Annotated in this window: 56 protein-coding genes and 1 pseudogene; 29 read left to right on the forward strand and 28 right to left on the reverse strand. The window is 59.9% G+C overall.

The genetic code is table 11. The features are described from left to right. Window positions 1-343 precede the first annotated feature (343 nt). Window positions 344-1,531, reverse strand: a complete 1,188-nt coding sequence (locus GS605_RS16245) for a Zn-dependent hydrolase (RefSeq protein ID WP_171724658.1) — start codon at window positions 1,529-1,531, stop codon at window positions 344-346. A 136-nt stretch (window positions 1,532-1,667) separates the two neighbouring features. Here GS605_RS16245 and GS605_RS16250 point away from each other — a divergent pair, with 136 nt between their 5' ends. From GS605_RS16250 to GS605_RS16265, 4 genes are read left to right on the forward strand one after another with little or no spacing between them, the layout of a single operon-like run. Beyond that, window positions 1,668-2,318, forward strand: a complete 651-nt coding sequence (locus tag GS605_RS16250; protein ID WP_171637248.1) for a histidine phosphatase family protein — start codon at window positions 1,668-1,670, stop codon at window positions 2,316-2,318. Between the two features lie 18 nt (window positions 2,319-2,336). Continuing rightward, window positions 2,337-2,951 carry a glutathione S-transferase family protein gene (locus tag GS605_RS16255; RefSeq protein WP_171724659.1) on the forward strand — a complete coding sequence of 205 codons (615 nt, stop codon included), beginning with the start codon at window positions 2,337-2,339 and terminating at the stop codon, window positions 2,949-2,951. Window positions 2,952-2,965: 14 nt separating this feature from the next. Further along, complete coding sequence (locus tag GS605_RS16260; RefSeq protein ID WP_171724660.1) at window positions 2,966-4,021, forward strand: saccharopine dehydrogenase; 1,056 nt, start codon at window positions 2,966-2,968, stop codon at window positions 4,019-4,021. 3 nt (window positions 4,022-4,024) lie between these two features. After that, window positions 4,025-5,167 carry a saccharopine dehydrogenase family protein gene (locus tag GS605_RS16265; protein ID WP_171724661.1) on the forward strand — a complete coding sequence of 381 codons (1,143 nt, stop codon included), beginning with the start codon at window positions 4,025-4,027 and terminating at the stop codon, window positions 5,165-5,167. A 91-nt stretch (window positions 5,168-5,258) separates the two neighbouring features. On the opposite strand, the gene GS605_RS16270 is transcribed toward GS605_RS16265, so the two are convergent. The 4 genes from GS605_RS16270 to GS605_RS16285 all read right to left on the reverse strand — a co-directional run bounded on the left by GS605_RS16270 (window position 5,259) and on the right by GS605_RS16285 (window position 7,163). Then, window positions 5,259-5,462: a DUF1127 domain-containing protein gene (locus GS605_RS16270; protein WP_171724662.1), complete on the reverse strand. Its 204-nt coding sequence runs from the start codon at window positions 5,460-5,462 to the stop codon at window positions 5,259-5,261. Window positions 5,463-5,520: 58 nt separating this feature from the next. Next, window positions 5,521-5,748 carry a DUF1127 domain-containing protein gene (locus GS605_RS16275; RefSeq protein WP_171637256.1) on the reverse strand — a complete coding sequence of 76 codons (228 nt, stop codon included), beginning with the start codon at window positions 5,746-5,748 and terminating at the stop codon, window positions 5,521-5,523. Between the two features lie 238 nt (window positions 5,749-5,986). Further along, window positions 5,987-6,304 carry a DUF3775 domain-containing protein gene (locus GS605_RS16280; RefSeq protein WP_117871872.1) on the reverse strand — a complete coding sequence of 106 codons (318 nt, stop codon included), beginning with the start codon at window positions 6,302-6,304 and terminating at the stop codon, window positions 5,987-5,989. A 40-nt stretch (window positions 6,305-6,344) separates the two neighbouring features. Continuing rightward, the gene (locus tag GS605_RS16285) at window positions 6,345-7,163 is read right to left on the reverse strand and encodes a DUF1365 domain-containing protein (protein ID WP_171724663.1); all 819 of its coding nucleotides are present in this window, start codon (window positions 7,161-7,163) and stop codon (window positions 6,345-6,347) included. Between the two features lie 146 nt (window positions 7,164-7,309). On the opposite strand from GS605_RS16285, the gene GS605_RS16290 reads away from it, so the two are divergent. The 3 genes from GS605_RS16290 to GS605_RS16300 are packed head-to-tail and all read left to right on the forward strand — an operon-like array spanning window position 7,310 to window position 9,077. After that, on the forward strand, window positions 7,310-7,966 hold the full coding sequence (locus GS605_RS16290; RefSeq protein ID WP_171637260.1) for a sigma-70 family RNA polymerase sigma factor: 657 nt from the start codon (window positions 7,310-7,312) through the stop codon (window positions 7,964-7,966). A gap of 10 nt (window positions 7,967-7,976) precedes the next feature. Beyond that, window positions 7,977-8,627 carry a ChrR family anti-sigma-E factor gene (locus tag GS605_RS16295; RefSeq protein WP_171637471.1) on the forward strand — a complete coding sequence of 217 codons (651 nt, stop codon included), beginning with the start codon at window positions 7,977-7,979 and terminating at the stop codon, window positions 8,625-8,627. A gap of 45 nt (window positions 8,628-8,672) precedes the next feature. Then, a complete protein-coding gene (locus GS605_RS16300; protein WP_171637262.1) occupies window positions 8,673-9,077 on the forward strand; it encodes a hypothetical protein in 405 nt (134 codons plus the stop codon). Between the two features lie 3 nt (window positions 9,078-9,080). Here GS605_RS16300 and GS605_RS16305 read toward each other — a convergent pair whose 3' ends face one another. From GS605_RS16305 to GS605_RS16330, 6 genes are all read right to left on the reverse strand, one after another. Further along, window positions 9,081-10,310, reverse strand: a complete 1,230-nt coding sequence (locus GS605_RS16305; protein ID WP_171637263.1) for a DNA recombination protein RmuC — start codon at window positions 10,308-10,310, stop codon at window positions 9,081-9,083. Between the two features lie 57 nt (window positions 10,311-10,367). Next, window positions 10,368-12,233, reverse strand: a complete 1,866-nt coding sequence (mutL, locus tag GS605_RS16310) for a DNA mismatch repair endonuclease MutL (RefSeq protein WP_171724664.1) — start codon at window positions 12,231-12,233, stop codon at window positions 10,368-10,370. Window positions 12,234-12,496: 263 nt separating this feature from the next. Continuing rightward, on the reverse strand, window positions 12,497-13,426 hold the full coding sequence (locus GS605_RS16315) for a metal ABC transporter permease (RefSeq protein ID WP_171724665.1): 930 nt from the start codon (window positions 13,424-13,426) through the stop codon (window positions 12,497-12,499). Further along, entirely contained in the window at window positions 13,423-14,628 is a 1,206-nt protein-coding gene (locus tag GS605_RS16320; RefSeq protein WP_170346667.1) for a metal ABC transporter permease, read from the reverse strand. Before GS605_RS16320 ends, GS605_RS16315 begins: the two co-directional genes overlap by 4 nt. Before the next feature lie 3 nt (window positions 14,629-14,631). Then, a complete protein-coding gene (locus GS605_RS16325; protein ID WP_171724666.1) occupies window positions 14,632-15,435 on the reverse strand; it encodes a metal ABC transporter ATP-binding protein in 804 nt (267 codons plus the stop codon). 3 nt (window positions 15,436-15,438) lie between these two features. Further along, on the reverse strand, window positions 15,439-16,392 hold the full coding sequence (locus tag GS605_RS16330) for a metal ABC transporter solute-binding protein, Zn/Mn family (protein ID WP_171171957.1): 954 nt from the start codon (window positions 16,390-16,392) through the stop codon (window positions 15,439-15,441). A gap of 201 nt (window positions 16,393-16,593) precedes the next feature. On the opposite strand from GS605_RS16330, the gene deoC reads away from it, so the two are divergent. The 3 genes from deoC to GS605_RS16345 are packed head-to-tail and all read left to right on the forward strand — an operon-like array spanning window position 16,594 to window position 20,770. After that, window positions 16,594-17,592 carry a deoxyribose-phosphate aldolase gene (gene deoC, locus GS605_RS16335; protein WP_171724667.1) on the forward strand — a complete coding sequence of 333 codons (999 nt, stop codon included), beginning with the start codon at window positions 16,594-16,596 and terminating at the stop codon, window positions 17,590-17,592. A gap of 11 nt (window positions 17,593-17,603) precedes the next feature. Next, the gene (locus GS605_RS16340; RefSeq protein ID WP_171724668.1) at window positions 17,604-19,937 is read left to right on the forward strand and encodes an aldehyde dehydrogenase family protein; all 2,334 of its coding nucleotides are present in this window, start codon (window positions 17,604-17,606) and stop codon (window positions 19,935-19,937) included. A 23-nt stretch (window positions 19,938-19,960) separates the two neighbouring features. After that, the gene (locus tag GS605_RS16345) at window positions 19,961-20,770 is read left to right on the forward strand and encodes an SDR family oxidoreductase (RefSeq protein ID WP_171637275.1); all 810 of its coding nucleotides are present in this window, start codon (window positions 19,961-19,963) and stop codon (window positions 20,768-20,770) included. A gap of 23 nt (window positions 20,771-20,793) precedes the next feature. Here GS605_RS16345 and GS605_RS16350 read toward each other — a convergent pair whose 3' ends face one another. The 7 genes from GS605_RS16350 to GS605_RS16380 form a co-directional block, all read right to left on the reverse strand. Further along, window positions 20,794-22,104 (reverse strand): pitrilysin family protein, encoded by a 1,311-nt coding sequence (locus tag GS605_RS16350; RefSeq protein WP_171724669.1) that lies wholly within the window; start codon window positions 22,102-22,104, stop codon window positions 20,794-20,796. After that, window positions 22,101-23,441 carry a pitrilysin family protein gene (locus GS605_RS16355; RefSeq protein WP_171724670.1) on the reverse strand — a complete coding sequence of 447 codons (1,341 nt, stop codon included), beginning with the start codon at window positions 23,439-23,441 and terminating at the stop codon, window positions 22,101-22,103. The genes GS605_RS16350 and GS605_RS16355 overlap by 4 nt, the downstream gene beginning before the upstream one ends. An 81-nt stretch (window positions 23,442-23,522) precedes the next feature. Further along, on the reverse strand, window positions 23,523-24,038 hold the full coding sequence (locus GS605_RS16360) for a DUF3035 domain-containing protein (RefSeq protein ID WP_171724671.1): 516 nt from the start codon (window positions 24,036-24,038) through the stop codon (window positions 23,523-23,525). Between the two features lie 50 nt (window positions 24,039-24,088). Then, on the reverse strand, window positions 24,089-24,565 hold the full coding sequence (gene lspA / locus GS605_RS16365; RefSeq protein ID WP_171724672.1) for a signal peptidase II: 477 nt from the start codon (window positions 24,563-24,565) through the stop codon (window positions 24,089-24,091). Continuing rightward, a complete protein-coding gene (gene purH / locus GS605_RS16370; protein ID WP_171724673.1) occupies window positions 24,565-26,154 on the reverse strand; it encodes a bifunctional phosphoribosylaminoimidazolecarboxamide formyltransferase/IMP cyclohydrolase in 1,590 nt (529 codons plus the stop codon). The genes lspA and purH overlap by 1 nt, the downstream gene beginning before the upstream one ends. A gap of 22 nt (window positions 26,155-26,176) precedes the next feature. Continuing rightward, window positions 26,177-27,916 (reverse strand): heparinase II/III family protein, encoded by a 1,740-nt coding sequence (locus tag GS605_RS16375; protein ID WP_171724674.1) that lies wholly within the window; start codon window positions 27,914-27,916, stop codon window positions 26,177-26,179. Between the two features lie 90 nt (window positions 27,917-28,006). After that, on the reverse strand, window positions 28,007-29,266 hold the full coding sequence (locus GS605_RS16380; RefSeq protein ID WP_171724675.1) for an RsmB/NOP family class I SAM-dependent RNA methyltransferase: 1,260 nt from the start codon (window positions 29,264-29,266) through the stop codon (window positions 28,007-28,009). Between the two features lie 88 nt (window positions 29,267-29,354). Between GS605_RS16380 and GS605_RS16385 the strand changes: the two genes are divergently transcribed. Further along, window positions 29,355-29,537, forward strand: coding sequence for a DUF1674 domain-containing protein (locus GS605_RS16385; RefSeq protein WP_152459369.1), 183 nt, complete (start codon window positions 29,355-29,357; stop codon window positions 29,535-29,537). Window positions 29,538-29,541: 4 nt separating this feature from the next. On the opposite strand, the gene GS605_RS16390 is transcribed toward GS605_RS16385, so the two are convergent. Continuing rightward, window positions 29,542-30,396, reverse strand: a complete 855-nt coding sequence (locus GS605_RS16390; RefSeq protein WP_171724676.1) for a LysR family transcriptional regulator — start codon at window positions 30,394-30,396, stop codon at window positions 29,542-29,544. A 99-nt stretch (window positions 30,397-30,495) separates the two neighbouring features. Here GS605_RS16390 and GS605_RS16395 point away from each other — a divergent pair, with 99 nt between their 5' ends. The 3 genes from GS605_RS16395 to GS605_RS16405 are packed head-to-tail and all read left to right on the forward strand — an operon-like array spanning window position 30,496 to window position 32,884. After that, window positions 30,496-31,632, forward strand: a complete 1,137-nt coding sequence (locus GS605_RS16395) for a TauD/TfdA family dioxygenase (RefSeq protein ID WP_171724677.1) — start codon at window positions 30,496-30,498, stop codon at window positions 31,630-31,632. After that, window positions 31,629-32,219, forward strand: a complete 591-nt coding sequence (locus GS605_RS16400) for an HD domain-containing protein (protein ID WP_171117191.1) — start codon at window positions 31,629-31,631, stop codon at window positions 32,217-32,219. Before GS605_RS16395 ends, GS605_RS16400 begins: the two co-directional genes overlap by 4 nt. Next, window positions 32,216-32,884 (forward strand): ureidoglycolate lyase, encoded by a 669-nt coding sequence (locus GS605_RS16405; protein ID WP_171724678.1) that lies wholly within the window; start codon window positions 32,216-32,218, stop codon window positions 32,882-32,884. Before GS605_RS16400 ends, GS605_RS16405 begins: the two co-directional genes overlap by 4 nt. On the opposite strand, the gene GS605_RS16410 is transcribed toward GS605_RS16405, so the two are convergent. Together GS605_RS16410 and dapB are read right to left on the reverse strand one after the other, a co-directional pair. Next, complete coding sequence (locus GS605_RS16410) at window positions 32,871-33,554, reverse strand: DUF2306 domain-containing protein (protein WP_171724679.1); 684 nt, start codon at window positions 33,552-33,554, stop codon at window positions 32,871-32,873. The genes GS605_RS16405 and GS605_RS16410 overlap by 14 nt on opposite strands. Before the next feature lie 39 nt (window positions 33,555-33,593). Then, window positions 33,594-34,403 (reverse strand): 4-hydroxy-tetrahydrodipicolinate reductase, encoded by an 810-nt coding sequence (gene dapB / locus GS605_RS16415; RefSeq protein WP_171363421.1) that lies wholly within the window; start codon window positions 34,401-34,403, stop codon window positions 33,594-33,596. Between the two features lie 91 nt (window positions 34,404-34,494). On the opposite strand from dapB, the gene rbfA reads away from it, so the two are divergent. The 6 genes from rbfA to rpsO all read left to right on the forward strand — a co-directional run bounded on the left by rbfA (window position 34,495) and on the right by rpsO (window position 38,636). Beyond that, on the forward strand, window positions 34,495-34,890 hold the full coding sequence (gene rbfA, locus GS605_RS16420; protein WP_152459376.1) for a 30S ribosome-binding factor RbfA: 396 nt from the start codon (window positions 34,495-34,497) through the stop codon (window positions 34,888-34,890). Further along, on the forward strand, window positions 34,887-35,624 hold the full coding sequence (locus tag GS605_RS16425) for a phosphodiester glycosidase family protein (RefSeq protein WP_171724680.1): 738 nt from the start codon (window positions 34,887-34,889) through the stop codon (window positions 35,622-35,624). Before rbfA ends, GS605_RS16425 begins: the two co-directional genes overlap by 4 nt. A 60-nt stretch (window positions 35,625-35,684) precedes the next feature. Then, window positions 35,685-36,590, forward strand: coding sequence for a tRNA pseudouridine(55) synthase TruB (truB, locus tag GS605_RS16430; RefSeq protein WP_170346688.1), 906 nt, complete (start codon window positions 35,685-35,687; stop codon window positions 36,588-36,590). 21 nt (window positions 36,591-36,611) lie between these two features. Continuing rightward, a complete protein-coding gene (locus GS605_RS16435; RefSeq protein ID WP_170346689.1) occupies window positions 36,612-37,115 on the forward strand; it encodes a DUF1643 domain-containing protein in 504 nt (167 codons plus the stop codon). A 94-nt stretch (window positions 37,116-37,209) separates the two neighbouring features. Then, the gene (locus tag GS605_RS16440; RefSeq protein ID WP_171724681.1) at window positions 37,210-38,223 is read left to right on the forward strand and encodes a calcium-binding protein; all 1,014 of its coding nucleotides are present in this window, start codon (window positions 37,210-37,212) and stop codon (window positions 38,221-38,223) included. A gap of 143 nt (window positions 38,224-38,366) precedes the next feature. Further along, window positions 38,367-38,636, forward strand: a complete 270-nt coding sequence (gene rpsO, locus GS605_RS16445) for a 30S ribosomal protein S15 (protein ID WP_152459381.1) — start codon at window positions 38,367-38,369, stop codon at window positions 38,634-38,636. A gap of 182 nt (window positions 38,637-38,818) precedes the next feature. On the opposite strand, the gene GS605_RS16450 is transcribed toward rpsO, so the two are convergent. After that, window positions 38,819-39,571 (reverse strand): methyltransferase domain-containing protein, encoded by a 753-nt coding sequence (locus GS605_RS16450; RefSeq protein ID WP_171724682.1) that lies wholly within the window; start codon window positions 39,569-39,571, stop codon window positions 38,819-38,821. 394 nt (window positions 39,572-39,965) lie between these two features. Between GS605_RS16450 and GS605_RS16455 the strand changes: the two genes are divergently transcribed. Further along, on the forward strand, window positions 39,966-41,087 hold the full coding sequence (locus tag GS605_RS16455) for a Hint domain-containing protein (RefSeq protein ID WP_253283336.1): 1,122 nt from the start codon (window positions 39,966-39,968) through the stop codon (window positions 41,085-41,087). A gap of 116 nt (window positions 41,088-41,203) precedes the next feature. Here GS605_RS16455 and GS605_RS16460 read toward each other — a convergent pair whose 3' ends face one another. Further along, window positions 41,204-42,805 carry a BCCT family transporter gene (locus GS605_RS16460; protein WP_171637305.1) on the reverse strand — a complete coding sequence of 534 codons (1,602 nt, stop codon included), beginning with the start codon at window positions 42,803-42,805 and terminating at the stop codon, window positions 41,204-41,206. A gap of 482 nt (window positions 42,806-43,287) precedes the next feature. Between GS605_RS16460 and pnp the strand changes: the two genes are divergently transcribed. After that, window positions 43,288-45,438, forward strand: coding sequence for a polyribonucleotide nucleotidyltransferase (gene pnp, locus GS605_RS16465; RefSeq protein WP_152459385.1), 2,151 nt, complete (start codon window positions 43,288-43,290; stop codon window positions 45,436-45,438). A 543-nt stretch (window positions 45,439-45,981) separates the two neighbouring features. Then, a pseudogene (locus GS605_RS21085) lies at window positions 45,982-46,413 on the forward strand (Hint domain-containing protein); the annotation flags it as partial. Between the two features lie 214 nt (window positions 46,414-46,627). On the opposite strand, the gene GS605_RS16475 reads toward GS605_RS21085, so the two are convergent. Further along, window positions 46,628-47,263: a DUF1326 domain-containing protein gene (locus GS605_RS16475; protein ID WP_171637310.1), complete on the reverse strand. Its 636-nt coding sequence runs from the start codon at window positions 47,261-47,263 to the stop codon at window positions 46,628-46,630. Window positions 47,264-47,498: 235 nt separating this feature from the next. On the opposite strand from GS605_RS16475, the gene GS605_RS16480 reads away from it, so the two are divergent. The 3 genes from GS605_RS16480 (at window position 47,499) to GS605_RS16490 (ending at window position 49,124) form a co-directional block, all read left to right on the forward strand. Then, window positions 47,499-47,771 carry a PepSY domain-containing protein gene (locus GS605_RS16480; protein ID WP_171233448.1) on the forward strand — a complete coding sequence of 91 codons (273 nt, stop codon included), beginning with the start codon at window positions 47,499-47,501 and terminating at the stop codon, window positions 47,769-47,771. A 23-nt stretch (window positions 47,772-47,794) separates the two neighbouring features. Further along, entirely contained in the window at window positions 47,795-48,295 is a 501-nt protein-coding gene (locus GS605_RS16485; protein ID WP_171724684.1) for a helix-turn-helix transcriptional regulator, read from the forward strand. A gap of 139 nt (window positions 48,296-48,434) precedes the next feature. Continuing rightward, the gene (locus GS605_RS16490) at window positions 48,435-49,124 is read left to right on the forward strand and encodes an outer membrane protein (protein ID WP_171724685.1); all 690 of its coding nucleotides are present in this window, start codon (window positions 48,435-48,437) and stop codon (window positions 49,122-49,124) included. A gap of 227 nt (window positions 49,125-49,351) precedes the next feature. On the opposite strand, the gene GS605_RS16495 is transcribed toward GS605_RS16490, so the two are convergent. Then, window positions 49,352-50,002: a peroxiredoxin gene (locus GS605_RS16495; protein WP_171637316.1), complete on the reverse strand. Its 651-nt coding sequence runs from the start codon at window positions 50,000-50,002 to the stop codon at window positions 49,352-49,354. Between the two features lie 213 nt (window positions 50,003-50,215). Here GS605_RS16495 and GS605_RS16500 point away from each other — a divergent pair, with 213 nt between their 5' ends. Beyond that, window positions 50,216-51,655: an aldehyde dehydrogenase family protein gene (locus GS605_RS16500; RefSeq protein ID WP_171724686.1), complete on the forward strand. Its 1,440-nt coding sequence runs from the start codon at window positions 50,216-50,218 to the stop codon at window positions 51,653-51,655. A gap of 59 nt (window positions 51,656-51,714) precedes the next feature. On the opposite strand, the gene GS605_RS16505 is transcribed toward GS605_RS16500, so the two are convergent. After that, entirely contained in the window at window positions 51,715-52,152 is a 438-nt protein-coding gene (locus GS605_RS16505) for a glyoxalase superfamily protein (RefSeq protein ID WP_371732282.1), read from the reverse strand. Between the two features lie 174 nt (window positions 52,153-52,326). After that, a complete protein-coding gene (locus GS605_RS16510; RefSeq protein WP_171724687.1) occupies window positions 52,327-53,178 on the reverse strand; it encodes a bifunctional helix-turn-helix domain-containing protein/methylated-DNA--[protein]-cysteine S-methyltransferase in 852 nt (283 codons plus the stop codon). A gap of 116 nt (window positions 53,179-53,294) precedes the next feature. On the opposite strand from GS605_RS16510, the gene nth reads away from it, so the two are divergent. Together nth and GS605_RS16520 are read left to right on the forward strand one after the other, a co-directional pair. Next, window positions 53,295-53,939: an endonuclease III gene (gene nth / locus GS605_RS16515; protein WP_171637323.1), complete on the forward strand. Its 645-nt coding sequence runs from the start codon at window positions 53,295-53,297 to the stop codon at window positions 53,937-53,939. Continuing rightward, window positions 53,936-54,925, forward strand: coding sequence for an adenosine kinase (locus GS605_RS16520; RefSeq protein WP_171724688.1), 990 nt, complete (start codon window positions 53,936-53,938; stop codon window positions 54,923-54,925). Before nth ends, GS605_RS16520 begins: the two co-directional genes overlap by 4 nt. A 344-nt stretch (window positions 54,926-55,269) precedes the next feature. Here GS605_RS16520 and GS605_RS16525 read toward each other — a convergent pair whose 3' ends face one another. Beyond that, a complete protein-coding gene (locus GS605_RS16525) occupies window positions 55,270-55,881 on the reverse strand; it encodes a VPLPA-CTERM sorting domain-containing protein (RefSeq protein WP_171724689.1) in 612 nt (203 codons plus the stop codon). Between the last annotated feature and the right edge of the window lie 341 nt (window positions 55,882-56,222).

Genomic DNA, 56,222 nt, shown 5'->3' on the forward strand with positions numbered 1-56,222 from the left:
TGCCGCCAAGCTCGACGTGAAGGTCATACAAGGGCGTGCGCTTCGGTGTGGTCATGATCCGGTCAACTTCCGATTATCCAAAGGTCAAAATGCATAACCGTCAGTCTGCCCCAAGCCGCATAGAATGCAATGATTCCACCCGGTTTTTAGTGAAACACCGATCCGTAGAAGAGGCGGTATACAGACGCATGCACCATGAATGTTCCTATAGGAAACTTTTTTCCGTTAGGCAACAATCCTTGTTTCCATCGCGTGAATTCCCTGGCGTCCGACCGGATACCAGAGGGAAGGATTTCACCGTCGATACATACCTTCTTCGGGATTTCTCGGCGCAAAGTGACGTTCAGACAGAGAGGGACCGCACCGCACGCACCAGACCTTCGAGCCCGGCAATCAAATCGACCTCTGCCGTATCTTCTGCAAAATCATGGCTGATACCGTCGATCGAGGGCGTGAACAGCATCGCGACCGGCATCAGGCGAGACACATTGGTGGCATCGTGCAAGGCCCCCGAGGGCATCCTGCGCCACCGACCCGGTGCGACCTGTTCTGCACCGCGTTCAAGAGCGCAGCGCAAGGTCGGATCCATGGCAACGGGATCCAGCCCCAGCATGGGGCCGTAATCCAAGCTCACCCCCATTTGCTCAGCGGTTTCTTGTGCTGTCGCCCGAATGATCTCCTCCATCCGGGCCAAACGGTCTGCATCAGCATCGCGCCATTGCATCGAGAACCGAACCCGTCCCGGCACGATGGACGAAGCGTTTGGATGCAGGTTGACCCGCCCGATGGTCCAGACCGTCTGCGGCGTGACGACATTGCGAAACCTCTCATTGAGCCGGGTGTTGAACAGGGACAGGGCCTGAAAGGCGTCGCGGCGCAGGTGCATGGGGGTGGTGCCGGCGTGGTTCTGCTGACCTTCGAATGTGATCGACATATCGCGGATGCCAACGATATCGGTGACGACTCCGATTTGGTCTCCGGACGCGTCCAGTGAGGGGCCCTGTTCGATATGCATCTCTATGAAGCCATTGAAACGGGACGGGTCCACGAATCCCTGGGACAGATCTGCCATGGACGATCGGGCCTGGCCAAAGCTGACGCCCGCCCCATCGGTCAACACATCGGCTTTTTCCAGAGACAACCCGCCCGACCAGACAGCAGAACCTGTGGTCACGCCAAACCGCCCCTCTTCGTCCTGAAAGCTGACAACTGAAATGGGACGGTCGACGGAACGTGCAACTTCCAGTGCGGCGATGACGCCAAGGGCGCCGTCCAGCCAGCCGCCTTCGGGCTGACTGTCGGAATGTGATCCCATCAACAGCGAAGGGCCGGACGCCAATCCGAACAGGTTTCCCACCGGGTCAAACTGCGGAGTCAGGCCCGCTTCACGCATACGTCCGGCAAGCCACTGGCGCGCAGCGATATCCGCGTCGGAATAGGCAGGGCGGACAACCCCCTTGCCCACTCCCGCGGCACCGAATGTACGCAACTTATGCAGGTCGGTCAGAAAACGCGTGTGATCGACGGTCATATACCCCTCCGAAGGTTTGTTCGGGGCGAACCATAGCCAGAAACAGAAAAGGAGCGAGGTTTTTTTCGACAGGCGTGAAACCCCTCTGGCACCAGAGGGGAACCTGCCCTAAGACTTCGGCGCAAGAGGGACCGACATGTCACATATCACATTGGTGCGTCACGGGCAGGCAAACACAACGGCGCGGGACGAGGCAAGTTATGACAGGCTCAGCGACTTGGGGCATCAGCAGGCGCGTTGGCTGGGGGCGCATCTGCGCGACACCCGCAGCCACTATGCCCGGGTCTATTGCGGCACCCTGACCCGTCACGCCGAGACAGCGGACAGCATGGGATTGCACGATCCAATCCGTGACGCGCGACTGAACGAGATCGAGTATTTCACGCTGGCGCAACTGTTCGAGGACCAACACGGCGTCGCGATCCCCACCGACCGCGAAGGTTTCGTCGAACACCTGCCCAGAACATTTGCGGCCTGGGCCAATGGCGAAATCAAGAACCCGCCGGAAACCTTCGAAGAATTCGAGACGCGCGTGCGCGACGCGCTGCACGAGATCGGGACCGAGGGCGGACCGGCCATCGTCGTGACCTCGGGCGGGTTGATTTCGATGGTGGTGCGGCAGGCGATGGGGTTGGATATCCCGTCAATGGCACGGGTGGCCCTTGCCATCATGAACACGTCGATGCATCGTCTGCATCCGATTGGCGCTCAGCTGAGCCCGGTTCTTTTCAATGCCGTTCCGCATCTGGAAGCCCCTGATCGGCAGTTCGCGCAGACCCACCTGTAACCAGATCGGAGACGCCTGATGCAGCTCTACTATGCACCCCGAACCATCTCGGTCGCTGTCGCGATCGCACTGGAAGAGGCCGGGCTGGAATACGAAGCGATCAAACTCGACTTCTCCGGGGGCGAACAGACGAAACCAGCTTACAAGCAAATAAACCCCAAAGGCCGCGTTCCGGCGCTGGTGGTGGATGGCGGCATCCTGACTGAAACCGGAGCCCTGCTGGAATTCGTTGCGGCCAAGGCCCCCGAGGCCGGGCTGGTGCCGGCTGATCCGGTGATGGCTGCCCGGATGCGCGAAGTGATGTTCTACCTTGCCTCGACCATGCATGTGAACCACGCGCACAAGCTGCGCGGGCACCGCTGGGCCGACAAGAAATCCAGCTGGAAAGACATGAAAGACAAGGTCGCGCAGACGATGACCGCGTCCTGCGATTATATCTCGTCGAACGGCCTGCGTGGTCCATTTGTGCTGGGCGAGGCGTTCTCGCTGGCCGATGCCTATCTGTATGTGGTGTGCAGCTGGCTGGAAGGCGATGGCGTGGACGTTTCGGCCTTTCCCAAAATCGTCGCCTTCCGTGAGGCGATGGAGGCACGCCCTTCGGTTCAGGCAGTGCGTGCTGCCGGAATGCTCTGACAAAAGGAAATAAGATGACACATCTCTGGGTCCGGGCAGAACAGCGCCCGAACGAAGAACGGGTTGGGCTGACGCCGGAAGGTGCCGCCGCGCTGATCGCGGCCGGCATCCGCGTGACGGTCGAGGAAAGCCATGCCCGCGCCATTCCACTGGACGGCTACACGGAAGCAGGCTGCGAGATCGCGCCCGAGAATTCCTGGCCCGAGGCCCCGCTGGACGCGATCATCTTCGGCCTCAAGGAACTGCCCGAAGACGGTACACCCCTGCCCCACCGCCACATCATGTTCGGCCATGCCTTCAAGGGCCAGCATTCGGGCCGGGCTCTGCTGGAACGGTTCAAGGCGGGCGGCGGCACGCTATATGATCTGGAATACCTTGTGGATGAAGATGGTCGCCGGGTCGCCGCATTCGGCTATTGGGCAGGCTACGCGGGCGCGGCGGTGACGCTCAAGACCTGGGCGGCGCAGCAACGGGGCGAGATCTGCGGCCCTGTCGGCGTCTATCCCGGCAAGGACGCGCTGAACGCCGAACTTCTGGCAGAATTGGACGCCACAGGCGCGCCCCGGCCCCGCGCCATCGTCATCGGAGCTTTGGGTCGTGTAGGCACCGGCGCCGCAGACCTGTGTGAGGCGATGGGCGTCGCGGTCACCAAGTGGGACATGGCCGAAACCGCGCGCGGTGGGCCTTTCCCGGAAATCCTCGACCTTGATCTGTTCCTGAACTGCATCTTCGCGCGCCCCGGAACGCCTGTCTTCGTCCCGCGCGAGGCATTGACCGCCCCGCGCAAGCTGACCGCCATCGGTGACGTGGCCTGCGACCCGGACAGCGATTACAACCCGGTGCCCGTCTATGACCGCGCCACCACGTGGCAAGAACCCGCCCTGCGCGTGGCCACCGACCCGGTGATGGACGTGATGGCGATCGACAACCTGCCGTCGATGCTGCCGGTCGAAAGCTCGGAAGACTATGCCGCGCAACTGCTGCCGTCCTTGCTGACTCTGACCGATCTGGACAGCGGTGTCTGGGGTCGGGCAGAAGCAACTTACAAAACGCATATTGAAGGACTCTGAACGATGACCATTCATTGGTGTGGCACCGGCCTCTCGGCCATTCCCGGCCTGCGTCGCCTGATCGAAGGCGGCCACAAGGTCACCGTGTGGAACCGGACCGTCGACAAGGCCAGGGCCGAGGTCGGAGACCTGACCGACGACATCCGCGCCTTCGACATCGACGCGCTTGGCGCCGTACTGGAGAAGGGCGATGTGATCGTCTCGATGCTGCCGGGCGACTGGCATGTGCCGCTTGCGGACCTGGCGATTTCGAAACAGGCCAATTTCGTCTCGTCTTCGTATATCGCGCCCGAGATGCGCGCGCTGGATGACAAGGCACGCGAGGCCGGTGTCGCACTGGTCAACGAGGTCGGGCTGGACCCGGGCATCGATCACCTGATGGCACACGCCCTGATCGACGACTACCGCGGCTCCGATGCCTTCGACCCGGAAAACCACCTGAGCTTCATTTCCTATTGCGGCGGCATTCCCAAGAACCCTAACCCGTTCCGCTATAAATTCAGCTGGTCGCCGCTGGGCGTGTTGAAAGCGCTGCGGTCGCCGTCGAAATCGATCCGCGATTACGCGCCGCTGGACGTTGCCCGCCCCTGGGATGCGATCAGCAGCTACATCGCCCCACTGCCGACACCGGAAAGCTTCGAGGTCTATCCGAACCGCGATTCAATCCCCTTCATGGCGCAGTATCATTTCGAGGATCACTGGCCGGTCAAGGAATTCGTCCGCGGCACTTTGCGTCTGAACGGCTGGGCCGATGCGTGGTCGGATGTGTTCACCGAGATCGAAACCCTGTCCGGCCCGGAAGGGGATGCGCGTCTGAAAGAGATGTCGGACCAGTTCTGGGAGGAAAACGCCTATGACGAAGGCGAGCCTGATCGTGTTGTGTTGTGCGTGGGATTGAAGGCCGAGAAAGAAGGCGTCGAAGTCTGGCACAAGACCTATGTGATGGATGCCTGGGGCGACGAGCGCGGCACGGCGATGGCGCGTCTGGTGTCGATTCCGGTCTCACTTGCGGTCGAGGCCGTATTGAACCGCGCCATCCCGGCCGGTGTTCACGCGGCCCCCAGCGATCCAAAGCTGGTGCAGGGATGGATGGGTGAAATCGAAAAGCTGGCCCAACATCTGCAAATCGTCGATCACACGGCCTGAATGCAAAAAAGCCATTCCAGACTGCCTGGAATGGCTTTCATTGTTCCACTTTACGCATGTTGTCCTCGTTCGGGTTTCCCTCACCCGGACTTCAGATATACCGCTGGATGGTATCTTCGATATCACTGCGGTTGATGCCCAGCTCGGACAACTGATGATCGGTCAAAGCATTCAGATGCTGGGCTGCGCGGACAATATCAGGGCTGATCGAACGGATTCGCATGGCACGATCGAACAGCAAAAGCGCAGTGGCGGCCGGAGCCGGTTGATTGGTGGGCGGTACGACGTCGAACATTCTGGTAACCTCGCTAACATGCTTTTGGGGATTGTCTCAGTTCACGCTGAATGCTTGATCACTGCCGGTATGGCTTGTTGTGATACACACTTTCATATGCGCGTCTTTTGATCTGATCCCGCTGGATGCCGATGTCGGCCAGTTGTACGTCATCAAGCTTTTCCAGATCCCGCACGGTTTTCGAAAAAATCCGGCGGCGGAAATGCTCGACCTTTGCTTCTGCATAGTTTGAAAACAGACCGTCAAGCAGGCCACCCCGGCCTTCGAATGTTTGTGTATGTGCCATGTCTTTCTCCTCCTGAACTCAATGTCTTTGTCTTCCTGACATCAGATTTGGGAAGGCTGCCTTAACGTTGCCAAACCGGTTCATTAAGGTTTGTTAAGACTGTATTGGAGGGAAAGTTCGGGCTGGACCGGCGCGTTGATTACAGTCTTCGATCCAGGCCCGCGACATGTCTTTTCAGTGGCGGATCAAGATAACGCGAATGTCGATCCGTCGCAGAAACCGCCCCTTTGCAGGCAGGTCACATCAGATCGTTTTCAACGTCCTCGGCTGATATCCCCAGCGCGTCCAGACCGTTCTCAAGGTGGTCTGACATGTGCGGAGTGCCGATCAGGTAGTCGGCACAGGGGGTCGAGGCCTCGGCCTTGGCAGTGGCAATCGCTTCGGCCAGATCCTCGGCGAAAAAGCTTTCGCGGCCGATCCACATGATGGCAACCAGTTCGGCTTGCTCGTCTTCGCTCATACGTTCGATGAAGGCGCGCATTTCACCTTCTGCCCGGTTCAGCTCGCGCCCCATCATGGCAATCTGAGCGACCTTTCTTGCCGATATTTCCAACATGCATCAGCTCCTCGTGTTCGCGGTTGTTGTGCCATCACAATCACCGAACGGGGGGCGAGTCTTTGATCTTACGCAAACAACGGCCCTCGTTCCGCGCACGCGAAATCGGCCGGTCCGGTACCGGTTGCCTACGAAACGGGCGAAAGGTGGCTTTTTTCAACCACAGCCTGAAAGCCTGCCAGACGATCAGTGCAAAGGTTCTCCGGGCGCCGAATGGCCGCCTCAGCAAGGACCACAGAATCACGCGGTTCGTCAGGGGTTGCCGCGGGCCGGTCAGCGTCGCGATCAGCCCACCATTAGCGCGCCCGTAATCAATCCAGACACCGACGCGATCCGCGCGATAGTCGAAGCGGAACGTATAGCTGCCTTCGATTTTCTGAAACGGTGAAACATGCATCAGCTTGTCCGCCACCACCCTGTCAGTCGGTTCGATGACCGAGAAATCGGGTTTGTGACACAGGTAACTGTGACGGGTGCCATAGGTATTGGTGACCTCGGCCACCACCGCATAAAGGTGATCGCTGTCGTCAAAACAGAACCAAAAACTGACGGGATTAAAAACGTGCCCCAAAACGCGCGGTTGCGTCAGCAACTTGAAACGCGCCGGTTGTTGCACCGACATTTCATCAAATCGCGCGCGGAGCCACTGGGCCCCTTCCCCGTGACCCGGCTCTCCCCCATGGTCGGTGGTGCGCCAGTTCGTGACATTCGCGCGATCAACCGAAAACAGCAAAGGGGTGTCCAGCTCTGCTTCGGGGTCCAACAGGATGTAATCGACCGAGTATCGGAATGCGTTTTCAATCGCACCCTTGCGCCCGTGATAGGTATGACCCGCGATATGGTCTATTTCCTGCGTCATCCGCTGCTTTCTGGCCTTCCCGTAAACGCCTTGAACTGCACTGATTTCCCTCAGATGCTGGCAATTCTGATACGGCAATTTGCACAATTTGGATCATAATGTCCCGATAAAGTGATCCGGCTTGGGGAACGCGCCGTAATGAGGTTATGTTTACCGAGATCGATACCGTGACCTTGGACGAACCTGCGGCTGAACCGGCCGCCCTTCAGCCTCGGCGCGAAAAGAAACGCATCAAGGGTAGACGGGTGAACGGAAGTAACGGCGGGCGCGAGACCAGAACCGAATGGGTGGATCACGTCAGGCGCATCCGCGACGCGCAGGACCAGGCGGCATTTGCCGAACTGTTCCAGCACTTCGCGCCACGGATCAAGGCGTTCCTGATGAAGTCAGGATCAGACGCCACGATGGCCGAGGAGTGTGCGCAGGAGGTGATGGCGACCTTGTGGCACAAAGCCCATCTGTTCGACCCGGCGCGGGCAACAGTGGCTACTTGGGTATTCACGATTGCTCGGAACAAGCGCATTGACGTTCTGCGAAAGCAACGCCGCCCCGAACCCGAAGAATTGTGGTGGGGTCCCGAGGCCGAGCCTGAGCAGGACGATGTCATCGCGCTGCAACAAGAAACCGCGCAGCTTCGCACCGCTTTGACAGCGTTGCCAGACGCGCAGAGAGAGCTGATCGAAAAGGCGTATTTCGGTGATCTGAGTCACCGCGAAATTGCGTCTCAGACCGGGTTGCCCCTGGGAACGATCAAATCACGAATCAGGCTGGCGCTGGACCGCTTGCGCCATGCAATGAACTGAGATGAGTATGATGAGTAAGTCGATCAAACATCACCTGACAGATGACCTGCTGATGGCATACGCAGCAGGCAGTCTGCCCGAGGCATTCGACCTGATGGTCGCGACGCATCTGTCGCTCTGCGACCATTGCCGTGCGCGGGCGGAAAGTTACGATGCCGTAGGTGGGCATGTTCTGGAGGAACAGACTGTATCCATCGCCATGAGTGATACATCTCTGGCCGCGACTATGGCGTTGATCTCCAAAGGTGCGCCAGCGGCCAAACCGGCGCGTCCGAACTGTTCGGTATTGCCGGCCCCGTTGCAGGATTATGTCGGCGGTACGGTTTCAGATATCCGATGGAAACCGATCGGCATGGGTGTGAAACAGGCCATTCTGCCGACCACAAGCGAGGCCTCGGCCCGGTTGCTGTTCATTCCAGCCGGAACGGCTGTACCAGATCATAGTCACAACGGTATAGAATTGACGATGGTGCTTCAGGGCGCATTCTCGGACGAAGTGGATCGCTTCGCCCGTGGCGACGTCGAGATCGCGGACGAGGATTTGGAACACACGCCTGTGGCGGACATCTCGGAAGACTGCATTTGTCTGGCGGTTACGGATGCACCGTTGAAATTCACCAAGCTGATGCCACGCCTGTTCCAACCCTTCCTGCGCATCTGAAATTGCCCGCGAGGGCCGCGAGCGGCGTGTTTGAAAGGAATGATCATGTTCGCAAGACTTGCTGTGTGCGCCCTTCTCGTTGCTGTCGCGCCCGTCGTATCGGCCCAAATGTCGGCCGAGGTTCAGTTTCAGCCCGGCAATTTTGGCACCATGGTCAGCGGAACCATCTCAGGAGATGAGTACTTCGACTATTCGCTGGGCGCCAAAGCCGGGCAGGAGATGTTTGCCGATCTTCAGGTCAGCGACACCAATGGTAACGGCGTGATCTATTTCAACATCCTGCCGCCGGGCAGCGACGGTGTGGCGATTTATAACGGGTCGATTGACGGCAATACGGCTCGGATCACCCTGCCCGACGATGGAGACTATACGATCCGCGTCTATCTGATGGGCAATGACAGGGATACCGGAAAAACCGTGGGGTACAATCTGGACCTGTCCATCCAGTAGATTTCAACCTTCGTGACGAGCAAGGGGCACAACGCCGTTTTCGGCCTTCGTCTCGATTTCTTCAAAGTCGAAATTGTCCAAACGCTGCGCGCGGCGGCCAGCCTTTTCGGCGCTGATCTTGATTTCCGAGATATCCTTGGCCGCCTGCCCGAAATGACGATCCAGGTTCGAGACTCGATCACCCAGGCGGTCCACATCCTTGTGCAGCAACCCCAGCTCTTTGCGGATCGCGCCGGCCTGTTCGCGCATACGCGCGTCTTTCAGGATCGCCCGCATGGTATTCAGCGTGGCCATGCACGTCGTCGGGGACACGATCCAGACCCGCGCGGCGAACCCTTCACGCACGACATCAGGCAGACGCGCGTGCAGTTCGGCGTAAATCGCCTCGGAAGGTACGAACATCAAGGCGCCGTCCGCGGTTTCCCCGTCCAGGATGTATTTTTCGGAAATCGCCTTGATATGCACTTTCACCGCAGCGCCGAAGGCCCGCAGGCATCTCTCGACATCCGCCTTCGTCTGCGCAGCGGCCAACGCCTCGAAATCCTCCAACGGGAACTTTGCGTCGATCACGATCGGTCCCGGCGGGTTCGGCAAGTGAATCAGGCAATCCGCCCGCCTGCCGTTCGACAAAGTGGCTTGCAACGAATAACTGTCAGCGGGCAGCGCCTTGGACACGATATCGTTCAGCTGGATTTCCCCGAACATCCCGCGCCTCTGCTTGTTTGACAGGATATCCTGCAAAGACAGCACATCGCCTGACAGTTTGGTGATATTGTCCTGTGCCTTGTCGATGGCGGCCAGACGTTCCTGCAATTGGGTCAGCGAGGTCGCCGTCTGTTTCGACGAGCCATGCAACGTTTCTTTCATCCGTTCCTGCATCTCGGCCAGCGCACGCGCCGATTTCATCGCATTATCCGCCAACCGGTCATTCATCTGTTGCTGGACCGAAGCCAAACGCGCCTCGACCGTCTGAATCACCTGCATCTGCGCGTTGGCCTGAGTGTCTGAGACATGCTGAAGCCCGCCGCGCAACTGTTCTTGCCCCTGGCCCAGTTGCTGAACATGCTGACCCAGATGCGCCATCTGCCGCGCCAGAGGTTCCGCCATCCGGGCCGAGCGGTTGGCCGCCCGCAACGAAAGGAACAGCAGCAGCAGAATCAACGCCACCACGCCACCCACGGTCAGTATCACGGGATCATTCAACGCCATCTCAGTGCCTGCAATCTGGATCATGGGGGTCAGTTTGTTCTCGTTTTGTTTCTATCTTTTTAAACCGTGTTTGAAACCAGATCAACTGCGTCCGAACAGGCGTTCGATATCGCTGAGTTTAAGTTCCACATAGGTTGGTCGCCCATGGTTGCACTGGCCGGAATGCGGCGTCGCCTCCATCTCGCGCAGCAGGGCATTCATTTCCTCGGCCCGCATTCGACGGCCGGATCGGATCGACCCATGGCAGGCCACCCGGCTGAGGATCGCCTCGATCCTTGCCTGCACCATCTGGCTTTCACCCTGATCGGCGAGTTCATCCAGGATGTCGAGGATCATGGCGCGCGCATCGACTTCGCCCAGAATGGCGGGGGTTTCGCGTACGGCAATGGCGCTTCCGCCGAAGGGCTCGATGGTCAGGCCAAGGCGCGTCAAGTCATCTGCGACGGCCATCAGGCGGGCGCAATCCCCGTCGGACAATTCCACGATTTCCGGAATCAGCAGGGCCTGCGCCGCGACGCCATTCTCGGCCATCTGCGTTTTCAGCTTCTCATAAACCAGCCGTTCATGTGCTGCGTGTTGATCTACGATCACCATGCCATCGGCGGTCTGGGCAATGATGTAATTCTCGTGCACCTGTCCGCGGGCTGCACCAAGCGGCAGATCCTGCGCCTGAGGCTGCTCCTGCATCTCGGCGACCTGCGCAACCGGGGTCGGCTCGACAATGCTGCCGCTATAGTCATTGGCCAGCTCGGCAAAACCCGGAGCCTGCGCGCGATACGCCGCCGTGCGCGCGGCAGGCGACGGACGATCCATCTGGTAAACCCGCGCCGGAGCAGGCTGTGCAGGTTCTGGCCGCATCGCGCCCAGCGTCGCATTCGCCACGGTCGAGGATGCCCTGTGCCCGGCTTCCGCCAAAGCATGACGCAGACTGGACACGATCAGCCCCCGCGCGACGCCGGGATCCCGGAACCGAACCTCGGATTTCGCGGGGTGGACGTTCACGTCAACCAGCGTGGGGTCGCAGTCGATGAACAACGCCGCAGCCGGGTGGCGGTCGCGGCTCAGGAAATCGAAATAGGCCGCCCGCAGCGCGCCGGTCAGCATCTTGTCGCGCACGGGGCGTCCATTGACGAAAAGATACTGTGTTACGGCAGCCCCCCGCGAGTAGGTCGGCAGGGCGGCATAGCCGTACAGCCGGATGCCATCACGCGAGGCATCAATCTGCAAAGCGTTTTCTGCGAATTCGCGCCCGATCACGCGGGCCAGTCGGGCGTGGAGCGCATCAAACAGATCTCCGTTCTCGCGATCCGCGCGGAAGGTCACGCGACCCTCTCCGCCGCCGGATACATCCCGCAGAGCGAATGTCACGGAAGGTTCGGCCATGGCCAGCCGTTTCACAATATCGGTGATCGCCTGCCCCTCGGCCCGGTCCGTGCGCATGAATTTCAGGCGGGCCGGTGTGGCGTAGAACAGATCGCGCAGTTCGACCACAGTCCCCGCGCGCAGGGCGGCGGGTTTGACCGCATCCATCTTGCCACCCGCGACGTGCACCTGCGCCGCATCCGCGCCGGGAACACGGCTGGTGATGGTCAGACGCCCAACAGCACCCAAGGATGGCAGCGCCTCGCCCCGAAAGCCGAAAGTGTGGATGTTCAGCAGGTCCGAACCGTCAATCTTTGACGTGGCATGGCGGGACAAGGCCAGCGGCAGATCTTCCGCCGCGATACCGCAGCCATCATCCGTGACCCGGATCAGGGTCTTGCCGCCATCCGCGATATCAATGGCGATCCGCGTGGCCCCGGCATCGATTGCATTCTCGACCAGTTCCTTGACCGCCGAGGCCGGTCGTTCCACCACCTCACCAGCCGCGATGCGGTTGATTGCGGCATCGTCGAGCTGCCTAATTACGGGGCGTTTTTCGCCGATATTGGGGTTTGCCTGCGCCATACCCCTACACCTAGCATAGTAGCGCACGATTCTGCCACCGGTTTGAACCGCAGATTCTAAAAGAGAGGGGGCGCCCGGGTATCCGCGAACGAGAACTCATTCCGGATCACCCGGACGCGCCAAGTGAGTGGTGTGTTTCAGCTAATTTATGAGACCGCATGTATCACGCACCTGTCGGAAAATCTGCTTAAGATTCTCGGGCTCAGTTTCTTGGCAGAGATTGGCCGATGACGTGTGGGCCTGTGTGGCGGGAAGATGCCTGATCAGGCAGATATGCGCGCACCGATCCTGCCCCGGCAGGGTCCGAACATCGCTGCCGCCGCAAGAATCAGGCCTGACATCGTGGCGATCATACCCGCCGCGCTGACGGCATCCGCGCCGCCCAGCCACAGCGGGCCATAACCTGCCAGCACATAGCCCGACACCGCCGAGGCAATGGCGAACACAACGCTCCAGGCGATCTGCGCTTCCAGCCGGTTGGTCAACATCCGCGCCGCGGCAGGCGGGCAGATGAACATGGCGATCACGATGATCGAGCCCACCGCGTCAAAGGCCGCCACCGCCGCGATGGCCGCGGTGATGACCAATGCCATGCCCAGAACGCCGGTGCGAATGCCAATGGTCCGGGCAAAGCCTTCGTCGAAGGTAGAGATCTTCAGCGGCCGCCAGAACAGCCAGGTGAACAAAGACACACCGAGCAGTGTCAGCGCTATGCGGGGTAATTCCGGGGGCAGCCCGGACAGCGCCTCTGTGTCCAGCAAGGACGACCATCCGGTGGCGTCCAGCCAGATCAGGCTTTCGAGATTGCCGTAAAGCGCATGTTCCACATCCAGATGCACCGTCGACGTATCCGTCTGCTCAAGCAGCAGGACGCCCGCGGCGAACATGGTGGTAAAGACCACGCCCATGGCGGCCCCCGGTTCGATCTGACCCAATCGGCGAATGGCTTCGATCAGCACCACGGCCACAACGGCAGCGCCCGCCGCGCCCAGCATCATCGGCCAGGTCGATATCGCCCCTGTGATCAGAAACGCCACGACGATCCCCGGCAGCACCACATGGCTGATAGCGTCTCCGATCAATGCCTGTTTGCGCAACACCAGAAAATTGCCGGGCAACGCGCAGGCAATGGCCGCAAACGTACCGATCAGCAACGGTGTCAGAGACAGAGGGACAAATTCTTCACCACTCATACCGGCACCCCCATTGGCCCGCCGATGCGGCGGTCTATCTCGGCGATCTGGTCTCGGGTCAGGACGGTTTCGATGTCCCGTAACCCGTCATAAAGCGCGGCTGTTGCCTCATGCGCCTGATCTGCGCGCACGATTTCCCAGCGCTTTTCGTCCCGCAACGCCTTGGCCGCGCGGGCTTTGCCGATATCGGTCGCAACGCCGTCCGCGCGCACCAGCCCAGCGCGGCGCAGCAAGCGCAGGGTCAGGGGCTCGTAGATCTTTTGCCCCTGCGCCAAGGCCAAAAGACCCTGACGAATATGCACCCGACGCTGAAAGCGTAAATGGCGCAGCACCGCCGCCAGAACGCCACGTATCGGTGCCAGAAACAAAGACACGACAAAAAAGGCAAAGCTGACCAGAACGATAATCGGCCCCGTCGGAAGGTTTGGCGCCGAGGCCGAAATGGCCGCGCCAATGTACCCCGCCAACCCGCCGGCCAATCCCGCAAGCAGAACCACATGGTCCGAGCGTTCGGACCAGAACCGCGCGGTCACGGCGGGAATGATCAGCAAAGCCACGATCAGAATCAGACCTACGATTTTCAGGCCGACCACGGTCACGGCCATGACCAAACCCATCATGGCCAGATCGATCCTGTGCACCGGCAACCCGCGTGCTGCGGCATATTCAGGATCGAAGGCCACAAGAATCATCGGGCGACGAATGATCATGACCAGCAGCAGCGTCGCAGCGCCGCCGACCGCAATGATCATCGCATCAGCCCAGAGCATCCCGGCAGTGGATCCCAAAAGGAAGCCTTCCAGCCCGGCCTGACGGCCTACGCCCATCGTCTGTATGACCGTCAGCAACACGATGCCAAAGCCGAAGAAGACCGACAGGACCGCTCCGATGGCGGCATCTTCGGCCAAACGCGTGTGACGCGTCAGCCAGTTCATGCAGAGAAGGCCGATCCAGGCCGAGATGGCCGATCCTGCCAACAGGCCCAGCAGGTTGCGCCCGTCTCCTCCCAGTGCGACCAATACCATGAAAGCCAGACAGACGCCCGGCAGGGTTGCGTGGCTGATTGCGTCACTGACCAAGGCGCGCTTGCGCAGAAACAGAAACGTCCCCGTCACACCGGCTGAAACACCCAGCAAGGTTGCACCGATGGCGACCAGCGTGGCGTTGTAGCCAAGTTGCAGGGTCAGAGCATCCCAAAGCATGCGTTACCCCAGCGCGCGCGATATCTGATCGATCTGCGCGGTTGCCAGTCGACCCCCATATGCTGATTGCAAGGTTTCCGCCGTGAAGGCCTCGGCCACTGGTCCCTCGGCCACCTTGCGGGTGTTGATCAGGAAGACATGGTCGAAATAATCGGTCACGGTCGCAAGGTCGTGATGCACCACGACAACCGTCTTGCCCGCCTCTTTCAGGGATTTCAGCACCGAGATGATGGCTTTCTCGGTGGCGGCATCGACACCTGCAAAAGGTTCGTCCAGAAGATACAGATCCGCGCCCTGCGCCAGCGCGCGCGCCAGAAAGACACGTTGTTGCTGCCCGCCGGACAGCTGCCCGATCTGGCGATCCGCGAAATCCCGCATTCCCACACGGTGCAAACAATCCATCGCGCACGCCTTGTGGCGGGCACGCAAGCGGCCCAGCAAGCCAAGTTCGCGCGACAGGCCCATCAGAACCACGTCGATGACACGCGTTGGAAAATCCCAATCCACGCTGGCACGCTGAGGAACATAGGCAATGCGCGCGCGCTGCGTGTCCAATGGCTGGCCAAACACGGTCACTTGACCTGACAAAGGGGAAACGATGCCAAGCGCCGCCTTGAGCAATGTGGATTTCCCGGCCCCGTTCGGCCCGATGATCGCCGTCATCGCCCCGGGCTGTACGGTCATGTCGACTGAAAACACCGCAGGTTTCTGCCCGTATGAAACCGTCAGGCCGCGCAGGGCAAGGGGGCTGTCGGCCAACCCCTTGTCACCCACGGTCACGCCTTCATTGCTGATCAGGCCCAGCATCGATCAAAACCCCGCCGACAGTTTTCCGTCCATGCCACGATCTGGCACATCGCCACCCAAAGCACTGGCAATGACCGTGATGTTATGGTCCAGCATACCAAGATAGGTACCTTCATAGGTTCCTTCTTCACCCATGGCGTCCGAGAACAACTCGCCCCCCACGTGCACTTCATGACCCTTGGCGGCCGCGCCCTCGATCAGCGCGCGGATCGAACGATCCGAGACCGAGCTTTCGACGAAAACAGCCGTGATCTTGCGGTCAACCAGCAGATCGACCAATTCGCCTATCCGGTTCAGTCCCGCCTCGGACTGGGTCGAGATGCCCTGAATTCCCAGAACCTCGAACCCGAAACTTTCACCAAAATAACCAAAGGCATCATGGGCGGTTACAAGAACCTTGTTGTTGTCGGGAACGGACGCCAGAACTTGATCTGCATAGGCTGTCAGACGATCGATATCTGCCAGATGTGCCTGCGCATTCGCTGCAAAAACCTCGGCCGCTTCAGGACGCACCTCGGTGAGGGCTGCCTGCACTTCAAGTACCACGTCCCGCCACAACTCGGGCGTCATCCAAACATGCGGATCATATTTGTCGGCGTAATCGTCATGGGCGCGCAGCTTCGACGTGTCGATACCTTCGGCAACTGCAACTACGGTTCGCTTGCGTTCAAGGTCATGGAAGAAATCTTCCATCTGCGCCTCGAGGTACAAACCATGCCACAGGATCAGATCCGCACGCGTCATCGCCACGATATCGCTGCGGGTCTGACGATAGGCATGCGGGTCGACGCCCGGCCCCATCAGCCCCTTGACGTCTACCTGATCACCACCGACCTGACGTGCCGCGTCAGCAATCATGCCCGTCGTGGCCACAACCTTGAGGGGTGCATCGGCCCAGGCCGTGACCGGCAGGGAAAAGGCCAGCGCCAATACCGCAAGAAAATTCCGGCGAATCATCTTCTACCTCAGTTTTTGCTTCTCGTTCGAACTGAATATGAGAACCATTCGCAAGTAAGTCAACGCTAATGCGAATTATTCGCAAGAAAGCGGTTGCATTTTGTCCATTTGGTCAAAAATTATCCAAACATTGCCCGCCTGCATCTTCCATTCCCCGGTCTCCCGTGCGATTTTGTCGCAAACCTCCCAAAGGACGTGACAATGGATACGCAGAGCTCAGAAAGCCCCGTGCGCACCGCGCATCTGCCGCAAGTGACCGAAGCCCGGAATCCCGGCATGGATCTGGACCTGGACTGGGTGCGCGCCGTGCACGCCAACACCTCGGCCATTGAGCGCCGGGCCGCGACCCTGCCCGGGCGCCGGTCGGTGAAAAAGGAACATCAGGCCGCGTGGCTGCTGAAGGCAATCACCATGATCGACCTGACCACCCTGTCGGGCGATGACACCGAGGGCCGCGTGCGCCGCCTGTGCTCCAAGGCCCGGCAGCCCGTGTCGCCCGAACTGCTGAAGGCGCTGGACATGCCACCGATCACCACCGGCGCGGTCTGTGTCTATCACGACATGATCGAAACGGCGGTGGATGCGCTGACAGGCACCGGCATTCCGGTCGCGGCCGTCTCCACCGGCTTTCCGGCGGGCCTGTCGCCCTTTCACCTGCGCGTGGCCGAGATCGAGGAAAGCGTGAAGGCCGGGGCCGAAGAGATCGATATCGTGATCTCGCGCCGCCATGTGCTGAAAGGCGACTGGCAGGCGCTCTATGACGAGATGAAGGCATTCCGCGACGCCTGCGGCGAGGCGCATGTAAAGGCCATCCTGGCCACGGGCGAGCTGGGCAGCCTGCGTAACGTGGCGCGTGCCTCGCTGGTCTGCATGATGGCGGGGGCCGATTTCATCAAGACCTCGACCGGCAAGGAAAGCGTCAACGCCACCCTGCCCGTGTCGCTGGTGATGATCCGCGCGATCCGTGACTATTATGACCGCACCGGCTATCGCGTGGGCTACAAGCCCGCGGGCGGGATTTCCAAGGCCAAGGATGCGCTGGTCTACCTGTCGCTGATCAAGGACGAGCTGGGCGACCGCTGGCTGCAACCCGACCTGTTCCGGTTCGGCGCGTCGTCCCTGCTGGGCGATATCGAGCGGCAGTTGGAACATTTCGTCACCGGGGCATACTCGGCCGGCTACCGGCACCCGATGGGCTGAGGACAGGAAAAATGACAGTCAAAGAGATTTTCGAGACCATGGAATACGGACCCGCCCCGGAAAGCGCCGCCGAGGCCCTGGCATGGCTGGTCGATCAGGGCGACACGTTCGGCCATTTCATCGACGGCACCTTCACCAAGCCCGGCAAAGGGTTTGAAAGCCGCAACCCGGCCACGGGCGAGGTTCTGGCCAAGCTGACCCAGGCCACACAGGCCGATGTGGACGCCGCCGTTGCCGCCGCCCGCAAGGCCCAGCCCAAATGGGAAAAGCTGGGCGGCCCCGCCCGCGCCCGATACCTCTATGCCATCGCGCGGCTGATACAGAAGCATGCCCGCCTGTTCGCAGTGCTGGAAACGCTGGACAACGGCAAGCCGATCCGGGAATCGCGCGACATCGACATTCCGCTGGTGCAGCGGCATTTCTACTATCACGCGGGAATGGCCCAGCTGATGGAAACCGAGCTGCCCGACGCACAGGCGCTGGGGGTCTGCGGCCAGATCATCCCGTGGAACTTCCCGCTGCTGATGCTGGCGTGGAAAGTGGCCCCAGCGTTGGCCATGGGCAACACGGTGGTTCTGAAACCGGCCGAATACACCTCGCTGACAGCGCTGCTGTTTGCCGATATCTGCATGCAGGCTGGCCTGCCCAAGGGCGTGGTCAACATCGTCACCGGCGACGGCGCGGTGGGCGAGATGATCGTGGCCGCAGACGTGGACAAGATCGCCTTTACCGGCTCGACGGTAGTGGGTCGCCGCATCCGCGAGGCCACCGCCGGGTCGGGCAAGTCCCTCACGCTCGAGCTGGGCGGCAAGTCGCCCTATATCGTCTTCGACGATGCCGATATCGACAGTGCCATCGAAGGTCTGGTCGATGCGATCTGGTTCAATCAGGGCCAGGTCTGCTGCGCGGGCTCGCGCCTGTTGGTGCAAGAGGGCATTGCCGAGCGCTTCTATGCCAAGCTGCGCGCCCGCATGGACACGCTGCGCATCGGCAACCCGCTGGACAAATGCATCGACGTGGGTGCCGTGGTGGATCCGGTTCAGTTGCAGACGATCACCTCCATGGTCGACAGCAATACGGTGGGCCATGTGCATCAGGCTGCCTGCGAATTGCCCGCAAATGGCTGCTACTACCCGCCGACGCTGATCACCGGGCTCGAAACCTCGGACCCGTTGATGCAGGAGGAGATATTCGGCCCGGTTCTGGTCTCGTCGACCTTCCGCACCCCGGCCGAGGCGGTCGAGCTGGCCAACAACACCCGTTATGGATTGGCGGCCACGGTCTGGACCGAAAACGTCAACCTTGCGCTGGACATCGCACCCAAGCTGGTCGCGGGCGTGGTCTGGGTCAATGCCACCAACCTGTTCGACGCGGCCGCGGGCTTTGGCGGCGTGCGCGAAAGCGGCTTTGGCCGCGAAGGCGGCTGGGAAGGGCTGGCCGCGTATACCAGACCTAAGGGCAAGGCCAAGCCGCTGACAAAGGTCGAGGCAGCCATGGGCGAAGGGGCACCGATCGACCCGATTGATCGCACCGCCAAGATGTATGTCGGCGGCAAGCAGGCGCGACCCGATGGTGGATATTCGAAACCGGTCTGGGGCAAGGCGGGCCTGCTGGGCCATGTGGGTCTGGCCAACCGCAAGGACGTGCGCAACGCGGTTGAGGCCGCGGCGGGGGCCAAGGGCTGGTCCAAGACCACCGGCCATCTGCGCGCGCAGATCCTGTATTACATCGGCGAGAACCTGTCGGCCCGTGCTGACGAGTTCGCCGCGCGTATCGACGCCATGACCGGTCGCAAGGACGGTGCGAAAGAGGTCGACGCCGCGATCCAGCGCCTGTTCACCGCCGCCGCCTGGGCCGACAAGTATGACGGCCAGGTGCATGGCGTTCCGATCCGGGGCGTGGCGATTGCGATGAAGGAACCGGTGGGCGTGATCGGCGCGCTGTGCGCCGACGAGGCGCCGCTGCTGGGTCTGGTCTCGGCCATGGCCCCGGCGATCGCGATGGGCAACCGGGTGGTTCTGGTGGCGTCCGAGCCCTACCCGCTGGCGGCGACCGATTTCTATCAGGTGCTGGACACCTCGGACGTGCCCGCAGGCGTGGTCAACATCCTGACGGGCAGCCACGCGGAACTGGCCAAACCGCTGGCCTCGCACCTGAACGTGGACGCGGTGTGGTCGTTCTCATCGACGGACCTGTCGGCGCAGATCGAGGTCGTCTCGGCCGGGAACCTGAAACGGACCTGGGTGAATAACGCGACGGCATTCGATTGGGGCATGGACCATTCCCGCCGCTTCCTTCAGGCTTCGACCGAAGTGAAAAACATCTGGGTGCCCTACGGCGAGTAGGGCTCCCGCCAAGGGAGGCCTACATGGATTTTTCGGGAAAAACCGTCATCGTCATCGGTGGCACCAGTGGCATCAACCGGGGCATCGCCGAGGCCTTCGCGGCCTCGGGCGCGAAACTGGCCGTGGCCAGCCGCTCGCAGGACAAGGTGGATGACACCGTCGCTGCGCTGAAGGCGGCAGGCGCGGCCGAGGCGATCGGCGCGGCCTTTGACGTGCGTGATGCCGAGGCGGTCGCGGAGGGGCTGAAACAGTTCCACGCGGCGCTCGGTGATTTCGACGTGCTGGTTTCGGGGGCGGCGGGCAACTTCCCGGCGCTGATGGCGGAAATGTCGGCCAACGCCTTCCGCACCGTGGTCGAAATCGACCTGATGGGCACCGTGCATGTGCTGAAAGGCGCCTATCCCTATCTGAAACGGCCCGGCGGCAACATCATCAACATCTCGGCGCCGCAATCCTACCTGCCCTACGAGGGCCAGGCCCATGTCTGTGCCGCCAAGGCGGGCGTCGATCAGATCACCCGCACCCTGTCGATGGAATGGGGTGTGGAAGGCATCCGGGTGAACTCGGTGGTGCCGGGCTTCATCGAGGGCACCGAAGGCGCGAAACGGCTGGCCCCCACCCCAGACGCGGGCGAGCAGCTGCGCCGGGACGTGCCGCTGGGCCGCTGGGGCACCCCGCAGGACGTAGCCAATGCCTGCCTGTTTCTGGCCTCGGACATGGCCAGCTATATCAGCGGTACGGTTCTGGCGGTGGACGGGGCGTTGTATCAGCGCGGCTCGGGCCAGTTCGGCCAGATGATGGGAGACATGCTGCGCAGCATGAAAAAGGGGTAAGCCGCAGCTTACCCCCGAAAGGTTCAGTTCGTTGTTTCCAGGCCCACCGGCTTGCCAACGACGACAAAGTGCAGACCGTCCGGGTCAAGCAGTTCGGCAGCAACGCGGTTGACATCTTCCAATGTCACCGCGTTCACCTTGTCATTGCGGGTGGTGATATAGTCGATCGGCAGGCCTTCCATCTGCATTCCGACCATGATCGAGGCAATCTGACCATTGCCATCGAACCGCAGCGGATAGGCGCCGGTCAGATAGGTCTTGGCGTCGTCAAGTTCCTCTTGCGTCACACCCTCGGTGGCCGCGCGCGCCCATTCATCGCGAATTACGTCGACGGCTTCGGCGATACGGTCATTGGCCGAGGACACGGACCCGAGATAGACCGAAGCCAGATCCTTGGGCACCAGATAGGTCCCGACCCCATAGGTCAGGCCGCGCTTTTCGCGCACCTCCTGCATCAGCCGGCTTTCAAACCCGCCCCCGCCAAGAATGTGGTTCAGAACGAAGGCCGCAAAGAAATCCGGGTCATCCCGATCAATCCCGGCCTGACCGAACAAGGCCACGGACTGAGGCGTGTCGAATTCGACAACACTGACGCCGCCGGGAATGTTCACCTGGGCCTTGCCCGGGATGGGCTTGCCGGTGTCCGGCAAGTCGCCAAGCAGGGTATCAAGCAGGGTACCCAGTTCCTCAGCCGTGATATCGCCGACGGCCCCCACGTACAGACGATCCTTGGCGAACACGCCTTTGTAAGCCGCGACCACGTCATCGCGGGTCAGGGCCGAGACGCTTTCGATGGTGCCTTTCCCCTCGGATCCGTAGGGGTGATCGCCGTAGGCCATCTGCGCAAAGGTGAGGCCTGCGAGTTCGTTCGGGTCAGTCTGGTCCGAGCGCAGGCCCGACAAAACCTGCGCGCGCACGCGGTCAACCGCATCCTGATCAAAACGCGGTTCGTGGATCGTCGTGCGCAGCAAATCGACCACTTCATCCCGGTTTTCGGACAGAAAACGCGCGGAAATCGAAACTGAATCGTCGCCGGCATTGTATCGGAACGAAGCCGCCAGAGCCTCCAGCTCGCGGGCATAGGTCCGCGCATCCATGTCGCCCGCGCCTTCTTCGATCAGCCCGCTCATCAGGTTGACCGCGCCGCGTTTGTCAGGGTCGTCCAGCGACGTGCCACCACGGAACCGCAACTCCAGCGCGGTGAATGGGATGGAATGATCCTCGACCAGCCAGGCTTTGATACCACCGGGCGAGGTCACTTCTTCGATCTGGATCTCGGCCAAAGCCGGCAGGGCGACCAGGCAGGCAATCAGCGTTGCAACAAACCGTTTCATTGCGTCACCTCGTCATCGCGCATCAGCCAGCCTGTGACCGATGCCTCGGGTTGCAGAACTTCGCGGGCCGCGGCGATGATCTCATCTCCGGTCACGGCCTGAAGGATCTCGGGCCAGGCCTGAACATCTTCGACCGTCAGGCCGCTGGTCAGGGCCCGGCCATAGCGGTTGCCGATGCCGTCCACGTTGTCGCGCGCATAGGTCTGGGCGGCGCGCAGCTGCATCTTGATGCGCTCAAGATCGTCTTCGTTCACACCTTCGGCGATGAAGTCGGCCACGGCCTGGTCCATGGCGTCTTCGGCCTCTTGCAGGGAAACACCCTCGGACGGAACGACGATCAGATCAAAGGTCGTGTCATCCAGCGAAACACCGCGATAGAACGCTCCGGCATAGACGGCCTTTTGCTGATCAAACTGCAACTTTTCGTTCAGGTAAGACGTCGTGCTGCCGCCCAGCAACTCGGCCAGCAGAAACAGAGCCGCCGCTTTTTCCTGTTCGCCCGGATCGCGTTCCGGGGCCAGATAGCTGCGCTGAACGTAAGGCTGGGCCACGCGCGGGTCTTTGAAGGTCAGGCGACGCTCGGCCGTTTGCGGCGGCTCTTGGGACCGAACCCGCTCGGGCAGGTCCGGGTTGGCGGGAATCACACCGTAATACTGATCGGCAAGCGAGCGGACTTCAGCGGGATCGACATCGCCCGTGACCACCAGAATGGCGTTGTTGGGCGCATAATGGGTCTGGTAGAACGACAGCGCGTCCTCCATGTCCAGATCCTCCATCTCGTGCATCCAGCCGATGATCGGCACGCCGTAGCGGTGGTTCAGATACTGGGCCGCGCTCATCTGTTCGCCGAACAGGGCGCGCGGGTTGTTTTCGGTGCGCTGGTTGCGTTCCTCGAGAATCACGTCGCGTTCGGTCAGAATGTCCTCTTCGCTCAGCCGGAGGTTCCGCATCCGGTCGGATTCCATCCGCATCATCAGCTCAAGCCTGTCGGCGGCGACACGCTGAAAATAGGCGGTGTAGTCATACGAGGTGAAGGCGTTGTCGTTGCCGCCATTGGCAGCAACGGTGGCAGAGAACTCTCCCGGGGCCAGCGTGTCGGTGCCTTTGAACAGCAGGTGTTCCAGGAAATGCGCCACGCCGGATGATCCGATCGGCTCATCAGCGGATCCGGCCCGGTACCAGACCATATGCTGCACGACCGGGGCACGGTGGTCTTCGACCACGACGACATCCATGCCGTTGTCCAATGTGAATGTGGTGACCGCTTCTTTCCCGTCCTCGGCAAATACCGGGGCGGCAGCGATCAGGGCAGCCGACAAGGCCAGGGCCCGAACCATAGGGCATCCTCCGTTTCGTTTCTGGTATTCAAACTACGGTGACGTGGCCCGGGTTCAAGCCCGATGACGGAAAGTTAAGAATTATTCACCCGGCGGCGAAGAAGGGGTTTCGATCCCGGCCCGACGGGCGGCTTCCGTTTCCGCGAACGGATCGATCGATTGTTTTTCGTAAACCTGACCATAGCGGTCGACCGGGAACAGACGCAGGCCGGTCCAGCGCCCCCGGCGTTTGCGGAACGCGGCGTCATCAGCCTCGACCACCTGCCGCGCATCGGGAGAAACACCATATCGACTGGAAGCCGTGACAAGCGCTGCATCCGAGGATGGCACAGCCGCGTTCGGATTCAGCGCTGCAGCATTGCCGCCCAGCGCAGCCACCGCATCGGCATTTGGGTTCGGATCCGTCAGGTTCGCGCCACCCGGCGTGGGTGCAGGCAAGAACGCATAGTCCTGAGGTTGGGTCAGCGGCTTGACCGGCAACACAGAAAACTCATCCGGCCCCGGGCCTGGAGGCGCCAGATCCCGCAGACCGGGATTCGAACACGCCGCAACCGCAGCGGCAACAGTCAAAACAAATAGGGCGCGCGGCATCCGCATTGGTGTCTCCAGCCTGTTTCAGGCGCTTTTATCGCATATCATTCCGCGCGTCACGAGGCCTTTTTGCCGTCAAACAGCACCAGCCCGAAGGCTCCTGCAAATATGAAGACATCTGCGAGGTTGAAAACAAACGGATTGTTGATGCCGCAACAGGACATGTTCAGGAAATCCAGAACAAAGCCGTAAAGAACCCGATCCACCACATTCGCCAGCGCACCGCCGATCAGCAGGCCACCGCAAAACAGCGTCAGCCCCGAATGGGCTGCGCGGCTGAGCCAGACAAGCACGCCGACACAGATCGCCACGGAAATACCGATCAGAATCCAGCGCGCAGCCTCCGAATTTCCTTGGAACAGGCCGAAATTGATTCCCCGGTTCTCGCCGTATTTGAACACCAGAAGCGGTGGCACAACATTAATGCCGCCGGGCTGATCGGCCACGCGCATGACATGAACGACCAGATATTTGCTGATCTGGTCGATCGCAAAGGCGGCCAGGGCCGCCCAGAGAAGCAGGCGTGACCGCATCAGTGACGGAAATGGCGCATGCCGGTGAAGACCATGGCCAATCCGGCCTCATCCGCAGCGGCGATCACTTCGTCATCCCGCATGGATCCGCCCGGTTGAATGACGCAGGTTGCACCTGCCTCGGCCGCTTCCATCAGCCCGTCAGGGAAGGGGAAGAACGCGTCCGAGGCCACGGCAGAGCCGATGGTCAACGGTTGGGCCAAGCCCAGCGCGTCGGCCATGCGCTCGGCTTTCTTGGCGGCGATCAGGGCCGAGTCCACACGGCTCATCTGGCCCGCGCCGACGCCGACGGTGGCGCCGTCTTTGACATAGACGATGGCGTTGGATTTGACGTGTTTGGCCACTTTCCACGCGAACAAAAGGTCACGCATCTGTTCGTCGGTAGGGGCCTTCTTGGTCACAACCTTCAGATCATCCAAGCCGACAAAGCCGTTGTCCTTGTCCTGCACCAGCAACCCGCCAGCCACCTGACGCACGGTTTTCCCGCCGGCGGCCACATCCGGCAAAGCTTCGGTTGTCAGCAGGCGCAGGTTTTTCTTGGCGGCAAAGATTGCCTTGGCCTCATCCGATGCGCCGGGAGCGATCACGACTTCGGTGAAAATCCCGGTGATCTCCTGCGCGGTTTCGGCGTCCAGGGGCTGATTCAACGCCACGATCCCGCCAAAGGCCGAGGTGCGGTCGCAATCGAATGCCGCCTTGTACGCCTCAAGCAGGGTTGCACCCCTTGCCACGCCACAGGGGTTGGCGTGCTTGATGATGGCACAGGCGGCGCCCTCAGTGGGGTCAAACTCGGCCACCAGTTCAAAGGCCGCATCCGTGTCATTGATGTTGTTGTAGCTCAGTTCCTTGCCCTGATGCTGGATCGCGGTCGCCACACCGGGCCGATTGGTGCCGTCGGTGTAGAACGCAGCCTGCTGATGGCTGTTCTCGCCATAGCGCAAGGTCTGTTTCAATTCACCGGCAAATGCGCGGCGCTTGGGGGCTTCAAGCTCCAGCGCATCGGCCAGCCAGTTGGACACTGCCGTGTCATAGGCGGCGGTACGGGCATAGGCTTTCTGCGCCAGCTTGCGGCGGAATTTCGGACAGGTCGCGCCGTCGTGCTGATCCATATCGCCCAGCAGTTTTTCGTAGTCTTCAACATCCACGACCACATTTACGAACGCATGGTTCTTGGCCGCCGCGCGGATCATCGCCGGACCGCCGATGTCGATATTCTCGACGCACTCATCGTAACCTGCGCCTTTGGCCACGGTTGCTTCAAACGGATACAGGTTCACAACCAACAGATCGATTGCACCGATGCCGTGTTCGTTCATGGCTGCAACATGGGTGTCGTTGTCGCGCAGGGCCAGCAGCCCGCCATGCACCATCGGGTGCAGGGTCTTGACCCGGCCATCCATCATCTCGGGGAAGCCGGTGATCTCGCTGACATCCTTCACCGAAAGCCCTGCATCGCGTAGCGCCTTGGCCGTGCCGCCGGTCGACAGCAGCTCGACCCCGCGTTCGGCCAGCGCCTTGCCCAGCTCGATCAGCCCGGTTTTGTCGGATACGGAAAGCAACGCGCGGCGCACGGGGTGAAGATCGGTCATGGGTCCAAAGGTCCTTTTGGCGTCAGTCTAACTCGGGCTCGTCCCGGTGCGTATCGCGCACGGCATAGGCTGTGTCCTGTGCCTTGCTCAGAGTCCACCGGGTGCGCGTCGCATACTCCATTGCGCGCCCGGATAGAACGATCTGTTTTGTCGCGCGTGGCTTCAAACGCCCTTTTTCAAGGTAAACGCTTGGCTCGACGGACAATTTTCCAACGCCGTCATGTCGGAAAACCCAGATTTCACCGCTTTTGAGCGCCATCGACACTGCCGCCCCGCCCAAATCCAGCGCCGCATCGACATCCGGATGCAGGTGAAACCGGATGTCATAGCCAATGCCTTTGAGGCCCGAAGCGTCCATCGCCTTGTCAAATTGACGCTTTGCCTTGTCGGTCGCCGTCAGCAGAATATCCTCGACCGTCAGCTCGCGCCCGTCAAATCGCAACTCAAAGGTCCGCGCATGGGTCAGACCAAAGACCTTTGCGTATCCATCGTGCCCCGCCATGAAGCGGATGCCCTCGAACGCATCCTCGAAATCAACGGGCACCTCCTGTGGTGCGTCCACCAGCGCCTGCGCTTCACGCCCCGGCACCGGTTTGGCCAGCCGGGCGCTTGAGAACCCATCCAGGCAAAGCGTCGAGTGCGACGGCGTCGCCCGTCCTGCGCGGCGCCATTCCAGCCCGAAACTGGCCCCCGACCCGCAATTCACGATCAGCGGCCGCCGCCCCGAGGTCAGCTCGAACGCCAGAGTAGAGGCATGCGCATTGTAAGAGGCCGCCCCCGACGGCGGTATGCTGGCATCCACGATCACCGTGGTGCGCGCCGCAGACAGACGGGCATAGCCCATTGGCAGTTCGGTCGCTGCCTTGTGCTTGACGCCGCTTTGCGCAAGGGCCTGTTCCAGTCGCCCTTCGACACCGCGCCCACCGCCATGGAACCGCGCCAAGGCCCCATCCGCATGGCGCAGGCTGCGCAGGGTCGGCGCGATCCGTTTGATCGCATTGGCCTGAGCGGCAGGCGTCCCGCGACCAAGATCATTCAGCGCAGCCGAAGTCCAGCTGAGCAGCGTGAATACCTCGAGCAATTCTTCCGGATTGCGGGTTGGAATTCCGCCCTGCGCATCCACCTGACGGTCGCATTCCCCGGCCAGGGCGCGCAGGGCCGGGTCGGCCATTCGCTCCAGCCCCTCCAGCGCCAGCCCGGCCTGCACCAGTCCGGCCAGCGCCTCGAACCGGGGCAGTCCCGGGGTCGCGGCATGCCAGCGTTTGGACAGGAACCATGTTTGCTGGGCCAGCGAGCGGAAAAACAGTTTGCTTTGTTTTTCATCCGCCCCTCGCAGCAGAAAAAGCGCATGGTTGATCCAGCGCATCACCCGACGTCCGGTCAGATCAGGCGCCCAGCCGGGCCCTTGCCCGCGGCCATGAGATTCGATCCATCCCCACACCCAGCGCTGCGCCTTTTCCCGCGCACGCATGTCTCCGACCGCCGCCAGATCATCCAGCCACGCAAAGCCGTGACGTTCTTCGTCAAAGCCGGCACTGGGGGCGGTGACGTCCCAAAGCCCGGTATCTTCGGCCTCGACCAGATAGCCCGCGAACAACAGATTTCCGGCAACCAGTTGCCGGCCACGTGCGAACGAACCCACCGAGCGCGGATCCGGTTGCGCAACAAACCCTGTGACCGCCTTTTGCCGCTGGCTCAGGCGCGCATAGAAACGGTTCTGAAACCGCATCCACCGACTGGCCATGGTGTCTGAATTCGACATGACGCGTGTTACTCTGCCCCTTGCGCTCTGCTGGCGCTTGAGACCCAACGATAGACCGCGCCGATCGTCAAGTCACCGAAAAGCGTGCGTTCAGACGGATTTGATCAGACACGCGATATAGAACCCGTCCATACCACCCCGATCCGGCCAATAATCCGGTCGCAATCGCAAGCCGCCTTCTTCGGTGATCCAATCCGTTTCGACACCGGGTACGTTCAGCGCGTCGCGATCCACGCTCATGTCCGAATACATGCCCAGCGCCTCTTCAACCTGAACTTCCCCCTCGTCCGGCAGCAGGGAACACGTGCAATAGGCCAGGCGCCCACCGGGTTTGAGCAAGCCCCACGCATGGGCCAACATGCGCGTCTGGAGCTCGATCAGGCCGCCGAATTCCGAACCGTCCTTGGCAAACGGCAAGTCAGGATGCCTGCGAATCGTACCCGTGGCCGAGCACGGCGCGTCCAGCAGGATCGCGTCGTACCGGTCTTCGTGTTCCAGCGCATCGCCCACGATGACCTTCGCCCTGAGGCCGGTCCTTGCAAGGTTCTCGCGCACCCGTTCCATCCGTGATTCCGACACGTCTAGCGCCGTGACATCAGCCCCTGCGGCCGCAAGCTGCATCGTTTTCCCACCCGGCGCCGCACACAGATCCAGCACTTTCTGGCCCGACTTCGGGGCCAGAACGCGAACCGGCAATGCGGCCGCCGCATCCTGCACCCACCAGTCTCCGGCCTTGTACCCCGGCAGGGTCGAGACCTGACCCGCATCGTGCAACCGCACCGACCCGGTCGGAAGGATCTCGCCTGAAGGGCCTTCCGCCCCGGGTTTCAAGGTAAGGTCCAGTGGCGCACCCGCGAAATGTGCCTGCTCCATTCCGGTAACGGCATCCGTGCCCCACGCTGCGATCAGCGGTTCACGCAACCAGTCCGGCAAACGCGGAACGCGCATCTTCGGCCACGCCTCGGGGCCTTCTGCCGCAACCTTGCGCAGAACGGCATTCACCAACCCCTTGAGGCGACCATGCTTGCGCGAACGGCTGACGATCTCGACCATGGAATTGACGACGCCATGGGCGGCTTCGCCGTTGCAAAGCTCGACCGCACCCAGTCTCAGCGCGTTGTGGACCGTCAGAGCGGGTGTTCGGTTCAGGTGGTTGGCCAGCAGGCGGTCGGCCCGTTCCAGCCCACGCAGTGTTTCCAACGCCAGTCGCTGGGAACGCGCGCGATCCTCGGGTTCCAACCGATCCACTGCGCCCGCCGCCAGACACTCGGCCAGCAGGCGACCTTCGCCCAGAACCTGATCCAGAAGATAGATTGCGCTGCGCCGTGCTGCTGTCGCGCTGTTAGACATGGTACCGCCTTCATGTGACCTGCGTCCGCATTGCCAATAGCGGACGCGGGCGTATATCAAGACTGCGCAAGGAAAGGAACCCGATGTCATGAGTGACGACCGCAAAGACTTGCCCCCCGCCGCCCAGCGCGCCCTGGCCGAAGCGGAAGAACGCCGCCGCAAAGCCAAAGCCGAGGCCCGGGAATTGCCGAAAGAGCTGGGTGGCCGAGACGGACCGGACCCGGCCCGCTACGGTGACTGGGAAAAGAAGGGCATCGCCATCGATTTCTGAACGGTCAACCACGCAGCGCCTTGAGGAAATCCTTGATCAGCGCCCGTTGTTTTCTGGACTTCGCCCGGTCTTCAGGCCAGGTCAGCCAGTACCCGTCTTTGGTGTGCAACTCGGGTAAATCCAACCGCCGCAACCGACCCTCTTGCAAGTCGGCAAGGGCCAAGGGCACCGATCCCAAAACCACACCCATGCCGCGCTGCGCAGCCGAAATCGCATGTTCCATCGAATCAAAACTGATTTTTGATTGCGGCAGGTCCTGCTGGCCGTTTTTCTGGCTCCACTCTCTCCAGCCGGGGCGTTCTCCGCGCAGGTCAATCAATTGGGCGCCCCAGTCGACACCCGGCGGCGCCATGGGGGCAAGGACCTCAGGCGCGATCAGGGCGGCATCACGCCCGGCCCAGATGCCCCGACCATATCGGATTTGCAGCCAGGTTCGTTCTTCGTCCAAAGACGACCGGCGCGCGACCGAGTCGGTCATCACCCGAACCCCTGGCTGCATCTCGTGAAACCGGGTCAGCGCCGGCAGAACCAGTGCGTGGATGTTCGACGACAAGCCGGCCACGCGCAACTCGCGCGGGGATTTGCCAAACAGGTCCTCGGTATTGCGCTCCAGCGCGCGAAGGCTGTCCTGCACCAAAGGCAGATAGCTTTCACCTTCGACCGTCAGCGACACGCCCCGCGCCTCGCGCACGAACAAGGATCGGCCCAGCCAGGCTTCGAGGTTGCCGATCCGCTGGCTGACAGCGGCCTGCGTCAGCCCGAATTCCTTGGCTGCTGCCGAGAACCCACCAAGACGCCCCGCGGCCTCGAACACGCGCAGCCAGTCCAGTGGCGGTAGCCCGATCTTTTTCTTAGCCATTAGATTTTCCAAGCCTCAGCCGAAATAAGGATTAATTGTCGTAATGCCATGAACGGCGTATCTGCTCAACCAAAGCTCGCGCCGAACAGGAGACCCCAAATGCTGCGCACCGCCACCCATGACACTTCGATCGTCACCGTCGCGTTCGACACAGGAACGCAAGCCCGCTTTCACGCCGTCTGGTTGCGCGACAACGCGCTGGACCCGGAAACCCGCGCCCCGGGCAACGGCCAGCGGCTGATCACCATCGGCGATATCCCTGCTGACATCTCGGTCAGTTCAGCCGAGGTTGTCGCGGGCGGCCTTCAGGTCACGTTCCAGCCCGAAGACAAAACCGTTACCTTCCCGGCCGAATGGCTGATCAAACACAACTATGATTGCAAACGGGACGATACGCTGGGCCGCACCGCCCCCGGCATCATCACCTGGGAAGGCGGGATCGCCGCACCCTCTGGCGATTGGAACGAGGTTCATGCCAGCCCTGCGGCCAAACGCAACTGGCTGGCGTCTGTGGCGAGTTACGGCTTTGCCAAGCTGACGGGCGGGCCAACCGAACCAGAATCGCTTTTGAAAGTGGCCGACCTGTTCGGCTATGTCCGCGAAACCAACTATGGCCCTTATTTCGAGGTTCGGACGGAAGTGAACCCGACCAACCTCGCCTATACAGGGCTTGGCTTGCAGGCCCACACCGACAACCCCTATCGCGACCCTGTGCCGACGCTGCAAATCCTCTATTGTCTGGAAAACAGCGCCGAAGGCGGCGACTCGATCGTGGTCGACGGCTTTCGCGCTGCCGAAAAACTGCGTGCGCAGAACCCCGAAGGTTTTGCGCTGCTGGCAGGCTACCCGGCGCGGTTTGAATATAAGGGGTCAGACGGTGTCTGCCTGCGGTCTCGCCGTCCGATGATCGAATTGTCGCCGGATGGAGAACTGGTTGGCATTCGCTTCAACAACCGTTCCTCAGCGCCATTCGTGGACGTGCCTTTCGACAGGATGGAAGCCTATTACGCGGCTTACCGCCAACTGGGCGAGATCATCGACGACCCGGCCATGGGCGTGTCGTTCAAACTGGAGCCGGGCGAAAGTTTCATCGTCGACAACACCCGTGTCCTGCATGCACGGCTGGGCTATTCCGGTGCCGGTTCGCGCTGGTTGCAGGGATGCTATACCGACAAGGACGGGCTGCTGTCCACACTGGCGGCGATGAAGATGACGCAGCCGGAGGCAGCGGAATGAAGCCCGATTTCTCGACCCTGAACCGGGACAATATCGTCGCCTTCATCGGGGATATCTTCGAACGCCGCGGCGGTGAGGAATATCTTGGCGAACCCGTCACCATGGCCCAGCACATGCTGCAAGGCGCCACCATCGCCGAACAGAACGGCCAGCCTGAAGAGATCATCGTCGGCGCCTTGTTGCATGATATCGGCCATTTCACATCCGAGTTCGGGACCTACCACCCCGATGATACCGAAGACCGCCACCACGAGGATGCGGGTGCTGAGGTGCTGGAACAGTTCTTCCCTTCGGTCATCACCGATTGCTGCCGCTATCACGTGGCCGCCAAACGGTATCTCTGCGCCACCAAGCCCGAATATTTCAACCGCCTCTCTGCCGCCTCGGTCCATACCTTGGAACTGCAAGGCGGCCCGATGAGCGCCGAAGAAGTCGCCGCCTTCGAATCCAATCCAAACCTGAAAGAGATCATTCAAGTCCGGTACCTGGATGAGGCCGGCAAACGGGCGGACATGGAGACACCGGATTTCGCCCATTTCGCACCGATGGTGCAGCGCATGGTCGACAAGCACCTGGGGGCATCATGACCGCACCCGAGTACATCTTCGAGGCCAGTTCCAAGCCATCCCTACCGTGGCACGAGGTTCCCCTGATCCGGGCGACGGACAACACGGTTAGGGGGTACGGCTGTTTGGTCGACGACCCCGAGACCTTTGAAATCGAGATCGTACGCTGGCCGCAGCAGGGCTGGCGACCGATTGACGACGGCACGGGTGACGAAGGCGGCTGGGTTGAAGGCACGTTCAAATGCGATTGGCAGGGTGACGTGCTTTACGGTGAGAACGAGGCGGTCAAAGGCCATTACGTGCTGGGTTGGTCCGCCGACCCTCAGCACGCGCAAACCGACCGGCAAACGGCCCCGCGGGATCAGGTGTTGCTGTGGCATATGAATTATCACCCCGATGGCGGGCAGATGTTCTGGCCGCTGGACAACAAGCCCTTCATCGTGCCCGCGGCCCTGCCTGGCGACAATCTGACCCCGGACAAGGTGGTGGCATTCTGGTGTGACGGGTCAAAGGGGCTCTATATCCATCCCGGCATCTGGCACGAGGGGATTTTCCCGGTCGAGGACAACCAGCGTTTTCTGGATCGTCAGGGCCGGGTCCACGCGCGGGTCAGCGCCGATATCGGCAAAGAGTTCGGCGTTTATCTGGCCTGCCCGCTGCGGGCGGACAAAGTCAGGGATTTGTGACCAACGCCCCCTGATGCCTCTGGCGCCGGCGCGCAATCCAGATCTGCACGGCCAGCAGATAAGGCACAAAGAACGCGAAATTCTGCACCAGATCAAAAGGGCCCGAGAAATCGGGCTCTGACCCCACCCCTCCGGTCAGCAGATACCAAAGCGTATAGTGGACTCGGTAAAGCCACGACCCCAACGCCAGCCAGAACAGCCGCAATCCCCATGCCCAATGGCCTGCGCGATCCCCTTCCAAAGCCCTGCGCGCCACCATCAGCGCAGCCGTGAAAAGACACAGCCCGTACAGAAAAAAGGCGGCAGACATCAGCGGCCCACCGATGGTTCCGCGCAGGGGAATATAGCTCATGCCCGCCAGCCCGGTGATCCATGCCAGCGCCACCAGACAGGCTCCCAACATGCGGTGAAATCGATTGTACTTGAGCCGCAGCCCCTTCAACAGTTGAAGCGGGACGAGTGCGACCAGAAAAGTACCAGCCAGAATGTGTACCAACATCGCGGCATTGCCGACATTCTCACCATCAGCGAACAAGTAACTGTGCCGGGCAGCGTCCTGCGACAGGCCTTTGCCGATCATTCCAACGCCATGCGCAACGAATGGCAACAGTGTCAGGTAGAACACCGCAAGCAAAATGCCGGTTGCCAGTCCAGAGCGCCGAATCCTCATGAATCAAAGCTTAGCGTCGGCGACCGCTTCGTCTATGGCTCACAGACCCAGCACATCCACCATGTCATATTGGCCGGGTGCCTTCCCCTGCCCCCACAGCGCCGCCTTCAGCGCGCCGCGGGCAAAAATCGCGCGGTCGCTGGCCAGATGGCGCAGAACGATGCGCTCGCCGGGCGCGGCGAACAGGACGTCATGTTCACCAACGATGTCTCCGCCGCGAATGGCGTGGAAGCCAATGTCACCACGCTTGCGCGCACCGGTGATGCCATCCCGCCCCCGGTCGGCCACATCCGACAGTTTGACGCCACGCCCCTCGGCGGCGGCCTCGCCCAGCATCAGCGCGGTGCCGGATGGTGCGTCCACCTTGTGATGGTGATGCCCTTCGATGATTTCGATATCAAAATCCTCATCCAGTGCAGCCGCGACTTTCTTGGTCAGTTGCACCAGCAGGTTGACGCCAAGGCTCATGTTCCCTGCCCGCACGATCACCGCGTGGCGCGAGGCCGGTTCCAGCGCGGCGATCTGCTCATCCGTCATGCCGGTCGTGCCGATCACATGCACGCAACGCGCCTGCGCGGCCAAAGCGGCAAAGTCCAGCGTCGCCTCGGGCGCGGTAAAGTCGATCACCGCCTGTGCCTGCGCAAAAGCTTCCAGCGGGTCATCGGTAACTTTGACGCCCAGCGCCTGGCCACCCATGGCTTCGCCCACATCCTGACCGACCCAGTCATGCCCCGTGCGCTCGACCACGCCGACCAGACGCGCCTGATCACTGTCGGTTACGGTCTTGATCAGCATCTGCCCCATACGGCCCGAAGCCCCTGTGATGACGATACCCGGAATATGGGTCATGGCGGTATTCCCTTGCTGCAAACTGCTCAAAGCCTCCTACCCCGTTCGCGCCCGCTTGGCAAAGCCCCGGTTTGCGCTTAGATCGGGGATTATGGCAAAGAACAAATTCCACGATGGCCCCGGCCCGTCCCAACGACAGCTGCGCGTCGGCGAACTGATCCGCCGCACCCTGTCCGAGGTTCTGGCGCGCGGAGATGTCCACGACCCCGACCTGAACCGCATGTCGATCACAGTGGGTGAGGTGCGCACCTCGCCCGATCTGAAAATCGCCACCGCCTATGTGCTGCCCTTGGGCGGCAAAGGGCAGGAGGACGTGATCGATCTGCTCGCCCGCAACAAAAGTGAACTGCGGCGCATGGTCGGCAAAAAGGTCGGCCTGAAATTCTCGCCCGATCTTCGGTTCCGCCTGGATGACACTTTTGACCGTCTGGACGACACCCGCCGCATGTTCGAACAGGACGCGGTGCGCCGCGATCTGGACGAGTGATCCGGGCATTCGTCACATTGGGCGCGGTTGTCTGGGCCGCACAAGCCTCTGCGGTCACTTGCGAAAAGCTGACCCATGATGACAAGCGCTATACCGTCTGCGAGGTCGACGCGGAAAACGAAGACCTGCGCCTGTTTCTCAACGACGAAAACGAGGATCTGCTGGGGCATTTCTCGTCGGTGAACGAGGCGCTGGCCCCCGGCGGCAAGCGTCTGGCCTTTGCCATGAACGCGGGCATGTACCACGATGACCGTTCGCCCGTCGGCCATTATGTCGAGAACGGCAAAGAGGTCATGCGGGTGATCTCCAACCCCGGCCCCGGCAATTTCGGCCTGCTGCCCAACGGCGTGTTCTGCATCCGCGAGGGCCGCGCTGACGTGTTCGAGACGCTGGATTTCATCGACCGGGCCCCCGACTGCCGGTTCGCCAGCCAATCCGGCCCGATGCTGGTGATCGATGGTGACCTGCACCCCCGGTTCCTGCCCGATTCGACTTCGCTCTATGTGCGCAACGGGGTGGGCACCAGCGCCGATGGTACCCGCGCGGTGTTCGCGATTTCCGAAGATTACGTCACATTCCACGAATTCGGCCGTCTGTTCCGCGACGTGCTGGAAACTCCGAATGCGCTGTTCTTCGATGGCAATATCTCTCGCATGTATGACCGCGCGAACAATCGGTCCGATCTCGGGTTTTCGCTGGGGCCGATCGTGGGTGTGGTCGAAGACGCACCTTGAAATTGACAGGACGATGGCGATCCGCTAGGTCGCGCGCCTCAGCAAGATTGAAGGTGCTATATGGGACGCAAACGCAAGGGTCGCGACATTTCCGGCTGGCTGGTGGTGGACAAGCCCGCGGGCATGACGTCGACCGCTGTGGTCAACAAGGTGCGCTGGGCGATGGATGCCAAAAAGGCGGGCCATGCGGGTACGCTTGACCCCGAAGCGACCGGCGTTCTGGCCGTGGCTCTGGGTGAGGCGACCAAAACCGTTCCCTACATCACGGATGCTCTGAAAGCCTACACCTTCACTGTCCGTCTGGGCCAGGCCACCAACACTGACGATGCCGAGGGCGAAGTGATTGCCGAAAGCGATGCCCGCCCGTCGGATGAAGACATCAAACAAGCATTGACTCCATTTCTGGGCGACATCATGCAGGTTCCGCCCAAGTTTTCCGCCGTGAAAATCGACGGCCAGCGCGCCTATAAACTGGCCCGCGACGGCGAAGACGTGGAACTGACAGCCCGGCCTCTTTGGGTCGAGGAACTGATCCTTGTCGACCGCCCCGACGCAGATCACGTGGTGTTGGAGATGACCTGCGGCAAGGGCGGTTATGTCCGCTCGATCGCCCGCGATCTGGGTGAAGCGCTGGGATGCCACGGCCACGTCCGGGAACTGCGCCGGATCTGGTCCGGACCGTTCGAGGCCGAAGACGGGTTGAGCATCGAACAGATCGACGAAATGGCAAAGACCACGGCGCTGGACGACTATCTGCACCCGCTGGAAGCCGGCCTGTCCGACCTGCCAGAGCTTAAATGTACCCCCGAAGGCGCAACCCGCCTGCGTAATGGCAACCCGGGCATGGTGTTGGCCTCGGATGTTGAATACGGCGACGAGGCATGGGCCTCGCTGGATGGCAAGGCCGTGGCCGTGGGGGTTTACAAATCGGGCGAATTGCATCCCAGCCGGGTGTTCGCCGCCTGAACCGCGTGTTAGGCGAAAGGCATGATCACCCGAACGCACACCAAGGGCGATGCGCCCTCGACCGCCATCTACTCCGACTGCGAGAAATACCGCTATAGCCTGACCCGCGTGTGGGACCCGGCAGGGCGCAAGGCGCTGTTTGTCATGTTGAACCCGTCTACCGCGACCGAAGTGCAGAACGACCCGACGGTTGAACGCTGCGAACGTCGTGCCCGGGCGTTGGGGTTCGGCGCGTTTCAGGTGACCAACATCTTTGCCTGGCGCGACACCGATCCGCGCAAGATGCGCGCTGCTGCCGATCCGGTAGGCCCGGAAAATGACGCCGCCATTCTGGAAGGTGTTCGGTGGGCTGATCAGGTCATCGCCGCCTGGGGCACCCATGGTGCGCATCTGGACCGGGGCCCGGCGGTGGAAACCCTGCTGCGCCGGACCGGCCAGCCGCTGTTCCATCTGGGCTTGACCAAAGACGGTCACCCCAAGCACCCGCTTTATATCGCCTACAGCCAACAGCCCGAGCAATGGTGATAAAGTATTTACCATTTCAATAACTTGACTTTGACCCGATTGCCGATTGCATGGGATGTTCACCCTCGGAGCATTCTGCGATCGGAGAGGTGTCATGTTTCTGGCCGGATTGATCGGACTCGCCGCCATCGGCGGTGCCGCATACGCGATGAGCGACATGCTGATCGAAGACGAGGACGTTTCAGAGGACGGGCCCAACGAGGACCCGGAAGCGCAACCCTACACCGGAGAGTTTCTTGAGATTGGCGAAAACGTCGAAGACCCGGTGAATCCCGACATCGAAACCCAGTCCACTGGCACCGTAATCTCTGAATTCGAAGGAGACCTGGTGATTGCCGGCAGCGATGGCCCTGACCAGATCACCGGTCAGGACGGTGTTGACCAGATCAACGGGTTTGGCGGCGATGATACCATCGACGGCGGCAAGGGCGATGACGTTCTGCACGGGGGCGAAGGTACGGACACGATTTCGGGCGGTCAGGGTGATGATGTTCTGCACGGAGAGGCGGATGACGACATTCTGTTCGGCAATGAGGGGGACGATGCCCTGTTCGGCCATTTCGGGGACGACACCCTGGATGGCGGCGAAGGCGAAGACGAACTTTATGGCGGTCAGGGCGACGACACTCTGACGGGCGGGGCGGATGATGACGCGTTGCAGGGCGGGTTCGGAGACGATGCCCTGAACGGTGGCGCGGGTGAAGATACGGTCTTTGGCGGCGACGGCGATGACTTTGTCTTTGGCATCGAAGAGGGCGCAGCCGAAAAGGACTTCCTGAATGGCGGCGCCGGTGACGACACCATTGTGGCAGGCGGCGGGGATGTGGTTAACGGTGGTCAAGGCGCCGATGACATCGTGCTGAGCCCGGGTGACGAAGACGTGACCGTCATGGGATTCCAACCCGGTGAGGACAAGCTGCTTGTCACCTGGGAGGATGAGGCCGACCCGGAGATTGAGGTGGAACCCGACGCTGAAAACGCCAACCTGACCCGGGTGATGATCAACGGTCAGGAAGTGGCGCAGGTATACGGGGCTCAAGGCATGACGGTGGCCGACATTCAATTGATCACCGAAGCGCAACTGGCCCAGTACGGGCAGATGGTCTGAACCCGCAAATTCCCTTTGCCATTTGGTGAAAATGCGCTTATACGCGCCCATCCGCATCGGAATCGGTGCGGTTTTCTCCATGGGCCTGTGCTGGACGACATCCCGGCCTGCGCCATCAACTCTAACCTTTGAAGGAGACCCCGATGTCGATCACTGCTGAAGAAAAAGCACGCGTCATGAAAGAATTCGCAACCAAAGAGGGCGACACCGGTTCGCCTGAAGTACAGGTTGCCATCCTGACCTCGCGCATCACCACTTTGACCGAGCACTTCAAGACCCACAAGAAAGACAACCACGGTCGTCGCGGTCTGCTGAAGATGGTTGCCCAGCGCCGCAAGCTGCTGGACTACCTGAAAGGCAAAGAAGAAGCACGTTACCAGGACCTGATCAAAAAGCTGGGCATCCGCCGCTAAGCGCTTTTTTGCAGATGACCTGAAACCGGGTTTTCCGGTTCAACGCCCGCCAACCGGCGGGCGTTTTCCGTTGGATCCGCCGCAAGCGATACATCCCCCTTAACTTGCCAGAACAGCAGAGCATTCCGTGGCGATCAGGGAATGCCGCGGCCGTCAGGGATCGTCCGTTGCGGCACTTGGTTCTAAGCTTTCTGCGTGTTTTCCCAGCGCGTGGCATAGTCGCTTTGCGACACACTTGCACTTGTCTTGGTGCCGGCAACAGGTTTTCGAACCACATAATCCAGAAGGACAGGCAATCCCGGACCAAAAGATCCCAGCGGTCGCGGACGTTTCTTTGTCTTGTTGGGATTCGTCATCTTCACCACGTCACGGGCGGCATATGGCCTTAACGGCTGCCACACACATTTCAGAGCCTCATAGTTCATGGCGTTGACCCAAAAGCCGTACACGATCTCTGGGCAAATCTGATAGAAGCCGTGATTGATCCAGTTGTTCGATGGCGAATGTGCGATAAACACACCCCCGGGCTTCAGCATCTTGTCGATGTTCCGGTATGCGGTCGGCAAGTCGAACACGTGCTCGCATGTTCCACCGTCATAGATAACGTCAAACCGACCAACCAGGTTTTCAGGCAAATCCCCCGCGAGATCCTGAACGATGCTCGCACCTTCGAAATCCGAAAAATCCAGCGAATCCACTTCCGAGAACCCAAGTTTCCGAAAGAATGTTTCCGAATATCCATCATCCGGGTTGCAAAGGTCAGCTTCGGCCACTCCGGGCAGGTATTTCTGCAAGGTTTCCCTGAACAATGCGGCGGACGCAGACCGGCGCGCACCGATCCAATCCTGCCGCCCAAGCATCAGAAAGCTACCTGACAGGTCATTGGATTTGACATCTTCGATCAGGCGCGCAGCCAGGACATCAACAATTGACACTCATTCCTCCGGGGTGGTCGACAGCAGATCGTTTTGCAGTACAAATCCTGTTCCGAGAGTTCAATGTCAACGCAATAGCAGCGCCGAAGAACACTCGACAAGGCGGGCAAGTTCCCTGTTTGGGCAAGGATGGAATCGTCCCTGCCTCAACAGTATCTTGCAGCCATGGTTATTGGCATCTGGAAACACTCGCTGCGCCAGCCACAAGCCTTGGCACATCATCAGAACCAGCGGCTTTACCGGTATCAATTCCACACCACAGCGCCCTGCAGGGAGGCTGGACTTTCTAGTATGAACCGGAACACAAAACCGATACCACCCAATGCCCAGCTTGATTGTTAAACGCAAATGAGCTTTGTGCTAACTCAGGCTTATACAAAATTCAGAAATTTAGATGACCAGCTTCAGCATATCAGACGGTAACAGTACCACATATACAGATACTTCTCCCGGTGGCGGTGTCGTTATCGATTTCGATACGCTCGACAACAGCTTCAGTGCTCAAATCAACGGTGTTGACCTGTTTGTGGGCGGACCCGGATCTTCGCCCAATGAACTTCAGTTCCAGATTTCTGGAACCTCGGGGCAAACAGTTCGGTTTGCCGACGGTCAGAGATATGAAGTCAACACGCCAGCTGTTTGGCAGTTGGGGAATACAAACGGTGATCCCGTGGTCCGCCTGATGATCAATCCGGATGGGACGGTCGAACTCTACGGTGTGAAGACAAACAATGGTCCGCTTGAACCTCTAGAGCTGTTCAACGGAATGACAGTCAATACCGATGCGATTGCAGCGGCCTGGAACGACAGCGGTACCAATACTATTGAAATTGACCAGATTTTAACCGGCCCGACCAACGCAAGCGGTGAGTTTGTGGACGTTCTGTGCTTTGCATCTGGGACAATGATTGAAACACGCCACGGATCAGTGGCGGTCGAAGACCTGCAGATTTCAGATCAGGTGTTGACCTTTGACAATGGCTACAAACCTATTCGATGGATCGGTACGCGACGCCTCAGCGCTGCCGAGCTTCATGCGCAGCAAAGGCTAAGACCCATTTTGATCCGCACCGGAGCTTTAGGCGACGGATTCCCCAAACAGGACCTTGTCGTCTCACCGCAGCATCGCGTTCTTGTGTCGTCGGCAGTTGCACTGCGGATGTTCGATTGCAAGGATGTGCTGATCCCCGCAAACAAGTTGTTGCCACTGGACGGCGTGGACATTGTGCAAGACACAACTGACGGTATTGAGTATTTCCACTTGCTGTTCGATACCCATGAAATCATCTGGTCCAATGGGACACCGACAGAAAGCCTGTTTACCGGCCCCGAAGCACTCAAATCAGTCTCGGCTGACGCGCGACAAGAAATCATGGACTTGTTTCCAGAGTGCTGCGCTCCGCAGTTTCAAGCAACTTCTGCGCGTTTTATTCCGCAACGGGGCAAGCTAATGCGAAAACTGGTTCAACGGCATCAGGCAAATCGCAAACCCCTCTTGGAAAATGTTCACAGGTAAACGCCCGTGCCCATCTTTACTTGGAGTTACGAGTAACGAAGGTCCAGGATTTCTTAAATCGACCCGAAAAAACGCCCACCATGCGGCAGGCGTTTTTTGGGAATTCGGTGTATAATCTACATCTTTGCCCGCTCAGATTTCAACGCCAGCCACAGGCAGTAGCACATTATCAGAACCACCAGCGTAAAGGGGATGCCGGTTGAAACCGCCGCGCCCTGCAATGCGGAAAGACCGCCTCCCAACAGCAATGCGATGGCAACCAGGCCTTCCAAAGTGCACCAGAACACGCGCTGAACCACGGGTGCGTCCATCTTGCCGCCTGCAGTGATCGTGTCGATCACCAAAGATCCGGAATCAGACGAGGTGACGAAGAAGATCACGATCAGGACAAGGGCGATCGGGGCTACGATGCTGTACAGCGGCAGCTCCTTCAGGAAACCGAACAACGCTCCCTCGGGGGCGTAGCTGTCGATCACGGTCGCGCGGACGCCTTCCGCTCCGCCTGCGTTCAACATGTCGATGGCAGCGCCGCCGAAGGTCGACATCCACAGGGCACAGACGGCAGTTGGCGCAAGCAGCGCACAGATTACGAACTCGCGCACTGTACGGCCCTTTGAAATGCGGGCAATGAACATCCCAACAAACGGTGACCATGCGATCCACCACGCCCAGTAAAAGGTCGTCCAACCGTGGAAATAGCTGGTGTCTTCCCGTCCGAACGGGTTCGACAGCGCGGGCAGGTGCAGCACATAATCAGTCATCACGTTGAAATACCGTGCGATGGCGGTGCCAATGCCCGTTACAGCGATGACGAAAAGGAACAGCCCCACGGCCATGATCATATTGATCTCACTCAGCCGTTTGACGCCCGCATCCATGCCCAGCAAAACCGAGCCCAGCGCGATCAACGTAATGCCAATGATCAGCAGAACCACGACGGTGGGGCTGGGTTCGATGCCGAAGACCTCGTAAAGGCCAGCGGCAACCTGCTGAGCACCCAGACCGAGCGATGTGGTCAATCCGAACAACGTGGCAAAAACCGCCAACGTGTCGATGATATGGCCCCACCAGCCCCAGACCCGTTCACCCAGAATTGGATAGAAGGCCGAACGCAAAGTCAGGGGCAGGTTCAGATTGTAGCTGAAGATTGCCAGGCTCAGGCCGACTGCGGCGTAAACCGCCCAGCCTTCCAGCCCCCAATGGTGAATGGTACCGACGATGCCGATATACTCATTGCCCGGGACAGCGATATCGATACCCAGTGGGCGCGCATTCCCGTCTTCGGCAAAGTTGTAGTAGACCGGCTCCATCACTCCAAAAAACAACAGGCCGATACCAATACCGGCGGCGAACATCATCGCGATCCATCCGGCGTAGGAATAATCAGGCGTGGCGTCCTTGCCGCCGATCCGCACACTGCCGACGGGCAGGATGATCAGTACCAGACAAAACAGAGTGATTGCATCTACCGAAAGGACCAGAAACCAATCGAACGTGCTGGTTAGCCAAGGCCGGAGCCAGCCGAAAAACGTGGCTGCGGCCTCTTGGTTGGCCAATGCGATCAGAACGAACGCAAAGATCATGATACTCGAGATCAGAAAGACCGGGTTGTGAATGTCCAAGCCAAACGGCCGGACGTTATCCTGCCCCAGTTCATATTCCGTTTCGAAGTCGTAAATCCGGGGGTCCGGATCCAGCATCTTCTTTGTTTGTGCCATTCGATTGCCCTTCTGTTCGCTGTCTGCAAACGCCAAGGTATTCGGTCGGCGGACGGGAATGAGTTAGTTAACCCCCTTGGCGCGTTTCCGTCATTTCGACCGCAGGCTTAATGGTAAGAGCTTATACTGCCTTCATATTTTTACAAAATGCATTCGACTGCAGATATGTTAGCGCTACAGATTGTTCTGTGTTCCCGTAATCCCGCTCGTGAAAAACGAACCGCGACTTGATAAGTTGATCGTTGTTCGGGCTTGAATCTTTTGCACCCGGTGGCAGCACAAGCCAGTCCCGGCATGAAACGGCCATCCGATGCAGTTTCTCTTTCCTTCCAACGCATTCTCATGTATGCGCGCGGTATCTGAGACGTTGTGCCCTGACCTCGGCACTCGAATGGAAGATAAATTGGGGTCGGCGGCAATGGGGCCGCCACGCAAAACGGGAGACCCGCAGGGGCGGGAGTGCTCCCATCTAGGATACGCATATGTTTGATGTAACGAAGAAATCGATGCAGTGGGGCGAGGAAACGCTTACACTGGAAACCGGCAAGGTTGCCCGTCAGGCTGACGGCAGCGTGATTGCCACCCTGGGCGAAACCAGCGTCATGGCCAACGTGACCTTCGCCAAGGAACAGAAGCCCGGTCAGGACTTTTTCCCGCTGACCGTGCATTACCAAGAGAAATACTATGCCGCCGGCAAGGTTCCGGGTGGCTTCTTCAAGCGCGAAGCGCGCCCGACCGAAAAAGAGACGCTGACCGCGCGTCTGATCGACCGTCCGATCCGTCCGTTGTTCGTTGACGGCTTCAAAAACGAAGTCCTGGTGATGTGTACCGTGTTGAGCCACGATCTGGTCAACGATCCCGACATCGTTGCGATGATTGCTGCTTCGGCTGCTCTGACCATCTCGGGCGCACCGTTCATGGGCCCGATCGCGGGCTGCCGCGTGGGATACACCGACGGTGAATATGTCCTGAACCCGACCGTGGACGACATGCAGGATCTGCGCCTGAACCCCGAACAGCGTCTGGACCTGGTTGTGGCCGGCACCAAAGACGCCGTGATGATGGTGGAATCGGAAGCGTACGAACTGTCCGAAGCGGAAATGCTGGGTGCGGTAAACTTTGCGCATGAGCAGATCCAACCGGTCATCGACCTGATCATCTCGCTGGCGGAAGAAGCCGCGAAAGAGCCGTTTGACTTCCAGGCCCCGGATTACTCCGAGCTTTATGCCGCCGTTAAGGCCGCCGGTGAAGAGCAGATGCGCGCCGCCTTCGCGATCACCGACAAGCAAGAGCGCACCGCCGCTGTTGCCGCCGCCCGCGAAGCGATCAAAGAGGCGCTGACCGAAGAGCAGCTGGAAGACGGCAACCTCGGTTCCGCGATGAAAAAGCTGGAAGCCGGCATTCTGCGCGGCGACGTCGTCAGGGGCGGCAAGCGGATCGACGGTCGTTCGACCACCGATGTCCGCTCGATCGTTGCAGAAACCTCGATTCTGCCCCGGACCCACGGTTCTGCCCTGTTCACCCGCGGTGAAACACAGGCGCTGGCCGTGACCACGCTGGGCACCGGCGACGATGAGCAATTCATCGACGCCCTGCACGGCAACTTCAAATCGAACTTCCTACTGCACTACAACTTCCCTCCGTATTCGGTGGGTGAAGTGGGCCGCGTTGGTTCGCCCGGCCGTCGCGAGATCGGCCACGGCAAACTGGCATGGCGCGCGCTTCAGGCGGTTCTGCCTGCGCCGACCGATTTCCCCTACACCATTCGCGTGGTGTCCGAGATCACTGAATCCAACGGCTCAAGCTCGATGGCCTCTGTCTGCGGCGGTTCGCTGTCGATGATGGATGCGGGTGTTCCGCTGAAAGCGCCGGTTGCCGGTGTGGCCATGGGGCTGATCCTAGAAGATGACGGTGAATACGCTGTTCTGACCGATATCTTGGGTGACGAAGACCACCTGGGCGACATGGACTTCAAGGTTGCGGGCACCGAAAACGGCATCACCTCGCTCCAGATGGACATCAAGGTTGCCGGCATCACGCCTCAGATCATGGAAACCGCCCTGGCACAGGCCAAGGAAGGCCGGATGCACATTCTGGGCGAGATGGGCAAAGCCCTGTCCGAGACCAACGATTTCTCGGTCCACGCCCCGCGCATCGAGACCATGAACATCCCGACGGACAAGATCCGCGAAGTGATCGGCTCGGGCGGCAAGGTCATCCGCGAGATCGTCGAGGTTTCGGGTGCCAAGGTCGACATCAACGACGATGGCGTGATCAAGATCGCCTCGCCCGATGGTGAGTCGATCAAGAAGGCCTATGACATGATCCATTCGATCGTGGCAGAACCTGAAGAAGGTCAGATCTATACCGGCAAAGTCGTCAAGATCGTCGATTTCGGCGCCTTCGTGAACTTCTTTGGCAAGCGTGACGGTCTGGTCCACGTGTCGCAGATCGAAAACCGCCGCCTGAACCATCCGTCGGATGTTCTGAAAGAAGGTCAGGAAGTCAAAGTCAAACTGCTGGGCTTTGACGATCGCGGCAAGGTGCGCCTGTCGATGAAAGTCGTCGATCAGGAAACCGGCGAAGAGATCGTTCCGGAAAAGAAAGAAAAGAAAGAGGAAAACGCAGAGTAATCTGCCCCTCTGACAGACAGCGGAAGGCCCCGGTTTCATCCGGGGCCTTTTTGCTTGCGCGGCACAGGACGGTTAACTGCGCCGCAACTTTGGTAAATCAATTATTAACACTTATTGCGTGTATTAGCTCAACCTTAAGGGGGATATTGCCGTTTTCAAGGAAGCTGTTCGACCGTGGCATCGATTACTGTTTACGAAATCAGCGCAGACCCGTTCAGCAACCACAGTGTTGATATTACTGCTGCGTATTCGGTCGAAGTCACGGATAATGACGCCCTGCTGCAAGATCCCGACCCGGATGGCAGCTCGCAACTTGACCTCGCGTCTCTTCCCGGCTTTTCCGGCTCGACCCAGAATTTCAGTACTTTCGAAAACTACACAGGCACGGTCGATGGCGCGCCGGTCACGTTCATCCTGATCCAGTTTTCAAACCCGCGTTACATCATAGTCACTTCGGGTCAGACCGAACTGAATGACACGATTTCAGATACCAGTTTTGCCGGCACCGCGCCGTCATCCGCGTATGACACTTTGCCTTCTTTCGTGTGTTTCACCACAGGATCTCTGATCCAGACACCGACTGGGCTGCGCAGGGTCGAGGCGCTGGAGCCCGGCGACCCGGTCATCACCGCCGGCGGCCATGCACGCCCGGTCCGCTGGATCGGCAAGCGCCGGTTGTCCGCGGCTGAGTTGCGGCGAAACACGCACCTGTCCCCTGTACGGATCAAGGCGGGCTGTTTCGGGCCGAACAGCCCAAGCCGCGATCTCGTCATTTCCCCACAGCACCGGATTGCCGTGACCTCGACCATGATGGAGCTTATGCATTGCGAGCCGGCGATGCTGGCCCCCGCAAAGGGGCTGATCAATGGGCATACCATCGTTCAGGAAACGCCCGCACATGGGGTGGAGTACATTCATATCCTCTTTGATCAGCATGAGTTGGTGAATGTCGAAGGACTCTGGTCCGAGTCCTTTTACCCCGGTGACACAAGTCTTAGGGCAATGGCACCCGCCACCCGAAGCGAGCTGTTCGAACTGTTCCCGGAACTGGCCAATGGTGAAGGCTGTTACGGTTCGACCGCATTGCCGGTCCTCAAACCCTTCGAAGTCCGGGTGCTGTCGGCGGATCTGGCGGTTCCGGGCTGGAAAATCCGCCCCGATGAATCCGCGAAAGCCGCCTGACCGCAGGTCAGTGCGCGACGCCACCGGGGCCATGTTTCAACAGGTGCCACTGGCCGTAGCTGTCTTTCAGATCCAGTTTGATCGCCGCATAAGCTCGGGTCGAGGCGCTGCCGATCTCGGCAATGGTGAATTCGATCCCGCCGGGAATATCGATGCGTACACGGTGTTCGCCGCCACCATGCGGGGCCTGAATCGGGCGCCCGGTCGACTTCAGAACGTCGCCAACGGCAACGCTGGCCGTTCGTCCTTCGATATCCATCTTAAGCTCGATCGGCAGGTACAGCGTGTCGTGCACCGTCTCACACATGGCTCGGAACACGTACCAATGGGTTGCCATCTCTTCGGTTTCTTCGCCGTGAAAGACTTTTTCCAGCGCATCGCGCTGCGCCGGTGAGGCCGCGGGGTCGACGATCACCTGCATTTCACCGCCACCCTCGAATATTGGCCCGGGCCATGCATAGATCAACGCAGCCTTGGTTCCACTCAGATCCGTTTCGCCAAAATATCCGGTGGATATTTCAAGCACCTCGAAGCCGCGGCAATCGCCATGCGTCGGCAATTCCTCGAACTGGCAAGGGCAGGCATAGCCGCAGTTGCAGTTTCCGAAGCTTTCTCCCTCGACGTACCAATCTGTAAAAGCCATGGTTTTCTCCTGTTCAGGACAGTCAGAAAGCCCGACATCGTTGGTCCCATGCCCGTATGTTTCCGCAAAACAAACTAGCACAACTTGATTGCAATCTGAACCTGACGCGCGCAAACGGCTGCGAATGGCCTAAACCTTGGTTCTATTCACCCTGTTTCAACCAAAAACCAATCGCAGGGCGCCTCTGCCATCCCCAGTTCCACTGCATCGCCACAACGCAAAAAGGAGATGCGATATGGAAACCTTGAAACTGCTGACACTGACGGGATTGATCGCAACCGCACCAGTTCTTGCTTTGGCCAATGTCGGACTGGGCGACAAATTGGGCACAAGCGAAGCCGATATACGCGCGGCGCTTGAAGCCCAGGGGTACCAGATCGAAGAGATCGAATTCGAAGGTGGGAAGATCGAGGTTGAACTCACCAAGGATGGCGTGGAAACTGAACTGGTTCTGTCTGACACGGACGGGGTGGTGACAGCCATCGAGCTCGAAGAGGACGACGACTGAACCCGCAACGTCCAAGGGGCCGCATGAAAGTACCTCAAACGTCTTTGCTCTGGCTTCTTCTGGTGGTGCAGGCCCTCTGCGCCGCCTTTTTCATGACGGATGCGCTGCTGGATTGGACAGGCGGCGACGGCGCGGGATTTCGTCACCTTCATTCGTTCGAGCTGTTTTTGTCGCTGGCGCTTGTCGGCGGCCTGAGCGCCACGATCGCCCTGATCCGTTCCCAGTCCAGACGGGTGCGCGACATGCAGCGGCAACTGCAAGTGGCGCAAGGGGCTTTTGCCCAGGTCATCGAAACCCAGTTCAGCGCGTGGCAGCTTAGTGAGGCTGAGCGTGACGTTGCCATGCTGACGATCAAGGGGCTTTCCATCGCGGAAATCGCCGGAATGCGACAGACGAAAGAAGGGACGATCAAGGCCCAAAGCGCTGCGGTCTATCGAAAGGCAGGCGTTTCCAGCAGGGTGCAGTTGCTCAGTTTCTTTGTCGACGAACTCCTGTCAGAACCGTTGGTCAGGGATGTGCCCTGAAACAGTGGCAGAGCCTCGTGCCTATTCACTCACACATTCCTAAAAACCTGTGAAACGAAGTGAAGGCCCGGCGCCTTTCTTTTTGGGCCAGCCTCGTCCACATCCATGGCATGCGGACTTTGGAACACTGGAGATGGTTATGTTCACGCGCCTCATTCTCGCCTCTTCGGCTCTGGCGATCAGCGCAACGGCGCTTGCCGCGCAGAGCCTGGGCGACGGCACCTATATTCACGGCTTCATCGGCTACAGCCAGCTACAGGACAGCGATTTCACCGGGACGATCGGTGGCGCGACGCAATCGGTCGATACCGAATTCGACGCAGGTTTCGGACTGGGCCTCGCGGTAGGCAAGGAAATCCCGCAATGGTCCAACGATATCATCGGAACGCGGATCGAGCTGGAACTGTCATATCGCGACAGTGACGTGGATGGTGTAAACTTTACCGGCAATGGTCCGGGGCCCGAGGGCAATATCTCGGGCGACGTCACGCAGACCTCGTTATTTGCCAATCTGCTGTTCGATTTCAAACAGGCCGGCGCGCTGACACCGTTTGCCGGGTTTGGGCTGGGTGCCACCTATTCGAATCTGGTTTTTTCTTACGGGCCGGGTGTGGCGCTGGACGACACCGACACCACCTTGGCCGCCCAGCTGATCGCCGGTGTGGCATATGACATCAACCCGTCGACAGCGTTCACGATTGACGCCCGTTACGCCCGCGCCTTTGATGTTTCGTCGCAGCGCCTGGCCCCCAACGGAGCTTTGACCGGCAACGTAGAGAACGATCTGGATACTTTCAGCATCAATTTCGGACTTCGCCATAATTTCTGATTGCTTCGGGTGTCAGGTTTCTCTCCGGTTTCCTGCACCTCTTTGCCCTCGCGCCTCAGGCGCGGGGGCACCCGGAAAACCCCGAAAAATGCAGTACGCGCAGGACATTTCGGTGGTTGCTCGACCTGCAACAACCGCCTGCTTCATCTGGCTAAAAATATCCTCGGGGGGAATCGTGCCTGCGGGCACGATGGGGGGCAGACAGCCCCCCTGACCCGGCAACCGGCTTACGACGGCGCTTTGGTCTTGCGCAGATAGGGGAAGATCGTTTCGAACTCGCCAAACTTGGCCTTGGCGTCTTCGTTCGACACGGTTGGCGGGATGATCACGTCTTCGCCCGGCACCCAGTTGGCAGGTGTCGCAACGCCCTTGGCCGACATCTGCAAACCGTCAAGCGCGCGCAGAATTTCGGCAAAGTTCCTGCCCACGGTCATCGGGTAGGTCATCGACAGCTTCAGCTGCTTGTCCGGTCCGATGATAAAGACGGAACGCACCGTGGCACTGTCAGCCGGTGTACGGCCGTCGGGCAGATATGCTTCGGCGGGCAGCATGTCGAAAGCCTTGGACACAGCCAGACCGTCGTCGGCGATGATCGGAAAGCCGGGTTCGGCCTTGCCGTATTCCTCAATGTCCTTCTTCCACTTTTTGTGGTCTTCGACACCATCGACCGATACGCCGATCACCTTGGTGTTGCGCGCGGCCCATTCGTCATTCAACTGCGCAACGGCCGAAAACTCGGTGGTGCATACAGGTGTGAAATCCTTTGGGTGCGAGAACAGAATGGCCCAGCTATCGCCAATCCAGTCGTGAAACTGAATGGTGCCCTGATCCGTTTCTGCCGTGAAATTCGGAACGGTGTCGTTGATACGCAAACCCATGGGGCATCTCCTTCTCTGTGAAAAACCTGAATCGGTTGTTTGGAACCTAATCACTTTGTGTGCAGGTTAAACCGTCCATCGCGCTTGAGGATACGGATTTCGTGGGCATTGCCAGAAAATAATTTGATCAAATTCACTATTGCTCAGCCTGTGCATGGGTGACAGAGTGGCCCCGAACAGCCGATTTCAGGCAGACCTTCAGGAGGGCTCAGGATGATCGAAAAGCGGGATTTCTATATTAATGGTCAGTGGGTGGCCCCATCGCAGCCCAATGACTTCGAGGTCATCAACCCGTCAACCGAAGACCCCTGCGCCGTGATCTCGCTTGGCGCCGAAGCCGACACGAATGCGGCCGTTGCCGCGGCCAAGGCCGCCCTGCCGGGCTGGATGGCCACGCCAGTGGAAACCCGCATCGCGCTGGTGGAAAAACTGGTCGAACTCTATGCAGCCCGGGCAGAGGATCTGGCGCAGGCGATGTCGCTGGAAATGGGCGCCCCGATCGATCTGGCGCGCTCGGCGCAGGCGGGTGCCGGCATCTATCACCTGAAGAACTTCATCCGCGCCGCCAGGTCGTTTGAATTTGAACGCCCGCTGGGGGATCATGCGCCGAATGATCGCATCATTTACGAGGCGGTAGGCGTTGCCGCTTTGATCACGCCGTGGAACTGGCCGATGAACCAGATCACGCTCAAGGTTGGGGCTGCTGCGATTGCGGGCTGCACCATGGTGCTGAAACCGTCGGAACAAAGCCCGCTGAACGCTATGATCTTTGCCGAGATGATGGACGAGGCAGGCTTCCCGCCCGGTGTGTTCAATCTGGTCAACGGCGACGGCGCGGGGGTTGGTTCGCAACTTTCGGGCCATCCGGATGTAGACATGGTCAGCTTCACCGGCTCGACCCGCGCAGGCACCGCGATTTCCAAAAATGCGGCTGATACCCTCAAGAAAGTACATCTTGAGCTAGGAGGCAAAGGGGCCAACGTCATCTTTGAGGACGCGGAGGAAAAAGCGGTCAAGCGTGGGGTGCTGCACATGATGCAAAACACCGGCCAAAGCTGCAACGCCCCCAGTCGGATGCTGGTGCAGCGCCCGATCTATGACAAGGCTGTGGAAACCGCGGCCGAGGTCGCAAACATGGTCAAGGTTGGCCCTGCCTCAGAGGAAGGCCGCCATATCGGACCGGTGGTGAATGAAGTTCAGTGGACCAAGATTCAGGACCTGATCCAGAAGGGCATCGATGAAGGGGCGCGGCTGGTCGCAGGCGGCACCGGACGGCCAGAGGGGCTGAACAAGGGCTACTATGTCCGCCCCACGGTCTTTGCCGATGCAAACAACCAGATGACCATCGCCCGCGAAGAAATCTTTGGCCCGGTTCTGGCCATGATCCCCTTCGACACCGAAGAAGAGGCTGTCGAAATCGCCAATGATACACCCTATGGCCTGACCAACTATGTTCAGACGCAGGACGGCGCGCGTGCCAATCGCATGGCGCGGGCGCTGCGGTCGGGCATGGTCGAAATGAACGGACAATCGCGCAGCGCGGGCTCACCGTTCGGCGGCATGAAGCAATCCGGCAACGGGCGTGAAGGCGGCGTCTTTGGGCTTGAGGACTTCCTCGAGATCAAAGCTGTCGGCGGTTGGGCGGCAGAGTAACTTACCTGCAAAGCAGACAGATCGGGCGGGGCAACGCGGTTGGCCCCGCCCGCAACCCCCTATAGGGGCCGCACCACAAGCTGGGGTACGCCATCGGACGTGCGGCGCTGGGATTGACCGTCCCACCCAATCTCGCCGGTGACGCGCTGTCGAAATGCAGAAAAGCTGTCAAAGCGCACCACATCGACCGGCGTATCGAAATGCAGGGTCACTCGGCGACGCGCGCCATCGCCAAGCATGGTCAGACCGCGAATTTCGGCCGTGAACGCCTGACCCAGATAGCGCCCTTCGACCCGATCACCCACGCGCAGATGCATCCGGTTTCCGGCCATTGCGTGCAAGGTGTTCCAGTCTCGAACGCCATGCTGATGGGCCAGCAGTTCCAATGCCGCACTGTGCGACAGCGAAACGCCCTTCGTTTTCAAGTCTTCCCGCAGGCGTTTCGCCTGCGCTTTCAGCTCTTCAACCGGAGCAACGGTTTGGGATCGTATCATCATGTGCCTCGTGTCCTTGAACGGGCGCGAAGTCAGGACGGGGCTCGCATTTCCATCCGCGCGCCGGGAAAGGGCAACAGATGCTTTTCAAACCGGGTTTCACCAAAGCCAATGGCCGCGAACGGCAGGGGACCCGAACCTGAGGTGCCTTTTGGCAGCGGCCGGGCCGTCTGTCAATCAGGCGTCTGCCTGCGCCGCCTCATAGGCCAGCATGGCACGCTTGACAGGCAAGCCCCAGTGATAGCCCCCCAGACCACCTGATTTGCGCAATGCCCGATGGCAGGGGATCAACCAACTGACCGGGTTGCGGCCAACTGCCGTTCCCACGGCGCGAACGGCTTGCGGCGAGCCGACTCGCTGGGCGATCTCGGAATAGGTCGTGACCTGCCCGGACGGGATATGCATCAGCGCTTCCCACACCTTGATTTGCAAAGGTGATCCGATCAGGAAAAGCGGTGTCGGCTCCAACCGGTCGCTGGCAGCGCCAAAAGCACTCAGCGCCCAAGGACGCAGACGCATCGGATCTTCGACAAACGTCGCCTTGGGCCAGCGCGAGATCATGTCTTCCATCGCGGCCTCTTCGCCGGTCTCGGCGCCGAAGGCAATGCCGCAGATGCCCTTGTCGGTCCCCATGACCAGCGCAGGGCCAAAGGGGCATTCGAACCACCCCCAATAGATCGTCAGACCTTCGCCTTTGCGGGCATATTCGCCGGGGCTCATGGATTCCCACGTCAGGAACAGGTCATGCAGACGTCCGCTGCCGGACAGGCCCACATTGTGGGCCGTTTCCAATGTCGTAAACCGTTCACGCAACAATGCCTTCGCATGGCCCAGCTTCAGGTATTGTTGATACCGTTTCGGTGACACTCCGGTCCAACGCGAGAACAAACGCTGGAAATGGGCCGGGCTCATATCCATCTGGCGTGCCAGTTCATCAAGGCTCAGGCCTTCACCACCCTGATCGATCAACTCGATTGCCCGGCGCATGACGTTGTAATGATAACCGCTTTCTGGGGTCTGGACGTTCATGGTTCCACCTCATCATCTGACAAAACCATAGCGCGCTGGCCACGCTGTCGCGACCCGGAACTTGCGCATTGGCTTTGTGCTTGTGTCAGGGCGCGGTGGACGGCATTAAGGCCCGGATGGCAAAGCAACTCGACTATCATACGATCCGCGAGATTTTCACGCGCTTTCAAAAGGCCGACCCGGAACCCAAGGGCGAGCTGGAGCATGTGAACGTCTATACTCTGGTCGTCGCCGTGGCCCTTTCGGCGCAGGCCACGGATGCGGGTGTCAACAAAGCGACGCGCGACCTGTTCAAGATCGCCGACACGCCGCAAAAGATGCTGGATCTGGGCGAGGACGGCCTGATCGAGCACATCAAGACCATTGGCTTGTTCCGCCAGAAGGCCAAGAACGTCATCAAGCTCAGCCGTATCCTGGTTGACGAATATGGCGGCGAGGTTCCCAATTCCCGGGCTGCCCTGCAATCCCTTCCGGGTGTGGGCCGCAAGACGGCCAACGTGGTTTTGAACATGTGGTGGCGGCAACCGGCGCAGGCGGTGGACACCCATATCTTTCGCGTCGGCAACCGCACCGGTATTTGCCCCGGCAAGGATGTGGACACGGTCGAACGCGCCATCGAAGACAATATTCCCGCTGACTTTCAACTTCATGCGCATCACTGGCTGATCCTGCATGGCCGGTACCACTGCAAGGCGCGCAAGCCGCAATGCCCGACCTGCATCATCCGTGATCTCTGCCAATTCGAGGACAAAACCCTATGAAGACTTATCAACTGACCGGCATCGGAAATGCCGTTGTGGACGTGATTTCCCAGGCCGATGACAGCTTTCTGGAGCTGATGGGCATCGAAAAAGGCATCATGCAGTTGATCGAACAGGAACGCGGCGAGGTGCTGTACGCCTCGATGGAAAGCCGAGTTCAAACGCCGGGCGGCTCGGTGGCCAATACCATTGCGGGCGCAGGCGCGCTTGGGTTGGATGCAGCATTCATCGGCCGGGTACACGATGACGCTCTGGGCCGGTTCTATGCAGATGCGATGAATGAAGATGGCGTCGACTTCGTGAACCCGCCTGTTCCGGGTGGCGAATTGCCGACGTCACGCTCGATGATCTTTGTCTCGCCAGATGGTGAGCGGTCAATGAACACCTATCTGGGCATTTCCTCGGAACTGTCGTCTCAGGACGTTTCGGATGAGGTCGCTGGAAACAGCCAGATCATGTTCCTTGAGGGATATCTGTTCGACAAAGAGAAGGGCAAGGCGGCATTCCTTGAGGCCGCACGTGCCTGTCACAAGGGTGGCGGCAAGGCCGGAATTGCCATTTCCGACCCATTCTGTGTGGAACGGCATCGGGTGGATTTCCTGCTGCTGATTGAAAACGAGCTGGATTTCGTGATCGGCAACGAGGCCGAGATCAAATCCCTGTTCGAAACCGACGACCTGGAAGAGGCGCTGCGGCGCACGTCGGCGATCTGCCCGCTGGTGGTCTGCACCCGGTCGGGCGACGGGGTGACGGTTATGAACGGCGACGCTCGCATTGACGTACCGGTCGAGAAGGTCGTCCCCGTTGATGCAACAGGTGCGGGCGACCAGTTTGCCGCCGGGTTCCTGTTTGGCATGGCAACCGGCCGCGATTTCGAGACCTGCGCCCGTATTGGCAATGTCTGCGCCCGCGAGGTCATCAGCCATATCGGCCCGAGACCCGAGGCGGATATGCTGGAATTGCTGCGGGAGGAAGGGCTGCTTTGAGCCCAAAGCCGACAATCGGATCCCGTGGTAAAGACCAGTAAACGCATCATTCCCTGGCCGACAAGCACATCAACTTGCCGCAGCTTCTGAACTATTTCTTCCGGCTTATGTCTCTTGTTCGTCATTCTCGGTCCTCCGTTTCTCAAACATAACGGTGGCCCAAATCAAATGGGGCACTCCAGTTGGTTGCGCGTGTAATGGTTGACTGAACGCTCAAGTAGCGAATTCACTGCTTTCAAAGAAAACCGCCTGTTTGAAGGAGCGGTCTCTCGACAATGTTGGGCAAGGGCTGATTAGATGTCTACTTTGCCCAGCACAGGGCTTATGCGCAACTTTGGTCTTGTCTAGCTGACTGCCGGGGCCACCGTTCTTGGCGAAACGGTTGAGCAACTGCGAGATATTCTCATGCTCCGCCACCTCATGGCACCAAGCGTTCCAACTGCACCAATGAGCAACAGAATGCTTGTAGGTAGTGGCACTGGCGCAGGCGCAACCGTGCCGTAGTTGCTCAGCGCAAATGGACCCCTTCCGGACTTTGTGAAACTAACCGTATCAGAAGCAGAAGACAGGAAGAATGCGGTCGCTGTACCGTACTTAACAAAAAACAACCCTTTGGACACATTGAACGAGTAGTTTTCGCTGTTCCCGGTGCCACCAAGGCCACCTCCACCTAAATCAAATTTGACTACATCCGAGGAAACGCTCGAATACCCGATGTTGGTTAGATAGGATGCGATATTTGCTTCATTAGCGCTGCCGATAGACAGCCCGTGAGAAAACATCGAATCCAAACTTCCGTCTTCAAGAATTCCGACGCAGGAGTTACAATTCACGGAGAATGAAGCCGACGATTGATCGACAATGTTCACAGTCAGTGCATTTGATGCTGTGACTGAAAGCATCAACGACATAGTGGCCGCAAGGACCCTGGAAAAAGCACCAGCAAACAACTTCATGAATCACACCCCCCAAGACAACACCACTTTTGTAACACAAACTGTTCTGAAATAGAATTTTTTTAAGTCTGCGACCACGGGATTAAAACATTGACATAATTTGCATATTTTGTGGAAACGATTTGTTTCCAAATGGCGAGTAATATACTATCGAACTCGCTGTCATTTTTTGTTCCTCGCTACGAGAGATGCCGCTTCCCTGCCGCCATCTTGCGACAATCTTCCTTGCAATACTTGGCATTGATCCGCTTCTAATCCGGCATCAGATTAACCGTCATCTGACCAAATCGCTCAGATGACCGCACCGAGCCCAGCAGAGACATCTCCAAACCCTCGAGCTA

Origin of the sequence: Ruegeria sp. HKCCD7559, from assembly GCF_013110575.1 — a bacterium.
Classification (GTDB): domain Bacteria; phylum Pseudomonadota; class Alphaproteobacteria; order Rhodobacterales; family Rhodobacteraceae; genus Ruegeria.

Coding starts and splice junctions, on each gene's coding strand:
- GS605_RS16245 (WP_171724658.1), bottom strand. CDS start 1,531: ATGACCGTCGATCACACGCGTTTTCTGACCGACCTGCATAAGTTGCGT.
- GS605_RS16250 (WP_171637248.1), top strand. CDS start 1,668: ATGTCACATATCACATTGGTGCGTCACGGGCAGGCAAACACAACGGCG.
- GS605_RS16255 (WP_171724659.1), top strand. CDS start 2,337: ATGCAGCTCTACTATGCACCCCGAACCATCTCGGTCGCTGTCGCGATC.
- GS605_RS16260 (WP_171724660.1), top strand. CDS start 2,966: ATGACACATCTCTGGGTCCGGGCAGAACAGCGCCCGAACGAAGAACGG.
- GS605_RS16265 (WP_171724661.1), top strand. CDS start 4,025: ATGACCATTCATTGGTGTGGCACCGGCCTCTCGGCCATTCCCGGCCTG.
- GS605_RS16270 (WP_171724662.1), bottom strand. CDS start 5,462: ATGTTCGACGTCGTACCGCCCACCAATCAACCGGCTCCGGCCGCCACT.
- GS605_RS16275 (WP_171637256.1), bottom strand. CDS start 5,748: ATGGCACATACACAAACATTCGAAGGCCGGGGTGGCCTGCTTGACGGT.
- GS605_RS16280 (WP_117871872.1), bottom strand. CDS start 6,304: ATGTTGGAAATATCGGCAAGAAAGGTCGCTCAGATTGCCATGATGGGG.
- GS605_RS16285 (WP_171724663.1), bottom strand. CDS start 7,163: ATGACGCAGGAAATAGACCATATCGCGGGTCATACCTATCACGGGCGC.
- GS605_RS16290 (WP_171637260.1), top strand. CDS start 7,310: ATGTTTACCGAGATCGATACCGTGACCTTGGACGAACCTGCGGCTGAA.
- GS605_RS16295 (WP_171637471.1), top strand. CDS start 7,977: ATGAGTAAGTCGATCAAACATCACCTGACAGATGACCTGCTGATGGCA.
- GS605_RS16300 (WP_171637262.1), top strand. CDS start 8,673: ATGTTCGCAAGACTTGCTGTGTGCGCCCTTCTCGTTGCTGTCGCGCCC.
- GS605_RS16305 (WP_171637263.1), bottom strand. CDS start 10,310: ATGATCCAGATTGCAGGCACTGAGATGGCGTTGAATGATCCCGTGATA.
- mutL (WP_171724664.1), bottom strand. CDS start 12,233: ATGGCGCAGGCAAACCCCAATATCGGCGAAAAACGCCCCGTAATTAGG.
- GS605_RS16315 (WP_171724665.1), bottom strand. CDS start 13,426: ATGAGTGGTGAAGAATTTGTCCCTCTGTCTCTGACACCGTTGCTGATC.
- GS605_RS16320 (WP_170346667.1), bottom strand. CDS start 14,628: ATGCTTTGGGATGCTCTGACCCTGCAACTTGGCTACAACGCCACGCTG.
- GS605_RS16325 (WP_171724666.1), bottom strand. CDS start 15,435: ATGCTGGGCCTGATCAGCAATGAAGGCGTGACCGTGGGTGACAAGGGG.
- GS605_RS16330 (WP_171171957.1), bottom strand. CDS start 16,392: ATGATTCGCCGGAATTTTCTTGCGGTATTGGCGCTGGCCTTTTCCCTG.
- deoC (WP_171724667.1), top strand. CDS start 16,594: ATGGATACGCAGAGCTCAGAAAGCCCCGTGCGCACCGCGCATCTGCCG.
- GS605_RS16340 (WP_171724668.1), top strand. CDS start 17,604: ATGACAGTCAAAGAGATTTTCGAGACCATGGAATACGGACCCGCCCCG.
- GS605_RS16345 (WP_171637275.1), top strand. CDS start 19,961: ATGGATTTTTCGGGAAAAACCGTCATCGTCATCGGTGGCACCAGTGGC.
- GS605_RS16350 (WP_171724669.1), bottom strand. CDS start 22,104: ATGAAACGGTTTGTTGCAACGCTGATTGCCTGCCTGGTCGCCCTGCCG.
- GS605_RS16355 (WP_171724670.1), bottom strand. CDS start 23,441: ATGGTTCGGGCCCTGGCCTTGTCGGCTGCCCTGATCGCTGCCGCCCCG.
- GS605_RS16360 (WP_171724671.1), bottom strand. CDS start 24,038: ATGCGGATGCCGCGCGCCCTATTTGTTTTGACTGTTGCCGCTGCGGTT.
- lspA (WP_171724672.1), bottom strand. CDS start 24,565: ATGCGGTCACGCCTGCTTCTCTGGGCGGCCCTGGCCGCCTTTGCGATC.
- purH (WP_171724673.1), bottom strand. CDS start 26,154: ATGACCGATCTTCACCCCGTGCGCCGCGCGTTGCTTTCCGTATCCGAC.
- GS605_RS16375 (WP_171724674.1), bottom strand. CDS start 27,916: ATGTCGAATTCAGACACCATGGCCAGTCGGTGGATGCGGTTTCAGAAC.
- GS605_RS16380 (WP_171724675.1), bottom strand. CDS start 29,266: ATGTCTAACAGCGCGACAGCAGCACGGCGCAGCGCAATCTATCTTCTG.
- GS605_RS16385 (WP_152459369.1), top strand. CDS start 29,355: ATGAGTGACGACCGCAAAGACTTGCCCCCCGCCGCCCAGCGCGCCCTG.
- GS605_RS16390 (WP_171724676.1), bottom strand. CDS start 30,396: ATGGCTAAGAAAAAGATCGGGCTACCGCCACTGGACTGGCTGCGCGTG.
- GS605_RS16395 (WP_171724677.1), top strand. CDS start 30,496: ATGCTGCGCACCGCCACCCATGACACTTCGATCGTCACCGTCGCGTTC.
- GS605_RS16400 (WP_171117191.1), top strand. CDS start 31,629: ATGAAGCCCGATTTCTCGACCCTGAACCGGGACAATATCGTCGCCTTC.
- GS605_RS16405 (WP_171724678.1), top strand. CDS start 32,216: ATGACCGCACCCGAGTACATCTTCGAGGCCAGTTCCAAGCCATCCCTA.
- GS605_RS16410 (WP_171724679.1), bottom strand. CDS start 33,554: ATGAGGATTCGGCGCTCTGGACTGGCAACCGGCATTTTGCTTGCGGTG.
- dapB (WP_171363421.1), bottom strand. CDS start 34,403: ATGACCCATATTCCGGGTATCGTCATCACAGGGGCTTCGGGCCGTATG.
- rbfA (WP_152459376.1), top strand. CDS start 34,495: ATGGCAAAGAACAAATTCCACGATGGCCCCGGCCCGTCCCAACGACAG.
- truB (WP_170346688.1), top strand. CDS start 35,685: ATGGGACGCAAACGCAAGGGTCGCGACATTTCCGGCTGGCTGGTGGTG.
- GS605_RS16435 (WP_170346689.1), top strand. CDS start 36,612: ATGATCACCCGAACGCACACCAAGGGCGATGCGCCCTCGACCGCCATC.
- GS605_RS16440 (WP_171724681.1), top strand. CDS start 37,210: ATGTTTCTGGCCGGATTGATCGGACTCGCCGCCATCGGCGGTGCCGCA.
- rpsO (WP_152459381.1), top strand. CDS start 38,367: ATGTCGATCACTGCTGAAGAAAAAGCACGCGTCATGAAAGAATTCGCA.
- GS605_RS16455 (WP_253283336.1), top strand. CDS start 39,966: ATGACCAGCTTCAGCATATCAGACGGTAACAGTACCACATATACAGAT.
- GS605_RS16460 (WP_171637305.1), bottom strand. CDS start 42,805: ATGGCACAAACAAAGAAGATGCTGGATCCGGACCCCCGGATTTACGAC.
- pnp (WP_152459385.1), top strand. CDS start 43,288: ATGTTTGATGTAACGAAGAAATCGATGCAGTGGGGCGAGGAAACGCTT.
- GS605_RS16475 (WP_171637310.1), bottom strand. CDS start 47,263: ATGGCTTTTACAGATTGGTACGTCGAGGGAGAAAGCTTCGGAAACTGC.
- GS605_RS16480 (WP_171233448.1), top strand. CDS start 47,499: ATGGAAACCTTGAAACTGCTGACACTGACGGGATTGATCGCAACCGCA.
- GS605_RS16485 (WP_171724684.1), top strand. CDS start 47,795: ATGAAAGTACCTCAAACGTCTTTGCTCTGGCTTCTTCTGGTGGTGCAG.
- GS605_RS16490 (WP_171724685.1), top strand. CDS start 48,435: ATGTTCACGCGCCTCATTCTCGCCTCTTCGGCTCTGGCGATCAGCGCA.
- GS605_RS16495 (WP_171637316.1), bottom strand. CDS start 50,002: ATGGGTTTGCGTATCAACGACACCGTTCCGAATTTCACGGCAGAAACG.
- GS605_RS16500 (WP_171724686.1), top strand. CDS start 50,216: ATGATCGAAAAGCGGGATTTCTATATTAATGGTCAGTGGGTGGCCCCA.
- GS605_RS16505 (WP_371732282.1), bottom strand. CDS start 52,152: ATGATGATACGATCCCAAACCGTTGCTCCGGTTGAAGAGCTGAAAGCG.
- GS605_RS16510 (WP_171724687.1), bottom strand. CDS start 53,178: ATGAACGTCCAGACCCCAGAAAGCGGTTATCATTACAACGTCATGCGC.
- nth (WP_171637323.1), top strand. CDS start 53,295: ATGGCAAAGCAACTCGACTATCATACGATCCGCGAGATTTTCACGCGC.
- GS605_RS16520 (WP_171724688.1), top strand. CDS start 53,936: ATGAAGACTTATCAACTGACCGGCATCGGAAATGCCGTTGTGGACGTG.
- GS605_RS16525 (WP_171724689.1), bottom strand. CDS start 55,881: ATGAAGTTGTTTGCTGGTGCTTTTTCCAGGGTCCTTGCGGCCACTATG.